Annotated in this window: 46 protein-coding genes, 1 tRNA gene and 1 riboswitch (2 of these 48 cut by a window edge); of the genes, 31 read left to right on the top strand and 16 right to left on the bottom strand. The window is 69.4% G+C overall.

Annotation, left to right across the window (positions count from 1 at the left end):
• A protein-coding gene (locus JJJ14_RS09210) for a multifunctional oxoglutarate decarboxylase/oxoglutarate dehydrogenase thiamine pyrophosphate-binding subunit/dihydrolipoyllysine-residue succinyltransferase subunit (protein ID WP_201443950.1) crosses the window boundary here: on the bottom strand, window positions 1-534 show its 5' end (the start). The gene continues 3294 nt to the left of window position 1, outside the view; the window shows 534 of its 3828 coding nt (coding positions 1-534); its start codon is at window positions 532-534; the stop codon falls past the left edge of the window.
• Window positions 535-897: 363 nt separating this feature from the next.
• On the opposite strand from JJJ14_RS09210, the gene JJJ14_RS09205 reads away from it, so the two are divergent.
• From JJJ14_RS09205 to JJJ14_RS09180, 6 genes are all read left to right on the top strand, one after another.
• Window positions 898-2265: a hemolysin family protein gene (locus JJJ14_RS09205; RefSeq protein WP_201443949.1), complete on the top strand. Its 1368-nt coding sequence runs from the start codon at window positions 898-900 to the stop codon at window positions 2263-2265.
• The gene (locus tag JJJ14_RS09200) at window positions 2262-3341 is read left to right on the top strand and encodes a hemolysin family protein (protein ID WP_201443948.1); all 1080 of its coding nucleotides are present in this window, start codon (window positions 2262-2264) and stop codon (window positions 3339-3341) included. Before JJJ14_RS09205 ends, JJJ14_RS09200 begins: the two co-directional genes overlap by 4 nt.
• Before the next feature lie 343 nt (window positions 3342-3684).
• Window positions 3685-5952: a peptidoglycan DD-metalloendopeptidase family protein gene (locus JJJ14_RS09195; RefSeq protein ID WP_236592789.1), complete on the top strand. Its 2268-nt coding sequence runs from the start codon at window positions 3685-3687 to the stop codon at window positions 5950-5952.
• A gap of 12 nt (window positions 5953-5964) precedes the next feature.
• Window positions 5965-6720, top strand: coding sequence for a glycerophosphodiester phosphodiesterase family protein (locus tag JJJ14_RS09190; RefSeq protein ID WP_201443946.1), 756 nt, complete (start codon window positions 5965-5967; stop codon window positions 6718-6720).
• An 81-nt stretch (window positions 6721-6801) separates the two neighbouring features.
• Entirely contained in the window at window positions 6802-7071 is a 270-nt protein-coding gene (locus tag JJJ14_RS09185) for a hypothetical protein (RefSeq protein WP_020991713.1), read from the top strand.
• Window positions 7072-7090: 19 nt separating this feature from the next.
• The gene (locus JJJ14_RS09180; RefSeq protein WP_201443945.1) at window positions 7091-7441 is read left to right on the top strand and encodes a ribbon-helix-helix domain-containing protein; all 351 of its coding nucleotides are present in this window, start codon (window positions 7091-7093) and stop codon (window positions 7439-7441) included.
• A gap of 95 nt (window positions 7442-7536) precedes the next feature.
• On the opposite strand, the gene JJJ14_RS09175 is transcribed toward JJJ14_RS09180, so the two are convergent.
• Window positions 7537-7612 (bottom strand) — tRNA-Arg (locus JJJ14_RS09175).
• A 133-nt stretch (window positions 7613-7745) separates the two neighbouring features.
• Between JJJ14_RS09175 and argS the strand changes: the two genes are divergently transcribed.
• The 14 genes from argS to JJJ14_RS09105 all read left to right on the top strand — a co-directional run bounded on the left by argS (window position 7746) and on the right by JJJ14_RS09105 (window position 24641).
• Entirely contained in the window at window positions 7746-9431 is a 1686-nt protein-coding gene (gene argS / locus JJJ14_RS09170; RefSeq protein ID WP_101558585.1) for an arginine--tRNA ligase, read from the top strand.
• A gap of 6 nt (window positions 9432-9437) precedes the next feature.
• On the top strand, window positions 9438-10898 hold the full coding sequence (gene lysA, locus JJJ14_RS09165; RefSeq protein WP_201443944.1) for a diaminopimelate decarboxylase: 1461 nt from the start codon (window positions 9438-9440) through the stop codon (window positions 10896-10898).
• A gap of 483 nt (window positions 10899-11381) precedes the next feature.
• Window positions 11382-13205 carry a DUF7926 domain-containing protein gene (locus JJJ14_RS09160; RefSeq protein ID WP_201443943.1) on the top strand — a complete coding sequence of 608 codons (1824 nt, stop codon included), beginning with the start codon at window positions 11382-11384 and terminating at the stop codon, window positions 13203-13205.
• Window positions 13206-13457: 252 nt separating this feature from the next.
• On the top strand, window positions 13458-13625 hold the full coding sequence (locus JJJ14_RS09155; protein WP_201443942.1) for a hypothetical protein: 168 nt from the start codon (window positions 13458-13460) through the stop codon (window positions 13623-13625).
• A 268-nt stretch (window positions 13626-13893) separates the two neighbouring features.
• A complete protein-coding gene (locus JJJ14_RS09150) occupies window positions 13894-15222 on the top strand; it encodes a homoserine dehydrogenase (protein ID WP_075378624.1) in 1329 nt (442 codons plus the stop codon).
• 1 nt (window position 15223) lies between these two features.
• On the top strand, window positions 15224-16126 hold the full coding sequence (gene thrB / locus JJJ14_RS09145; RefSeq protein WP_009747892.1) for a homoserine kinase: 903 nt from the start codon (window positions 15224-15226) through the stop codon (window positions 16124-16126).
• An 896-nt stretch (window positions 16127-17022) separates the two neighbouring features.
• The gene (locus JJJ14_RS09140) at window positions 17023-18171 is read left to right on the top strand and encodes a CE1758 family FMN-dependent luciferase-like monooxygenase (RefSeq protein ID WP_060957550.1); all 1149 of its coding nucleotides are present in this window, start codon (window positions 17023-17025) and stop codon (window positions 18169-18171) included.
• A 1-nt stretch (window position 18172) separates the two neighbouring features.
• Complete coding sequence (locus tag JJJ14_RS09135; protein ID WP_081386008.1) at window positions 18173-18958, top strand: CE1759 family FMN reductase; 786 nt, start codon at window positions 18173-18175, stop codon at window positions 18956-18958.
• A 377-nt stretch (window positions 18959-19335) separates the two neighbouring features.
• Window positions 19336-21435, top strand: coding sequence for a transcription termination factor Rho (rho, locus tag JJJ14_RS09130; protein WP_201443941.1), 2100 nt, complete (start codon window positions 19336-19338; stop codon window positions 21433-21435).
• A gap of 140 nt (window positions 21436-21575) precedes the next feature.
• Window positions 21576-21788, top strand: coding sequence for a 50S ribosomal protein L31 (gene rpmE / locus JJJ14_RS09125; RefSeq protein ID WP_003782958.1), 213 nt, complete (start codon window positions 21576-21578; stop codon window positions 21786-21788).
• Window positions 21789-21907: 119 nt separating this feature from the next.
• Window positions 21908-23002, top strand: a complete 1095-nt coding sequence (prfA, locus tag JJJ14_RS09120) for a peptide chain release factor 1 (protein ID WP_201443940.1) — start codon at window positions 21908-21910, stop codon at window positions 23000-23002.
• On the top strand, window positions 22992-23888 hold the full coding sequence (gene prmC / locus JJJ14_RS09115; RefSeq protein WP_201443939.1) for a peptide chain release factor N(5)-glutamine methyltransferase: 897 nt from the start codon (window positions 22992-22994) through the stop codon (window positions 23886-23888). The genes prfA and prmC overlap by 11 nt, the downstream gene beginning before the upstream one ends.
• A gap of 104 nt (window positions 23889-23992) precedes the next feature.
• Window positions 23993-24298: a nucleotidyltransferase family protein gene (locus tag JJJ14_RS09110; RefSeq protein ID WP_201443938.1), complete on the top strand. Its 306-nt coding sequence runs from the start codon at window positions 23993-23995 to the stop codon at window positions 24296-24298.
• Window positions 24288-24641 (top strand): HepT-like ribonuclease domain-containing protein, encoded by a 354-nt coding sequence (locus JJJ14_RS09105; protein ID WP_201443937.1) that lies wholly within the window; start codon window positions 24288-24290, stop codon window positions 24639-24641. The genes JJJ14_RS09110 and JJJ14_RS09105 overlap by 11 nt, the downstream gene beginning before the upstream one ends.
• A gap of 289 nt (window positions 24642-24930) precedes the next feature.
• Here JJJ14_RS09105 and JJJ14_RS09100 read toward each other — a convergent pair whose 3' ends face one another.
• From JJJ14_RS09100 to JJJ14_RS09090, 3 genes are all read right to left on the bottom strand, one after another.
• On the bottom strand, window positions 24931-25395 hold the full coding sequence (locus JJJ14_RS09100; RefSeq protein ID WP_236592788.1) for a MarR family winged helix-turn-helix transcriptional regulator: 465 nt from the start codon (window positions 25393-25395) through the stop codon (window positions 24931-24933).
• A 35-nt stretch (window positions 25396-25430) separates the two neighbouring features.
• Entirely contained in the window at window positions 25431-26426 is a 996-nt protein-coding gene (locus JJJ14_RS09095; RefSeq protein ID WP_201443936.1) for an NADP-dependent oxidoreductase, read from the bottom strand.
• Window positions 26427-26656: 230 nt separating this feature from the next.
• On the bottom strand, window positions 26657-26845 hold the full coding sequence (locus JJJ14_RS09090) for a UPF0182 family protein (protein WP_236592787.1): 189 nt from the start codon (window positions 26843-26845) through the stop codon (window positions 26657-26659).
• Window positions 26846-26974: 129 nt separating this feature from the next.
• Here JJJ14_RS09090 and JJJ14_RS09085 point away from each other — a divergent pair, with 129 nt between their 5' ends.
• Together JJJ14_RS09085 and JJJ14_RS09080 are read left to right on the top strand one after the other, a co-directional pair.
• Window positions 26975-29887, top strand: coding sequence for a UvrD-helicase domain-containing protein (locus JJJ14_RS09085; RefSeq protein WP_201443935.1), 2913 nt, complete (start codon window positions 26975-26977; stop codon window positions 29885-29887).
• A gap of 116 nt (window positions 29888-30003) precedes the next feature.
• The gene (locus JJJ14_RS09080) at window positions 30004-31005 is read left to right on the top strand and encodes a CPBP family intramembrane glutamic endopeptidase (RefSeq protein ID WP_201443934.1); all 1002 of its coding nucleotides are present in this window, start codon (window positions 30004-30006) and stop codon (window positions 31003-31005) included.
• 147 nt (window positions 31006-31152) lie between these two features.
• Here JJJ14_RS09080 and JJJ14_RS09075 read toward each other — a convergent pair whose 3' ends face one another.
• The 3 genes from JJJ14_RS09075 to JJJ14_RS09065 form a co-directional block, all read right to left on the bottom strand.
• Window positions 31153-31872, bottom strand: a complete 720-nt coding sequence (locus JJJ14_RS09075; protein WP_201443933.1) for a nitroreductase — start codon at window positions 31870-31872, stop codon at window positions 31153-31155.
• Window positions 31869-32534 carry a sugar O-acetyltransferase gene (locus JJJ14_RS09070; RefSeq protein ID WP_201443932.1) on the bottom strand — a complete coding sequence of 222 codons (666 nt, stop codon included), beginning with the start codon at window positions 32532-32534 and terminating at the stop codon, window positions 31869-31871. The genes JJJ14_RS09075 and JJJ14_RS09070 overlap by 4 nt, the downstream gene beginning before the upstream one ends.
• A 79-nt stretch (window positions 32535-32613) precedes the next feature.
• Window positions 32614-35148, bottom strand: coding sequence for a glycoside hydrolase family 31 protein (locus tag JJJ14_RS09065; protein WP_201443931.1), 2535 nt, complete (start codon window positions 35146-35148; stop codon window positions 32614-32616).
• Between the two features lie 269 nt (window positions 35149-35417).
• Here JJJ14_RS09065 and JJJ14_RS09060 point away from each other — a divergent pair, with 269 nt between their 5' ends.
• The 3 genes from JJJ14_RS09060 (at window position 35418) to JJJ14_RS09050 (ending at window position 38552) form a co-directional block, all read left to right on the top strand.
• Window positions 35418-37286, top strand: coding sequence for an alpha-glucosidase (locus JJJ14_RS09060; protein ID WP_201443930.1), 1869 nt, complete (start codon window positions 35418-35420; stop codon window positions 37284-37286).
• A gap of 111 nt (window positions 37287-37397) precedes the next feature.
• Window positions 37398-38045, top strand: coding sequence for a nitroreductase (locus JJJ14_RS09055; RefSeq protein ID WP_201443929.1), 648 nt, complete (start codon window positions 37398-37400; stop codon window positions 38043-38045).
• A gap of 237 nt (window positions 38046-38282) precedes the next feature.
• Window positions 38283-38552: a ribbon-helix-helix domain-containing protein gene (locus JJJ14_RS09050; RefSeq protein WP_201443928.1), complete on the top strand. Its 270-nt coding sequence runs from the start codon at window positions 38283-38285 to the stop codon at window positions 38550-38552.
• Here JJJ14_RS09050 and JJJ14_RS09045 read toward each other — a convergent pair.
• The 6 genes from JJJ14_RS09045 to JJJ14_RS09020 form a co-directional block, all read right to left on the bottom strand.
• The gene (locus tag JJJ14_RS09045) at window positions 38549-39412 is read right to left on the bottom strand and encodes a CPBP family intramembrane glutamic endopeptidase (protein WP_201443927.1); all 864 of its coding nucleotides are present in this window, start codon (window positions 39410-39412) and stop codon (window positions 38549-38551) included. The two genes, JJJ14_RS09050 and JJJ14_RS09045, sit on opposite strands and share 4 nt — an antisense overlap.
• A gap of 100 nt (window positions 39413-39512) precedes the next feature.
• Window positions 39513-40814 (bottom strand): chloride channel protein, encoded by a 1302-nt coding sequence (locus JJJ14_RS09040; RefSeq protein ID WP_201443926.1) that lies wholly within the window; start codon window positions 40812-40814, stop codon window positions 39513-39515.
• Window positions 40815-40982: 168 nt separating this feature from the next.
• A complete protein-coding gene (locus JJJ14_RS09035) occupies window positions 40983-41828 on the bottom strand; it encodes a CPBP family intramembrane glutamic endopeptidase (protein WP_201443925.1) in 846 nt (281 codons plus the stop codon).
• A 6-nt stretch (window positions 41829-41834) separates the two neighbouring features.
• Window positions 41835-44234, bottom strand: a complete 2400-nt coding sequence (locus JJJ14_RS09030) for a 6-phosphofructokinase (protein ID WP_201443924.1) — start codon at window positions 44232-44234, stop codon at window positions 41835-41837.
• Between the two features lie 233 nt (window positions 44235-44467).
• A complete protein-coding gene (locus JJJ14_RS09025; RefSeq protein WP_176713494.1) occupies window positions 44468-44608 on the bottom strand; it encodes a hypothetical protein in 141 nt (46 codons plus the stop codon).
• 166 nt (window positions 44609-44774) lie between these two features.
• A complete protein-coding gene (locus JJJ14_RS09020) occupies window positions 44775-45344 on the bottom strand; it encodes a hypothetical protein (protein WP_201443923.1) in 570 nt (189 codons plus the stop codon).
• Window positions 45345-45924: 580 nt separating this feature from the next.
• Here JJJ14_RS09020 and sucC point away from each other — a divergent pair.
• Genes sucC through JJJ14_RS09005 form a run of 3 tightly spaced genes read left to right on the top strand, consistent with a single transcriptional unit; the run spans window position 45925 to window position 49340 of the window.
• On the top strand, window positions 45925-47130 hold the full coding sequence (sucC, locus tag JJJ14_RS09015) for an ADP-forming succinate--CoA ligase subunit beta (RefSeq protein ID WP_201443922.1): 1206 nt from the start codon (window positions 45925-45927) through the stop codon (window positions 47128-47130).
• A 3-nt stretch (window positions 47131-47133) separates the two neighbouring features.
• Window positions 47134-48075, top strand: a complete 942-nt coding sequence (gene sucD / locus JJJ14_RS09010) for a succinate--CoA ligase subunit alpha (RefSeq protein ID WP_009747943.1) — start codon at window positions 47134-47136, stop codon at window positions 48073-48075.
• Window positions 48072-49340 (top strand): cell division protein PerM, encoded by a 1269-nt coding sequence (locus tag JJJ14_RS09005; protein ID WP_201443921.1) that lies wholly within the window; start codon window positions 48072-48074, stop codon window positions 49338-49340. The genes sucD and JJJ14_RS09005 overlap by 4 nt, the downstream gene beginning before the upstream one ends.
• Window positions 49341-49349: 9 nt before the next feature.
• Here the strand turns inward: JJJ14_RS09005 and JJJ14_RS09000 are convergent, their stop codons facing one another.
• Window positions 49350-51845, bottom strand: coding sequence for a hypothetical protein (locus tag JJJ14_RS09000; protein ID WP_201443920.1), 2496 nt, complete (start codon window positions 51843-51845; stop codon window positions 49350-49352).
• Between the two features lie 147 nt (window positions 51846-51992).
• A riboswitch (ZMP/ZTP riboswitch) is annotated at window positions 51993-52082 on the top strand.
• Between the two features lie 25 nt (window positions 52083-52107).
• On the opposite strand from JJJ14_RS09000, the gene purH reads away from it, so the two are divergent.
• The 3 genes from purH (at window position 52108) to JJJ14_RS08980 (ending at window position 55863) form a co-directional block, all read left to right on the top strand.
• Entirely contained in the window at window positions 52108-53910 is a 1803-nt protein-coding gene (gene purH, locus JJJ14_RS08990) for a bifunctional phosphoribosylaminoimidazolecarboxamide formyltransferase/IMP cyclohydrolase (RefSeq protein WP_201443919.1), read from the top strand.
• Between the two features lie 119 nt (window positions 53911-54029).
• Window positions 54030-54329, top strand: coding sequence for a DUF3017 domain-containing protein (locus tag JJJ14_RS08985; protein WP_009747903.1), 300 nt, complete (start codon window positions 54030-54032; stop codon window positions 54327-54329).
• 181 nt (window positions 54330-54510) lie between these two features.
• Window positions 54511-55863, top strand: a complete 1353-nt coding sequence (locus tag JJJ14_RS08980) for a dicarboxylate/amino acid:cation symporter (protein ID WP_201443918.1) — start codon at window positions 54511-54513, stop codon at window positions 55861-55863.
• 121 nt (window positions 55864-55984) lie between these two features.
• Here the strand turns inward: JJJ14_RS08980 and JJJ14_RS08975 are convergent, their stop codons facing one another.
• On the bottom strand, window positions 55985-57671 hold the 3' portion of the coding sequence (locus tag JJJ14_RS08975; RefSeq protein WP_201443917.1) for an amino acid ABC transporter ATP-binding/permease protein. Its footprint extends 167 nt past the window's final position; the window shows 1687 of its 1854 coding nt (coding positions 168-1854); its start codon lies off the right edge, out of view; the stop codon is at window positions 55985-55987.

Here is a 57671-nt window from a genome sequence, read left to right as displayed (position 1 = left end):
GGTGCGGGCCAGGTGGGTGTTGATGACGGAGCGGTTCTCAATGAGGACCTTGGCGGGTACGGCCCGGGCGGAGGTGGCCGTCGGCATGGACAGGGAATCGTCCATGTTCTTGGCGGTGCGGGCCGCCGCACCCTTGAGCCTGGTAGTGCGGTCCTCGTAGGCGTCACCGTCCTGGTCGTGAGCGGGGTGGGCGGCCTGGCGCTGGGCGTAGGGGGAGGTCGGGGGTGCGGTGTCCGACGGCGGGGCCGGCGGCAGGTCGGAGCGCGTGACGTCCTGGACGGCGGAGGAGCGGCGCAGGGAGGAGGCGGCCTGGGGCGTGATGGTGGCCCGGCGCGGCCCACCGGCGGCCGACGACGCCGAGCCGTTGGAGGAGGCAGGGCCCGGTTGGTGCAGGCCGGCACCCGGATCGGTCTCGAAGAGCTCGCGCCACTGAGGACTCACGGAGGAGGGATCCGCCGACCAGGCGGCCCGCATCTCCTCCACCATCCACTCGTTGGCACCGAAGCCTGGGCTGATCTGGTCCTGCGTGGGCACGTCGGGTCTCCTCGGAGCTCGTCAGTCTCCCGTTCCGACACTGGGAGCCTCAGCGGGACCCCGGGGGAGGAACGGCGGTGTTCACAGGACATCCTAGAAGGTGAAGGGCGTCTCATGCGAGCAAACACGGGACCAAAGACACATGCGTGTCCTGATCCGCCACGCCGCTCTGCACCGGAGTTGTGGCGGGACCGGAGGAGGGGCGCGGTGGTACCGTTCGGTCACTATGCGATCGGCTTTCTGCCGGGCCTCAAGGCGCCGCACCCGCACGCACCGCGCCTCCTCGCCCGCCTCTGACCACCCCCACCCCGACTCGTCCGCCTCCAGCGTCCACACCTCATCCCACGTGGGGGAGGGGCCCGCATGACCGACTGGCTCATGATCGCCGTCGGCGTGGTCCTCACCGTGGGCACCGCCCTGTTCGTGGCCGGTGAGTTCTCCCTGGTCGCCCTCGACCCCTCCACCGTCGAGACCCGCGCCGCCACCGACGACAAGCGCGCCACCACCGTTCAGCGGGCCCTGGGGCGACTGTCCACCCTCCTGTCCGGCGCCCAGGTCGGCATCACCCTGACCACCGTGCTCCTGGGCTACACCATGCAGGCGGCCCTCGCGAACCTGCTCACCGGCCTCATGAGCCACTGGCTGGCCACCTCCGTGGCCACCGGCGCCGCAGTCGTCATCGCCCTCATCGTCGTCAACGCCTTCTCCATGGTCATCGGCGAGCTCATCCCCAAGAACGCCACCCTGTCCGACCCCATGCGCGCCGCCGGCCTCGTCGCCCCCTTCCTCATGGGCTTCACCACCCTCCTCAAGCCCCTCATCGTCCTGCTCAACGGCGCCGCCAACGCCGTCCTGCACGCCATGGGCATCGAGCCCGCCGAGGAGCTCAGCGGCACCCGCAGCGCCGGCGAGCTCGCCTCCCTCGTGCGCCACAGCGCCGAGGAGGGCACCCTCGACGCCTCCACCGCCACCCTGCTCACCCGCTCCATCGGCCTGGGGGCACTGACCGCCGTCGACGTCATGACTGACCGCGGCCGCCTCCACACCCTCGATGCCGACGACTCCGCCGAGGACGTCGTGCACCTGGCCCGCGCCACCGGCCACTCCCGCTTCCCCGTCATCGGGCGCGACGTCGACGACGTCATGGGTATCGTCCACCTGCGCCGCGCCATCGGCGTCCCCTACGAGCGGCGCGCCGACGTCCCCGTCGCCTCCACCTCCCTCATGACCCCCGCGCCCCGCGTCCCCGAGACCATGCCGCTGGCCAACCTGCTCGTCGAGCTGCGCGCCCAGGGCTCCCAGATGGCGGTCGTCGTCGACGAGTACGGCGGCACCGCCGGCGTCGTCACCCTCGAGGACGCCGTCGAGGAGGTCGTCGGGGATGTCGCCGACGAGCACGACCGCCGCCGCGCCGGCGCCCACCTCGACCCCTCCGGCCACTGGGTCGTCCCGGGATGGATGCGCCCCGACGAGCTCGCCACCCGCGCCGCCATCCAGGTTCCCGACGACGGCCCCTACGAGACCCTCGGCGGCCTGGTCATGACCGAGCTCGGCCGCATCCCCGCCGTCGGCGACGTCGTCGACCTGCCTCACGCCTCCCTGGCCGTCGACGCCATGGTCGGGCGCCGTGTCACCCGCCTCCACGTGCGCCCCAAGGACCCCGAGGCCGCCCCCGGAGGTCGGGGGCCAGCCGCCCCCGGAAGTCGAGGACCAGAGGGGGAGCGCCGATGAGCACTCCGCTCGCCCTCCTGCTCACCGTCATCCTCCTGGCCGGCAACGCCTTCTTCGTCGGTGCCGAGTTCGCCGTCACCTCCTCACGCCGCAGCCAGCTCGAGCCACTGGCCGAGGCCGGCGACGCCCGCGCCGCCACCGCCCTGTGGGCCCTGCAGAACGTCTCGCGCATGCTGGCCACCGCCCAGCTCGGCGTCACCCTGTGCTCCACCGGCCTGGGCGTCGTCGCCGAGCCGGCCATCGCCCACGCCCTGGAGCCCCTGCTCGCGGCCGTCGGCGTCGGGCACGCCGGCTCCCACGCCGTCGCCGTCGTCATCGCCCTGGTTATCGTCGTGGGCCTGCACGTCGTCGCCGGGGAGATGGTGCCCAAGAACATCTCCATCGCCTCCCCGGAGAAGGCCGTGCGCTGGCTCGCCCCGCCCCTGGTGTGGTGCTCGCGCGTCTTCAGCCCCGTGGTCAACGCCCTCAACGGCTTCGCCAACGGGGTCCTGAGGGTCCTGGGCATCGAGGCCAAGGAGGAGATCGCCGCGGCCTTCAACGCCGAGGAGGTCGCCTCCATCGTCGAGCGCTCCACCGCCGAAGGAGTCCTGGAGGACTCCACCGGCCTGCTCAGCGGCGCCCTGGAGTTCTCCGAGGAGACCGCCGGCAGCGTCATGGTGCCCCTGAGCGAGCTCGTCACCCTGCCCCAGGACTGCACCCCGGAGGACGTGGAGCGGGCCGTGGCCTCCACCGGCTTCTCCCGCTTCCCGCTGGTGGCCGACCCGGCCGCAGTTGAAGAGGGGGAGGAGCCCGTCATCACCGGCTACCTGCACCTCAAGGACATCCTCTACGCCGACGGCGCCGAGCGCACCGAGCCGGTACCCGCCTGGCGCGCTCGCGCACTCGTGCCCGTCGGCTACGACGACGAGGTCGAGGAGGCGCTGGCGGCCATGCAGCGCTCGGGGGCCCACCTCGGGCACGTGCGCAACGCGCAAGGGCGCTTCATCGGGGTCCTCTTCTTGGAGGACATCCTCGAAGAGCTCGTCGGCGAGGTCAACGACGCCATGCAGCGTGAAGAGCACCAGCGCCGTGATTAAATCGTGATTTAATGGCCGGAATCGGCGGATTCCCACAACATGGGCTGCCTGGGGCGACCATTGTCGATCGCTGCTCCAGCACTGGCGTCCAGGCGCCGATTCCTTCGTATGGCACGCGAATCCGGTTAGCGGCCGGCTGGTCGGATGGAACCCCTGGGGTTTGTGTGAGAAGTGCAGGTCACACAAAGGTGTGCTGGTTCTCCTGGCAAGACTCACAGCGGACCGCTACTGTTTTAACCGAGTACAACCCAGGCTGTCGCTCTGGCAGCCACCATGTCGCCACAGCCGGGAGACCGGCCGCAACGACTTCCCTATGACACTCAGCCACCTGGAGGCTTCCCGCGTGACCCCGCAGCCCATGAGTCGACGCCAGCGTCGCGAGGCGGAACGTGCTGCCGAAGCTGCTCGCCAAGTCGCTGAGGCGCAGGCCGGAACCGCCCCGTCGTCACCGTCGACGACGCACACCACCCACGTCGCCGGAGCCACTCGCCGCTCACGTCGAGACCTTCACACTCACCGCGCCGAGAACGCTGCCGCCTCCAGCCCCGTCACCGCTCCGAGCCCATCGGCTCTCCCTGACGTCCCGGTCGCCCCGCAGAAGCAGAACCATCCGCAGCGGCCCGTGGCGCTGGCAGCGCCTGCGACGCGCCCAGGGAGCGGTTCAGCGCCGTCGGTCCCGGCAGAGTCGGCGCAGCCCCAGCCCGTCGCACCGATGAGCCGTATGGCCCGCCGGCATCAGAGCACCATCGAAGAGCCCGAGCCCACCTCCCAGCAGCCCTCGCAGACGCCGGCGGCTCAGGCGCACGGCGCCGCATCTGCGGCCCCCTCCGTCTTCACCTCCTCGCCGCAGGTCACCGGTGACACTCGCCCCACCCGGCGCTCCCGCAAGGAGCTGCGCACCGCCCAGGCCTTCGAGGACCCCGAGCAGACGCGGGAGAATCCCGCTGTCCAGAGCTCCGCGCTACCCCAGGCTCATCGCCCCGAGGGCCACTCCGAGCTCCACCACGACCAGCACCACTCGCATCGTGGCGACCAGGCCGCGCCCGCCGCGGCACCTTCAACGCCCTCGGCGCTGTCGCCCCTGGTTGCAGCCTCACTGGCCGAGTCCACCTCAGGGTTCGAGCCGGCAGCCGCTCACCCCGCCGGTGCCACGCCGTGGTGGGCCGCTAGTGGCACACCTCCTGCTTCGCCCAGCGACGCACAGCGTCACGGTCATCGGCACGCAGCCGCGCAGACCGCCTCCGCCGAGCCGGAGATCGGGGCGGCCTCCGAGCCCGCCTCCCGATCCGCGGGCCGTCGCCGGCAACGCGCCTCCGCCGCAGCCCCAGCCTCGACCGCCTCGGCCAAGCCCGTCGTCGCCGCCACGTCCCACCACACCGCCTCCTTCGACGTCCCTGGCGCGCACGCGGACCACCCCGCCGTCCAGACACCGCAGGCTGAGCCGTTAGCGCTCGCGGAGCAGGCTCCCTCCGCTCCCGAGACGCCCCACGAGATCCGCTTCTCGCAGCGGATCACGGACTTCCGAGGTGCCGAGACCATCGAGGTCCCCGAGGTCCGCAAGATCATGGCCGCCCGCAAGGCCGGGGTGCCGCTCGCGGACGAGGAGACCATCCGCGCCATCAAGGCCGCCCGGAGCACTAGGAAGACCAAGTCCGAGAAGTCAGCCGCCCAGGCCAAGCAAGGCGAGGCGGCCGATGAGGCCAGTTCCCCGACGTCGTCGGCCAAGGCCAAAGCGGCATCGAAGCCGGACACCCACCGCGACTCCTCGACCGGCCCTTCCCCCGCACGTCCTGTCCGCCGCCGCACCGGCTCCGGGATTCTGGGGCGCACCGCCGTCCTGTCGGTCCTGGCCGTGGTCACGGTGCTCGCTCCCTTGTCCAACCACCTCGACAACACCCCGTTGGCCTCGGCCGCCATGAAGATGCACCCCAGCGGCTCCAGCACGCAGAGCCCGGCCGCCGGTGGCACGAAGGCCTCCTCCGTGGCCAGCGCCGTGCTCGGCAGCGACGACCTGGACGAGGACTCCGACACCCAGCTGTCCAACGTGCCCGACGCCGCCACCCGCGCCAGGATCCGTGAGGCCTTCCAGAACGCCGCCAAGACCTGCTCCTCGGCCACCGGCGCCTCCGGCGACACCACCGCCTTCAGCTCCAAGCCGCAGCTGTTCTACCCGATGCTTCCGGGCACCTACGAGATCTCCTCCGAGTACGGGTACCGCACCCACCCCACCCTCGGCTACCGCAAGCTGCACGCCGGGCAGGACATGGCCGCCCCCGTGGGGACGCCCATCTACGCGGCCGCCGCCGGCACCGTCACCACCGCCGGCATGGTCGATGGCACCGGAACCATCACCATCAAGCATGAGATCGACGGCCAGGTCTGGTACACCAGCTACCTGCACATGTACGAGGACGGCATCCACGTCAAGGTCGGTGACACCGTCACGGCCGGTCAGATGATCGCCGGCGTGGGTAACACAGGCCGGTCCTCCGGTTCTCACCTGCACTTCGAGGTGCGCACCAAGGACGACACCGCCGACGAGTCCACCGTGGAGCCGTGGGGCTGGCTCAAGCAGCACAACGCCGTCGAGCTCACCACCAACTGCAGCTGAGGGAGACCCACTGTGCCGCCTGCCGCGTCACGAACCCGCCGTCCTGCCGTCATCGCCCACCGCGGCGGCGGACGCGAGGTTCCCGAGAACACCTGGAGCGCCGTCGAGCACGTGGCCGCGCTCGGGCTGGAGTGGATGGAGACCGATCTGCGGCTGACCGCCGACGGCGTCGTCGTGCTCAGCCATGACGAGGACCTGCGGCGTACCGCGAACGACCCCCGCACCGTGGGGGAGGTCATGTGGGCCGAGCTGGCCGACCTCGACTCCGGCGACGGGCGGGGCTTCGTCCGGCTCGACGACGCCCTGTACGCCCAGCTGGCGATGAAGTTCAACATCGACCTCAAGGACTCCTGCGTCGTCCAGGCGGCCCTGCAGACGGTGCGCGACGCCCAGGCCCTCGACCGAGTCCGGTTCGCCTCCTTCTCCGCCCGACGGCTGGCCGTGCTGCGCCGCCAGGAGCCACGGGCCATGACCTCACTGGGCGTCAGTGACGTGCTCGGCCTCATGCTGCGCAGCGAGGCGGCCGTCCCCCTGCCCCAGACCCGCTGGGGCTGGACCCGCGGCAGGGTCGACGCCGTCCAGGTGCCGGAGAGCTACCACGGTGTTCCGGTGGTCACCCGCCGCTTCGTCGCCTCCGCGCACACCGCGGGCCTGGAGGTCCACGTCTGGACGGTGGACGACCCCGAGCGGATGCGCTACCTGGCCGACCTCAACGTGGACGCCATCATGACCGACGTCCCCAGCCTCGCCCTCAAGACTCTGGGGTGACGCTGGGCGAGGCGAGTCGCACCGCTGAGCAGCGGTCTAAGGAATCTTGCCCACCTCTATCCTCGGTACTACCATAATGTCGTGAGGTTCGAGTTCAGCGATTCTGCAGACAAGCATGGCGTTCCCCGCTCCGATGCGGAGTACGCCGTCATGCATCACGTCGATTACGAGATCCTCCAACCCCGCCGTGCAGGTGAGCAGTCATTCATGTTCGTCGGTCTGCCCCACCCGCAGGCACTGCGTTACCTCGAAGTCGGCGTCGCCGTTGACGGTCGTGGTCGACGCACCATCTTCCATGTCATGGAGGTCACTGATCTCTACCGTCACCTTGTTCCACCCGCCGACCACTGACCGACCAGATAGAGCCACTATGTCTCCTGATTCCACACGCGCCCCTTTCACTGATACTGAGCAGGCCTACTACAACCAGCTCGACGAGGACGTTACCGCAGGCCGTATCCCCGCCGTCGGACGCGGAACCCGCCGCGACGGCTCACGCATCAGCGACACCGACCTCGACGCCATCCTCCGTGGCCGCCCAGGCCTCGGACAGTCCCACGCCACCGGCCGCGGACGCTCCCCGCGCCGCCAGGTCCGCCTACCCGAGCACACCAACGCGGCTCTTGACGCCTACATCGAGAAGCACGGCACTACCGCCAGTGCCGTCATTCGCGATGCCGTTGAGGCTTATCTTTCCCATGAGAACACGCCAGCCGCATGATGACCGGTCTGAGCCATGGACACACTGTTGCCCCGTTGTCATGCCTCGAATACATGAGCAAGCCCCCGTCGCGGGTGGCGACGGGGGATCGGGAGTGGTGCCCCGGACAGGATTCGAACCTGCGACCTTCTGCTCCGGAGGCAGACGCTCTATCCACTGAGCTACCGGGGCCCGAGGCGTGACTGTACCAGCGTCCCGGTCCCGGAGCGAAACCGGCGCGAGACATGCGACATGTCCCACGATGCCCGGCAGCCGCCGGGCTCGCTCGCGATCCGGCCCGCCCGTTGACGGTACGCTGACGCGCGTGACCCCAGAAGAGCTTGCCGCAGCCATCCGCACCGTCCTGGAGGAGGCCTCCGCCGAGGGCTCCCTCGCCCTGCCCGCCGCAGAGATTCCCAACCCCCGCGTCGAGCGCCCCCGCAACCGCGACCACGGTGACTGGTCCACCAACGTGGCCATGCAGCTGGCCAAGAAGGCCGGCACCAAGCCGCGCGACCTCGCCGAGCTCCTCGTCCCGCGTCTTGAGGCCGTCGATGGCATCTCCTCCGTGGAGGTCGCCGGCCCCGGCTTCCTCAACATCCGCCTCGACGCCGCCAGCGCCGGCGAGCTCGCCCGCTCCATCGTCGAGGCCGGTGAGGCCTACGGCCGCAACGACTCCCTGAGCGGCCAGCACATCAACCTCGAGTACGTCTCGGCCAACCCCACCGGGCCGGTCCACCTGGGTGGCGCCCGCTGGGCCGCCGTCGGCGACTCCCTGGCCCGAATCCTGTCCGCCTGCGGCGCCCAGGTCACCCGGGAGTACTACTTCAACGACCACGGTACCCAGATCGACCGCTTCGCCCGCTCCCTGCTGGCCTCCGCACGCGGCGAGCAGACCCCCGAGGACGGCTACGGCGGTGCCTACATCAGCGAGATCGCCCAGCAGGTGACCGCCGACGAGCTCGCCGCCGGCCGCCCCGACCCGGCCACCCTGCCCGACGCCGAGGCCACCGAAGTCTTCCGCTCCCGCGGCGTCGACCTCATGTTCGCCGCCGTCAAGGCCGAGCTGCACGCCTTCCGCTCCGACTTCGACGTCTTCTTCCACGAGGACTCCCTGCACACCTCCGGCGCCGTCGAGCGCGCCATCGCCCGGCTGCGCGAGCGCGGCGTCATCGAGGAGCGCGACGGCGCCACCTGGCTGCGCACCACCGACTTCGGGGACGACAAGGACCGCGTCCTCATCAAGTCCGACGGCAACGCCGCCTACTTCGCCGCCGACCTCGCCTACTACCTGGACAAGCGCGAGCGCGGCGCCGACTGCGCCGTCTACCTGCTCGGGGCCGACCACCACGGCTACATCGGCCGGATGATGGCCATGTGCGCGGCCTTCGGGGACACTCCCGGCACCAACATGCAGATCCTCATCGGCCAGCTCGTCAACCTCGTGCGCAACGGCGTCCCGGTGCGCATGTCCAAGCGCGCCGGCACTATCGTCACCTTGGAGGACCTGGTCGACGCCGTCGGCGTGGACGCAGCCCGCTACGCCCTGGCCCGCTCCTCCATGGACTCCATGATCGACATCGATCTGGATCTGCTGGCCTCCTCCACCTCCGACAACCCCGTCTACTACGTCCAGTACGCCCACGCCCGGACCCGCAACGTGGCCCGCAACGCCGCCGAGCACGGCGTGAGCCGGGACCCGAACGAGGCGCCCTTCGAGCCCGGTGCCCTGGACGATCCGGCCGACGCCGCCCTGCTGGGGGTCCTGGCCCAGTTCCCTGCCACCGTGGCCCAGGCCGCGCAGCTGCGTGAGCAGCACCGTGTGGCGCGCTACCTCGAGCAGCTCGCCGCCGCCTACCACGCCTGGTACGGCGCCACCCGTGTCACCCCCCGCGGGGACGACGCCGTGGACTCCGGGCACGTCGCCCGCCTGTGGCTCAACGACGCCGTCGGGCAGGTCCTGGCCAACGGGCTCGACCTGCTGGGTGTGAGTGCACCCGAGAGGATGTGAGAGTCGATGACTGACCAGATTCCCGCCGGAGAGCCGCCCCTGGGGGCACTGGCCTGCCCCGAGCCCGAGGACCGTCCTGACCTGTGGCCGACCACGGCACGGCGCACGGATGACGGCGAGCTCGTCCTGGGCGGGCTGACCGTCTCTGAGATCCTCGCCGAGGCCCCCAGCCCCGTCTTCGTCCTGGATGAGGCCGACCTGCGCGGGCGCGCCGCCTCCTGGGCCGCTGCCATGCATGAGGAGTTCTGGCCCAGCTATGGCATGGCCGGGGGAGAGGCCTTCTACGCCGGCAAGGCCTTCTTGACCACCAAGGTCGCCCAGTGGGTCCTCGAGGAGGGCATGGGCATCGACACCGCCAGCCGCGGCGAGCTCGCCGTGTCCCTGGCCGCCCTGCAGGAGGTGGACGGGGAGGAGGCCACCACGGACGCCACCCGTCTGGGCCTGCACGGCAACGGCAAGACGCAGGCCGAGATCGCCGTCGCCCTCACCCACCACGTGGGTCACCTGGTCCTCGACTCCCTCGAGGAGGTTGAGCTCGCTGCCCGCGCCGTGCGCGAGTTGCGTGCCAGTGGCGTCTACGGGTCCGAGGAGACCGGCAAGGTCATGGTGCGCCTGACCACCGGCGTGCACGCCGGTGGTCACGAGTACATCTCCACCGGCCACGAGGACCAGAAGTTCGGCCTCTCCGTCCACGGAGGCGCTGCCCGGCAGGCCATCGACGCGATCATCGCCGCCTCCGAGCTCGAGCTGCACGGGCTGCACTCCCACATCGGCTCCCAGATCCTGGACCTGGCCGGCTTCCGGGAGGCCGTCGGCATCGTCCTCACCCTGCGCCACGAGGTCGCCGTCGACACCGGGCACCTGTGCCCGGAGGTCGACCTGGGCGGTGGCTACGGCATCGCCTACACCGGGGCCGACCCGGTGCCGCCCAGCCCGGCGCAGGTCGCCCGCACCCTGGCCGAGGCCGTGCGCGAGACCTGCGAGCGTCTTGGAGACGAGGTCCCCACCGTCTCCATCGAGCCCGGCCGGGCAGTCGCCGGTCCGACGACGGTCACCCTCTACACCGTCACCGGCCTCAAGCGCGTCGAGCTGGGGGAGGGGGCCTCGCGCCTCTACGTCAGCATTGACGGCGGCATGAGCGACAACATCCGCCCCGCCCTCTACGAGGCCGCCTACACGGCCTTGGTCGCCAACCGCCGCCCCGACCCGCAGGCCGGGCTGGTGCGCAGCCGGGTGGTGGGCAAGCACTGCGAGTCCGGCGACGTCGTCGTGCGCGACGTGGACCTGCCCGCCGACCTGGCCGTCGGTGATGTGCTGGCCGTGCCCGCCACCGGCGCCTACGGGCGCTCCATGGCCTCCAACTACAACCTCTTCACCCGCCCCGGCGTGCGCTGGGTGCGCGAGGGGGAGTCGGGCTGGGTCCTGCGACCCGAGACCATCGAGGACCTCCTGCGCCTGGAGGGCTGAGGCCTCCTACCGGTCGCTCGCTGAAGCGCCGTCGTTCCAGGAACAAGTCCTGCAACGACGGCGCTTCTGTATATGTTCTGATAAAACGATGAGGTGGCCCTGAGGGCAACAACCTTAAAGAGTGCTGGGTGTAGCCACTTCAAAGGCGGGGTGGATGTCGATTGTTTTGGAGGGCTGACACAACTGACGTGCGGCTTGCCTGATAGGGGAGACACAGGGGCGGCATGGCCCGGCAATAGATTTCTTGTAGGAAACCGACAAGACTTTGGGGTTTAGTTTGTTGGAAGATGCAGATTTGGATGTGACGAGACTGTGACGTCGCGCGTGTTTTGAGTGTTCCCTGTTCCCAATCAGTCGGTTTGTGACACAGTGGTCTTGGTCATCACGGGGCGGCCTTTCCCTCTCCTGAACAGACGGTGGGAACGTTCGGTGATGTTTCACAAGGCAGACCCTTGTCATCTATGCCAGGAATCCGGAGAACCCATGAACACAATGTCCACGGGCGCCGCCTCTCGGCCGGCCCTCACGCGAGGGGCGGTGAGGGGGGCCGCCGCCATCCTCACTCTCTTCCTTGTCGCGATCTTGTCGCAGTTCGCCCCCCAGGCGAGCGCTGAGCAGAACAAGAGCGTCAACGTCACCAACCTGTCTCTGACGCGGGTGGACGGTAACAACGTCGAGCAGGACGGACAGCTCAACACCTACGACCTCGCCCGTCTCAGCTTCGACTGGAGCGGTGTCGACGCCAACCTCAAGAGCGGCGACTCCTTCACGATCGGTCTGGGTGAGTACTTCACCAACCTGCAGAACAGCGAGACCCGCCCCATGACCGTCGAGTACGGCGGCAAGGATGTCGAGGTCGGTACCTGCACCCTGACCGTCAAGGACGTCACCTGCACCTTCAACTCCAAGGTTGACGAGCTCAAGGCCGCCGGCTTCCACAACTTCAAGGGTTCCGGCTCCGCCCTGGTGTCCGTCGCCAAGGCCACCGACGTGCAGTCCGTTGACTTCACCGTCAACGGTGTCACCACGACCGTCACCCTGCCCGGTGGCGGCGGCATCGGCGGCCCCAAGGAGAGCGACTGGGAGCTCACCAAGTGGGCCTCCAGCTTCTACAACAACTACAAGGAGCTGACCTGGGGTGTGAACTTCGGGACCAACCAGACCACTGGTGACAAGCTCGGCAAGACCTTCGACGGCTCCCGCCAGAGCATCGTCTTCACCGACACCCTCGGTGGCGGCATGACCTTCAACCAGGCTGACGCCACCCGCACGGTCCTCAACCTGCGTCCTGCTGACGGCAAGTCCATCCCGCTGACCAACGCCGCCGGCCAGGACTCCACCACCCAGTACGGTGACTACGACGTCAAGGCCACCTACTCCGAGGACGGCCGCACCGCCACCTACGAGGTGACCGGTCCGTTCCAGAACGGCACCAACTTCACCCTGGAGTACCCCGTCTCCTTCGTGGACGCCAACGGCAAGGCCGTCGCCGCCTCCCGAGGCACCTCCTACGAGAACACCGTGAACCTCAACGGTACGGACCTGACCAGCACCCAGAAGCAGTCCTACGTCCAGTACTTCGACATCTCGGTCCAGATGGAGCCCGGCTTCGGCAGCTTCAACGTGACCAAGGTCGTCGAGGGCGAGGCTGCCGCGAAGGCCGCCGGCTCCAGCTTCGTCGTCGACGTCGCCTACGAGCTGCCGGCCGCTGCCAGCTCCTACCCGGACTGGAAGGCTCCCGAGGGCCAGAAGGCCACCGGCGAGGGCCGCACCGGAACCTCCTCCGTCACGGTCAAGCCCGGTGAGCCGGTCACCTTCGACGGCACCTTCCCCGTGGGCACCAAGGTCACGCTCACCGAGGACACCTCCAAGGCCCAGCCCGCCGCCTCCGGCTTCAGCTGGGGCGAGCCGGTCTTCACCATTGACGGTCAGAAGACCAACACCTTCACCATCCGCGACCAGGAGATCGTCAATGTCTCTCTGACCAACACGACGACGACCACCTCGACGCCGCCGACGACCACGCAGACCCCGCCCACGGTGACCACTCCGCCGGCGACCCCGCCGACCACCACGCAGGCCCCGCCCACGGTCGACAACCCGCCGGCGACCCCGCCGACCACAACGCAGCAGCCGCCGAGCACCCCGGGTGCTCCGGTGCCGCCCACCTCCACCCCGAGGACGCCGAACGGTGGCACCCCGCCGCTGGCGCACACCGGTGCTAACGCCGTTGCGCTCGTGCTGCTCGCCGGCGCCGGCCTGGGTGGCGGTGCCCTGCTGGTGGCTCGTCGCCGCAACGCCTCCTGAACGCGGGTGACCGCTTCTCGAGCCTGAACGCTCTGTCAGCAGAGCCCATCCAGTGGCCCCTCTCCGGTTCAACCGGGGCGGGGCCACTGGCCGTCTGCGCCCTGGGGTCCCGCCCCGACGGTCCGCCTCGGTGGATCTGCCGAAAGCAGGAGAGCCCCATTCGATCGTCTCGGCCGTGGGGAGGAGGAGGCCGCCCCGCCAATCATTCTCTCGAGGGGCGCTTATCGCGTGGCTGTTTTCTAGCCTGAAGGCATGAGCGCAACAACCTCCCCCTCTTCGTCCTCACTGACCTCCTTCCTCTCCTCCCTGGAGCAGCCGCCTCCGGCCTGGGGGTACTCTGACAGCGCGGCCGCCCCGGTATCCCTGGGACTGGGGCGGGTGATCGGCCGACTGCTCAAGCAGATCATCTGGCGTCGCTGAGAACTCCGCCCCGTCCGCGCGCAGCCTCAGGCCAGCGCCGGAAGCACCCCTACCGGCCTCATCGCGCCGGTGAGCACAGAGCCGGCCGTGTGTCCACAGGCGGACATGCAAGCGCTCCACGGCCGATGCCCCTTATGCTGGCCCGCAGTGATGGCCAGCGCCGGTGGGCGGTCGGTTGACCGTGCCAGCCGATCGGCCCATCGCATGACGCAGTCGAAGTGCCCACACGCGGCACGCAACACAGCACACACAGCAAGGTGGTCATCCCGTGGCTCAGGACCTCTCACCCGCCCAGCGCACACTGACCGTCGGCGTCCTCGGCGCCGGGACCGTCGGAAGCCAGGTCATTCGCCTCCTCACCGAGCAGGCCGACGACTTCGCCGCCCGCTCCGGCGCACGTCTTGAGATCACGGGCGTCGCCGTCCGTGACGTCAACGCGCCGCGCGACTTCGCCGTCCCCCAGGACCTCCTCACCGATGACGCCACCGCCGTCGCCACCGGCAACGACCTGGTCATTGAGCTCATCGGCGGGATCGAGCCGGCCCGCACCCTCATCCTGGCTGCCTTCAAGGCCGGGGCCAGCGTCATCACCGGCAACAAGGCCCTCATCGCGGCCCACGGCCCCGAGCTCTACACCGCCGCCGCGGCCGCAGGCACCGACTTCTACTACGAGGCCGCTGTTGCCGGTGCCATCCCTGTGGTCTACGCGCTGCGCGAGTCCATGGCCGGTGACCGCGTCACCAGCGTGCTCGGTATCGTCAACGGCACCACTAACTACATCCTCGACGAGATGAGCACCAAGGGACTCTCCTTTGAGACCGCCCTGGCCACCGCCCAGGAGCTCGGCTACGCCGAGGCTGACCCCACCGCCGACGTCGACGGCCTGGACGCCGCCGCCAAGGCCGCCATCATCGCCTCCCTCGCCTTCCACACCCGCGTGGGCCTCGACGACGTCTCCGTTGAGGGCATCCGCGAGGTCACCGCCGACGACATCCGCGAGGCCCACGCCTCGGGCTGCGAGCTCAAGCTCCTCGCCATCGCCCAGCGCCGCGACGACGAGCACGCGCAAGGCGTCTCCGTGCGCGTCCACCCCGCCCTGGTCCCCAACGACCACCCGCTGGCCAGCGTTCACGGCGCCTACAACGCCGTCCTCGTCGAGGCCGAGAGCGCCGGGCGCCTCATGTTCTACGGTCAGGGAGCCGGGGGAGCCCCGACCGCCTCAGCGGTCCTGTCCGACGTCGTCGCCGCCGCCGCCCACCGGGTCCACGGCGGCCAGGCCCCCCGCGAGTCCTCCTACGCGAGCCTGCCGGTCCTCGGCCCCGAGGCCGCCGTCACCCGCTACCAGATCCAGCTGCGCTCAGACGACGCCGTCGGCTCCCTGGCCGCGATGGCCTCCGTCTTCGCCGAGAACGAGGTCTCCATCAACTCGGTGCGCCAGAGCGCCTACGTCACCTCCGACGGCAGCCACGACCAGGCCGTCGTCACCTTCGTGACCCACCCTGCCCCCGTCTTCCACCTCGACGCCGCCGTCGAGGGCCTGCGGGACTCCGACCGGGTCGCCGAGGTCGTCTCCATCCAACGCGTCGAGGGCGAGTGACATGCGCATCGTCTACGAGCGCGCGGCCGTCCGGGTCCCGGCCACGACGGCGAACATGGGGCCGGGCTTCGACTCCTTCGGCATGGCCTTCCGCTACTACGACGAGGTCTCGGTGCGGCCGATCACCGGCACCACCCGCGTCATTGTTGAGGGTGTGGGTGCCGAGACGGTCCCCACTGATGACGACAACCTCGTCGTGCAGGCGCTGCGAGCCGGTCTGGACGCCGTCGGCGCCCCACAGGCCGGCTTCGAGATGCGCTGCGTCAACCGGATCCCCCACGGCGGGGGCATGGGCTCGTCCGCCAGTGCCGCCGTGGCCGGACTCATGCTGGCGCGCGGCCTCATCGCCGAGCCCGAGGCCCTCAGCGATGACCGGATCTTCGCCCTGGCCACCGACTTCGAGGGCCACCCCGACAACGTCGCGCCCGCCGTGTTCGGAGGCGCCACTGTCGCCTGGGTCGAGCGCGGGGGACGCCCGCGCATGGCGCCCATGCCCGTGGACGCCTCCCTCGGGGTGAGCCTGCTCATCCCGCCGGCGACGACGCGCCTGTCCACCAAGGAGGCCCGTCAGGTCCTGCCGGTCTCCGTGCCGCGCGAGGACGCCCTGTTCAACACCTCCCGGGCCGCCGTGCTCATGCTGGCGCTCGCCGGACGTCCCGACCTGCTCATGGCCGGAACCGAGGACCGCCTCCACCAGGAATACCGGCGCGGAGTCCTGCCCGCCTCGATGGCCGTCATGGACTCGCTGCGCGAGCAGGGCTACCCGGCCGTCATCTCCGGCGCCGGTCCCACGGTGCTGGTCCTGTCCACCCTGGCCGACCAGACCCGCTTCGCCCTGGAGAACCACGGCTGGAGCGTGCTCAGCCCCGGAATCGACACCCGTGGGGCGGTCCTGACCTCCTGATCCGCGCGAACGGCTTCTTCATTCGCCTCCCTGATCGCGGGCGTCCTCGAGTCCGAGGACGCCCGCGATCCGCGTCGGTCTCGAATCCTTGGTGAGGTGTGCTGTCTCCTCACTTCTGAGGCATGTGAGTGTCATGACTTCTGAGACACCCGCTCGGGCGGGAACTTTGGGCAGGCTAGTGGCTCTGGAGGTGAGGCATGACGGGGTGTGGGTGTCCATGGTGCTGACATTAAAGGCGTAGCGGCGCTGCACGCCGGAGAGAAACCGCAGTATTCCAACGATGCCCGCTGGGCGCACTGACGTCGGGCCCGCTCATGTCAGCGCTGTGGACACCGGGCCGCGCAGGAGTGAGTCCGGGGTTCTTGCGGCACGGCCCGGCGCCTCCGTCACAGGTCCGCCCCTACCGCTCCCTGTCCGCCGCCTGCGCAGGGTCCCGGTGGTCATGGTTCGACTCCGGCTTCGCAGTGAGTCTCGCCTCGGGTCGGCCTGCTCCACGAGGGTCGGGATCCACTGGCCAAGGGTTGTGCGTACTGCACGAAGGTCCCACCTACCTGCAGTACCCCCGACCCTCCTCCAGTAGCATCCGACCCTCGTTCAGTGCGTCCAGGCGATGCCGGCAGCCACCGCAGTGACCGGGTCAGTCTGCTCCGGCAGGCCGAGGCAGCAGCTCTCCCATCTGGCAGACGCTTCCAAGCGGTGTCTTGAGATGTCATGACATTTGAAACTCTCAGAGGTCGTGAGGCAACACAGAATCCCCGGTGAGGCGGCAGAGCCCTGCTTCCACGTGGGACGTGCACCACATCTGGGTAGTTGAGAAATAAACTATGAGCTTCTCCAGTTCTCTCAGAACACAAGAAATCATTGAGATCCAGTGTTGAGAACAGGGAGGACGTCTGATGCAGTTCGGGATCTTCACAGTTGGAGACATCACGACCGATCCGGCTACTGGTAAGGCTCCCAGTGAGCATCAGCGCATCAAGAACACAGTCGAGATGGCGGTCCTGGCCGAGCAGGCGGGTTTGGACTTCTTCGCTACCGGGGAGCACCACAACCCACCCTTCGCGCCGTCGTCACCCACGACCCTGCTGGCCAACATCGCTGCCCGCACGGACAAGCTGCTCCTGAGCACTGCGACCACCCTCATCACGACTAATGACCCGGTGCGTCTGGCCGAGGAGTACGCCTACCTCCAGCACCTCTCCGACGGGCGCGTCGACCTCATGATGGGACGCGGCAACACCGGACCCGTCTACCCCTGGTTCGGCAAGGACATCCGCAAGGGCATCTCGCTCGCGGTGGAGAACTATGACCTGCTGCGCCGCCTGTGGCGCGAGACCAATGTGGACTGGGAGGGTGAGTTCCGCACCGCGCTGCAGGACTTCACATCCATGCCCCGCCCACTCGACGGCGTCCCGCCCTTCGTGTGGCACGCCTCCATCCGCTCGCCCCAGATCGCCGAGCAGGCCGCCTATTACGGAGACGGATACCTCCACAACAACATCTTCTGGCCCATAGACCACGTCAAGAAGATGGTCGACCTCTACCGAGAGCGCTTCGCCTTCTATGGTCATGGTCGGCCCGAGCAGGCGATCGTGGGCTTGGGCGGACAGATCTTCGCCGCCAGGAGTGAGACCGAGGCCATCGAGCGATACACCCCCTACTTCCGCAACACCTACGTCTACCAGGGGGCGTCGCTGGAAGAGATGACACAGCACACGCCTCTCGCGGTCGGCACGCCTGAGCAGATCGTGGAGAAGTACCTGACCTACCGGGACGCGATCGGCGACTACCAGCGTCAGGCCTTCAACCTGGACCTGGGCGGCGTCCCGCACAAGGAGATCATGAAGCAGATCGAGTACCTGGGTTCCGAGATCGTTCCGGCGCTGCGCGCCGAGCTGGAGTCCACCAGGCCCGAAGGGGTTCCCGACGCGCCGCTCCACCCGCGCCACCGGGCCCTGCTGGAGGGGGCCGAGCCTCCGGCTGAGGAGCCCTTCTCCCTGTCCAACGAGTTCGACCCGCTCACGGGCCGGAAGGTGAGGATCTGAGATGGCATGGGAAACCCGTGACACGACGAGTGACAGGCAGGAGATGGATGACGTGACCGCTGATACGACCGCACCCGTCGCCCCTTCCGGCGGCACCCAGTCCCTGGCCGGATCGCCGACCTATGACGCCTACGCCAATACCCAGATGGGGCGTCTGAGCCGGATCGTGGCTCTGCACGCCGGGGTCTCGGAGCCCTCGACCTCCCAGCGGCTCGCCGAGCGGCTGGCTGAGTCGACTCGCAAGGCCCTGGAGGCCGACTCCCGCCTGGCCAGCATCGAGGTCATCGGGCTCAGGCCCCTGGTCAAGGACATCGCCCTGGCCAGTGTGGGTGGGCCGGTGTCCGCCGACCTGCAGAAGGTGATCGATGCCCTGTCCGCCGCCGACGGCGTCATCCTGGTCAGCCCGGTCTTTCAGGCCTCCTACTCCGGACTGTTCAAGTCCGCCATGGATGTGCTGCCGGCCGGCACACTTGAGGGCGTCCCCGTCCTGCTGGGGGCGACGGCCGGCACTGCGCGGCACAGTCTTGTGACCGAGATGGCGCTGCGGCCGCTGGTGGTCTACATGAAGGCCCTGCCGACGCAGACCGCCGTCTTCGCGGCCAGCGAGGACTTCGGTGCGGCCTGGCAGAGGCCATCATCCTCTGAGAGGCCCGAGTCGCCCTTGAGTGAGCGCGTGGCCCGGGCGGGACGGGAGCTGGCCACGCTCATGGAGCGCTTCCCGCGCCAGGCGCCGGTTGACCCGTTGGCCGACTTCGCGCCCATGGAGGCGCTCCTCGCAGGTCGATGAGGTCGTGAGCCTGGGGGCTTGAAGGGCAAGAGTCGGCTTGGTGGTGTCCGAGTCGATCATTCCGGTGGGGCTGATCGTGTGTGCAGTCGGCCCCACCGGCGTCACGGCGACGGCGAGAAGTGTCATGGGTGGAATAATGGCTGCATCCCCGGCGTTGCTCGCCAGTGTTCCGTTAGGTGCTGCTTCTCCGGGCTGCTATGATGACGCTGTCGGCCGCACGGATCGCACCACGCCGCTGACCGCACCAGCCCCGGACCTGAGGCTCAGGTCTCAGCAGAAGCCGGCAGTGCATGACCCACCCCCGTGAATGATTCCGGGGAAGTCTCCCCAGTTGAACGTCTCCTTTGTCGGAGCGTTATCACACCGTTAGGACACTCGTGACCGAGACCTCCAGCGCCCAGCCCTCGCTTTCCACCATGCGTCTGGCCGAGCTTCAGTCGCTCGCCGGCTCCATGGGCCTCAAGGGCACCTCCCGTATGCGTAAGAGTGAGCTCGTCGCCGCCATCCGTGAGGCGCGCGGCTCCTCCGCCTCCACTCCCGACTCCCACAGCACGTCGAAGAGCTCGCCCGATGCCGGGACGAGCAACGCCGCTGACTCCTCCTCCGCCTCAGCGGCCAGTGAGCCCGCACCGGAGCAGCCCCCGGCCGCGGCCTCCGGGCGCTCCCGCCGTCGTCGCGCCACCGCGGCCTCCGGGGCCCCCGAGGAGCGCCAGTCCGCACCGGCCCTCGACCTGGGCCTCGATCTGCCCGATCGCTCCGGCTCCTCCAGCAGCGACTCGGACAGCGGCTCCGGCCGTGACGAGGAGCGCCCCGCACGCAGCCGGTGGCGTGAGCGCGCTGAGCGCTCCGAGACCACTGAGGGCGATGACCGTGACTCCTACGGGCGCTCGGAGCGGGGTGAGCGCTCCTCGCGCGACCAGTTCCGCCGTGGCCGCCGGCGTGCCCAGGCCTCCGCCGGCGCCCCCGAGAACCAGGAGCGCGCCACACGCGAGCCCCGCACCGACTCACCCGAGGACCACGCCGACGCCAAGGCCGCCCTCATGCGGGACCTGGCCGACGCCACCGGGACCTCCGTCGTCGAGCCCCAGGAGCGTTCGCGCCGGGGCCGTGACGGCAACGACGAGTCCGACGGCTACGACGAGGAGCGCGGTGGGCGCCGTCGTCGGGGCCGCAAGCGCGGACGCGACCGCTTCGACCGTGATGACCGCGACTCCGGCCGTGAGGGCCGGGACGGCTCCGCCGGGCGCGGCAACCGAAACCAGCCGCGTGAGGACGAGGTCCTCCTGCCGGTCGCCGGCATCCTGGACGTCACCGACAACCAGCACGCCTACCTGCGCACCTCCGGGTACCTGCCCGGCCCCAAGGACGTCTACGTCTCCAACCAGCTCATCAAGGACAACGGGCTGCGTGCCGGCGACGCCGTGACCGGCTGGGTCCGCGAGGGCGGAGAGTCCTCCACGCCCCACCAGGGCGGGCGCAACAACCGCCGTCAGAACCGGGCCGGCCGGGTCAAGTACAACCCCATGGTCAGCGTCGAGACCGTCAACGGCATGGACGCCGAGCGCTCCAAGCGCCGCCCCGAGTTCGCCAAGCTCACTCCCCTCTACCCTCAGGAGCAGCTGCGCCTGGAGACCACGCCCAAGGCCGTCACCCCGCGGATCATCGACCTGGTCTCGCCCATCGGCAAGGGGCAGCGCGGGCTCATCGTCTCCCCGCCCAAGGCGGGTAAGACGATCGTCCTGCAGCAGATCGCCAACGCCATCAGCGTCAACAACCCCGAGGCTCACCTCATGGTCGTGCTCGTCGACGAGCGCCCCGAAGAGGTCACCGACATGCAGCGCACGGTCAAGGGCGAGGTCATCGCCTCCACCTTCGACCGCCCCGCCTCCGACCACACGATCGTCGCCGAGCTGGCCATCGAGCGCGCCAAGCGCCTCGTGGAGCTGGGCCAGGACGTCGTCGTGCTGCTGGACTCCATCACCCGGCTCGGGCGCGCCTACAACCTGGCGGCCCCGGCCAGCGGCCGGATCCTCTCCGGCGGCGTGGACGCCTCCGCCCTCTACCCGCCCAAGCGCTTCTTCGGGGCGGCCCGCAACGTGGAGAACGGCGGCAGCCTGACCATCCTGGCCACGGCCCTGGTGGAGACCGGCTCCAAGATGGACGAGGTTATCTTCGAGGAGTTCAAGGGGACCGGAAATATGGAGCTGCGGCTGTCGCGCCAGCTGGCCGACAAGCGCATCTTCCCGGCCGTGGACGTGGCGGCCTCCGGCACCCGCCGCGAGGAGCTGCTCATCGACCCCGCCCAGCTCAAGATCATGTGGCGCCTGCGCCGCCTCTTCGCCGGGCTGGAGCAGCAGCAGGCCATCGAGCTGGTGCTCTCCAAGCTCAAGGACACCCAGTCCAACGCCGAGTTCCTCATGGTGCTGTCCAAGACCACCCCGGCCGGCACCTCCCTGGCCGACGGCGAGGACGAGTAACGCAACCGGCCAGGTGCCCGGTCTCACGCGGTAAAGCCGTTGCATGGGCCGGCGGCCGGTGGCATAGTCTGCTGCTGGCCTCCGGTTCACCCTCGCTCCCGCGTGGGACCCGGGACCCTCTGACGCTTAAGGAGAAACCTATGAAGCAGGGCATCCACCCCGACTACGTGGCCACCACGGTCACGTGCACCTGTGGCAACACCTTCGAGACCCGTTCCACCGTCACCTCCGGTGAGATCCGCGTGGACGTGTGCTCGGCCTGCCACCCGTTCTACACCGGCAAGCAGAAGATCCTCGACACCGGTGGCCGCGTCGCCCGCTTCGAGGCCCGGTACGGCAAGCGCAGCAAGTAGCCGCGTCTCACGACGCCGGCGGCCGGCTCCCAGAGTCGCCGTCGGCGTCGTTTGCATATCGCACGAGTGCCGCTGGTGCCCGTCAGCACGACTCCTAGCCAGTGAAGGAACCCGAGTCCATGAGTGAGGACTTCTCCGCCGCAGAGCCGCTCCTGGCCGAGTACGCGGACATCGAGGCCGAGATGGCCGGGCCTGCGGCCTCCGACCCCGGCGCCATGCGTCGGCTGGGGCGCCGCTATGCCGAGCTGGGCAGGGTCGTCTCCGCCTATAAGGCTTGGCAGTCGGCCAGTGCCGACCTGGCCGACGCCCGCGAGCTGGCCGCGGAGGACGAGGACTTCGCAGCGGAGGTGCCGGCACTTGAGGCCGCCGAGGCCGCTGCCGGCGAGCACCTGCGCGAGGTACTCGTGCCCCGGGATCCTGACGACTCCCGCGACGTCATCATCGAGGTCAAGGCCGGTGAGGGCGGTGAGGAGTCGGCGCTGTTCGCCTCCGACCTGGCCCGCATGTACTCCCGTTACGCCGAACGGCAGGGCTGGGCGGTGGAGGTCCTGGACGCCACCGACTCCGACCTGGGCGGTTACAAGGATGTGCGTCTGGCCATCAAGGCCCGCGGACCCGTGGAGCCCCAGGACGGGGTGTGGGCGCACCTGAAGTACGAGGGCGGTGTCCACCGTGTCCAACGCGTCCCGGTCACCGAGTCCCAGGGCCGCATCCACACCTCAGCGGCCGGCGTCCTGGTCATGCCGGAGGCCGATGACCCCGGTGAGCTCCAGATCGACGCCGCCGACCTGCGCATCGACGTCTTCCGCTCCTCGGGACCGGGGGGCCAGAGCGTCAACACCACGGACTCGGCCGTGCGCATCACGCACCTGCCCACGGGGATCGTCGTGTCCATGCAGAACGAGAAGTCCCAGCTGCAGAACAAGGAAGCGGCCATGCGAGTCCTGCGGGCCCGGCTCCTGGCCGAGCGCGCGGCCGCCGCCGCCGCCGAGGCTGCGCAGGCCCGTCGCAGTCAGGTGCGCACTGTGGACCGCTCCGAGCGCATCCGCACCTACAATTTCCCTGAGAACCGGATCGCCGACCACCGCACCGGCTTCAAGGCCTACAACCTCGACGCCGTTCTTGACGGTGACCTCGGTCCGGTGATCGCCTCGGCCATCGCCATGGACGAGGCCGAACGATTATCCCAGGTGGGTGAGGGCAGTGGTTCCTGAGTTGTGTGGCGGCGCGCCGGCGGGCGCGGTGGACCGCTACGGGCTGCGGGCGCTGGTGCGTCAGGCGGCCGGTCGGCTGGCTGCGGCCGGCGTGACCAGCCCTCAGGTCGATGCCCGCATCCTGGCCGAGCACCTGCTGGGGCGTGCCCTGCTGCTGGCCGACGGCGCCGACGGCGACTTCCCGGCCGCCTATGACGCGCTGGTGCTGCGCCGCGAGTGCCGTGAGCCCCTCCAGCACATCATCGGGCGCATGTGGCTGCGGGGCGCCGAGCTCATCAGCCGTCCCGGCGTGTTCATCGTGCGCCCGGAGACCGAGGTGGTGGCCGGGGCCGCCATTGAGGCGGCCCGTGAGGTGATGGACGGCGGCGGGGGAGTGGTCCTGACCGCCGACCTGTGCACCGGCTCGGGTGCGATCGCGGCCTGCGTCGCCAAGGAGGTGCCGGGAGCCCGGGTGGTCGCCGTTGAGATCAGCGAGACTGCGGCGTCCCTGGCCCGCGAGAACTGTGAGCGACTGGTGCCCGGTCGCGTCGAGGTGATCCACGCTGACGCCACCGACCCGCTGGTCCTCCACGACCTCAACGGGCAGGTCGACGTCGTCGTCTCCAACCCGCCCTACGTGCCGGCCGGCGCCGTGGAGGACACCGAGACGGAGCAGCACGAGCCCACGGTGGCACTCTACGGCGGGGGCCCGGACGGGCTGGAGATTCCGATTGACGTCCTGGTGCGCTCGGTCGCGCTGCTGCGCACCGGCGGGGTGCTCATCATGGAGCACGACCACGAGCAGGGGGCGCTGCTGCGTGCGGCTGCGCTCGGGGCCGGGTTCAAGCAGGCCGAGACCGGCCAGGACCTCACCGGCCGCGACCGCTACCTGCGCGCCGTGCGGTAGGTTCTTCGGTAAGCGAGGCAAAGGTGGCCGGGCCGCCTACCGTCTCGGCGGCCGACGTGGTTGGTTCTCTGGTCATCGTTCCGCGGTTCTGAGAGAATAGTTTTGTGGCGGTGAAAGTGGCGATCGACACCAAGGCGCTGTCGGAGGCATGCGCCCGGTTTGGTGTTGCGCGATTGCGTGTCTTCGGGTCAGTGCTTACCGAGCATTTTGATCCCCATACCAGCGACATCGACTTTCTTGTCGACTTCCAGACGGGCCGGGAGGATCGATTTGCGGATTTCTTCGGCCTGCAGGATGAGCTGACGAGGATCTTCGGAAGAAAGATTGACCTGGTCGTTGCTGAGTCGGTCAAGAATCCTTACTTCAATTCCTCGGTGCTGAGGGGTGCTGAGGATGTCTATGCGGCCTGAGTCCTATGCCCACGTCTGGGACGCCCTTCAGGCGGTGCGTGCTCTTCGACGGTTCACGCAGGGTGTGAGCGAGGAGGAGTACCTATCAGATCTGATGCTGAGTTCTGCTGTCGAAAGGCAGTTCGAGATCCTCGGCGAGGCACTGAATAGGGTGCGGAGATCTGATCCGCAAACAGCTGACAAAATTCCTGACATTCATCGAATCATTGGCATGCGCAACATCATCGCCCATGAGTATGGAAGTGTTGATGGTCGGCTCGTCTGGGCTGCTGCGACGACTCATGCCGTGGCGCTTGAAACGGTCTTGAGCGGGTTTCTCCAGGATGCTCAGCGACCTGAGTAACGACTGTGGGGAGAACTATCGGCAGGTGCGTGGATGGTACGGGTCTGCGGGCCGCAAAGGAGCACCTGTTCGCTGCGGACGATGAGGTCGACGCATCCGTCAGCGGGAATGATGTGGTGCCGCCACCGATCGAGCGCCAGAGCGTGCGCTGCTCAGTCGGGACCGTCTCGGAGTACACCTTTCTATCGTGGAGCCCCTAGCGACGCGAGTTCAGAGACCTGTCGAGGATTGATCGTCAGGGTGGATTCGGTGCTGTGTGTATAGGCACCTGAGGGATGTATGGACGAGGTCAGACGTTGTCGCCGTCCTTGGTCAATAGCCGATCCGCCGACTCGTGGATCACTGTCGTGGCGGCCTCCAAGAACCCAATGAGTTGATTGACCCGGCTCTCGGGCCAGCCGTCCACCAGTGCCGTCAGTTTCCGGTTGGCGGGCAGGAATATCTCGGCGAGACGATCAGCGCTCGTGGCGTGGATGGTGAAGGAACGCAGGTCCGTCTCGCTGGGGCGACGCTCAACCCAGCCATCGCGGACGAGTCGCCGCAGCACACTCGTCATTGTTGTCGTCCCCATCCGGGTGCGGCGGGCGAGGGCAGTGGGGGTCTGCGGACCGTCGCGGTGCAGGGCGTCGAGTACCGCCAGGTCGCTGTCATTGAGTCCAGTTTTCGCAGCGACAGCGCGGTTGCTGGCGGCGAGCTCGCTGTTCATGGCACGCAACGCCCGGATGAGACGCTGATCGTGAATCCCTCCGCTCAAGCGGCCCTCCTGATCTGGGTGAACATGGATGAGTGTCAGGATAGATCGATGACGAGCTTGCCGCGGACGTGACCCTTTGCCAGCTCGGTGTAGGCGGCGCGAATCTGCTCCAGTGTGAAGGAGTAGGTGTGGGCGACCTCAACCTTGATGGCGTCATCCGCCACCAGCTCTGCCACCTCCTCGAGGTCGCCGCGTCCACTGCTGTGCCGTGAGCCGGTGAACTGCGCGCCCCTGAGGATTGCTGCGGGCGAGGGAACCAGGGTGCCGATGGAACGGCCCGTCAGTCCGAGATCGCGGCCAAGCCGTACGTAGGTGCCGCCGTAGCAGTCCAGGAGCTTGGTGACGGGGGAGGGAGCCGCGTCGCGAACCCGGCTGGTCAGATTTTCGCCGTAGGTGACCGGAATGGCACCCAAGGAGCGGAGATAGTCCATATTGCGGGCGCCGGCGATTCCGATGACGGTGGCGCCTCGGCTCACGGCCAGCTGAACGGCGACCGACCCCACACCGCCCGCGGCGGCACTGATGACAATGACATCGCCCTCGTGCAGGTTCAGCTGCCCGAATGCGCCGCACGCGGTCTGTGCAGCCACACCCAGGCAGGCCGCCTGTGTGAAGGACAGCGAAGCCGGCTTCGTGATGACGTCGTCGGCGGGTGCCACCAGCTCGGTGGTGAGTGCCCCGCGGATGTCAGCCTGACCTGGCGCACTTCGCAAGGTACCCAGCACGGCATCGCCCACGGCGAGGTCGGTGACGTTCGTACCGACGGCATTAATGACGCCTGCGAAGTCGCGGGCCACGCCCCTGGGGAAGCGAGCGGATGCGCCCTCAAACCAGCGTCGAGGATGAATGATGCGTTGAACCCGTTCAAGCCCTCGCAGATCGCCCCGGAAGGTCTTGAAGTCGAGAGGGTTGAGCCCGACGGCGCGCACCGCGATGCGTACCTCTCCGTCGCCGGGTGCCTGCGGCGGGCGCTCGGCCTCCTCCAGGACCTCTGGCCCGCCGAATGTGCGGTACTCGATTGCTCGACTCATGGAAGCCTCCTCGGACTCGTTCGACAGTGAGACGCTGTGCTCACTGCACTACTACGTAGAACGTATAGTACGAAGTTCGTATTAGGTGAGCAAGGAAGTGTCCTTGGGCGGGCTCTGTGGTCCCTTCGGGGAGAGGTCGCTCAGTCGAGCGGCCGCAGCTTGCCGTTGATGCCAGGGGTGTGTCGTAGTGACTCGTTGTCCTGTGGCGGCAGGCGCTGACCCGTGTCCTTTTAGCTGTTCTGCCAGGTGGTGGTCGCCTCCATGAGCGCCATGTAGTCATCCTCCCGGGCGCTCAGGAAGACCTGCTCCCACGCGTCGACCATCGCGTCGGGCACGAGCCCGGTGATCCGCATGACCTCCGCGGTGAAGGGGATCGCGTGAATGCCTGAGGCTGTGGTGACGCCCCAATCAGTCACCACTGGCGTCTCCACGTAGTGGGCCCCACCGCGGTACCCACTGGCCCCCAGGTATGGGGCGGCGTTCGAGGTGTGGTAACGCAGCGGGGAAAGCGCAACGTGTCGGTGGCCTGGCCTAGGCTTGGCCTCACGATGAACGCGATGAACTCCCTCTTCGGCGCCCTGCCCATGCCCGGCTCCGGCGGTACGGCCACACCGCCGCCCGAGGCTGCGCTGCCCGCCCTCGTCCCCACCGCAGGCTCCTTCGACGATGACTCCTGGGCCGAGGTCGAGGCCCCGGAGGAGGACTGGGGTCCCGAGGACGCCCCACCGCCCGAGGACGAGTCCGCCGCAGCCCCCACCTGGGAGGAGCGTCAGGACGAGGTCTCCGCTCTGGTCGCCCGCGCCCAGGCCAATGCCGCCGCGGCCCGCGCCCGGGCTGACGGCGCCGCGCCCTCGGGCCGGCTCACCGGCCCGGCCTGGGGCGTCACAGTCTCAGACCCGGCCGAGCTCATCCGTGGCCTCAACCCCGCCCAGGAGGCCGCCGTCACCCACGCCGGCGCCCCCCTGCTCATCATCGCCGGCGCGGGCTCGGGCAAGACCCGGGTCCTGACCCACCGCATCGCCCACCTCATCGCCACCGGACGCGCCCGCCCCGGCGAGATCCTGGCCATCACCTTCACCAACAAGGCCGCCGCCGAGATGCGCGAACGCGTCACCGCCCTGGTCGGGCCGGCCGGCGAACGCATGTGGGTCTCCACCTTCCACTCCGCCTGTGTGCGCATCCTGCGCCGCGAGCATGAGGCCGCCGGCCTGCGCTCCACCTTCTCCATCTACGATGCCGCCGACTCCACCCGCCTCATCACCCTCATCGTGCGTGAGCTGGGCATCGACCCCAAGCGCTTCACCCCCAAGACCTTCGCCCACCGCATCTCCGACCTCAAGAACGAGCTCATCACCCCGGCCCAGTTCGCCGAGCGGGCCGTCACCTCCAACCCCCTCGAGCGCCACCTCGCCGAGGTCTACCGCGCCTACGCCCAGCGCCTGAGCGCCGCCAACGCCCTGGACTTCGACGACATCATCATGCGCACCGTCGCCCTGCTCCAGACCCGCCCAGCCGTGGCCGAGATGTACCGGCGCCGCTTCCGCCACATCCTGGTCGACGAGTACCAGGACACCAACCACGCCCAGTACGTCCTCGTGCGCGAGCTCGTCGGCGGCCCCGGCACCTCCGGGGCCGGCTCAGCCCTGCCACCGGGCGAGCTCACCGTCGTCGGCGACTCCGACCAGTCCATCTACGCCTTCCGCGGCGCCACCATCCGCAACATCGAGGAGTTCGAGGAGGACTACCCCTCGGCGCGCACCATCCTGCTGGAGCAGAACTACCGCTCCACCCAGAACATCCTCTCGGCCGCCAATGCCGTCATCTCCCGCAACAGCGGCCGGCGCGAGAAGAACCTGTGGACCGCCGCCGGCGACGGCGCCCCCATCACCGGCTACGTCGCCGACTCCGAGCACGACGAGGCCCGCTGGATCAGCCAGGAGGTCGACCGACTGGCCGACGAGCACGGCGTGCGCCCCCGTGACGTCGCGGTCTTCTACCGCACTAACGCCCAGTCCCGCGCCCTCGAAGAGGCCTTCATGCGCGCCGGCCAGCCCTACAAGGTCATCGGCGGCACCCGTTTCTACGATCGCCGCGAGATCAAGGACGCCATCGCCTACCTGCGCGCCGTCGACAACCCCGACGACGACGTCAACCTGCGCCGCATCCTCAACGTCCCCAAGCGCGGCCTGGGCGACAAGGCCGAGGGTGCCTTGGCCGAGCACGCCGCCCGCTACTCCGTCTCCTTCGGGCAAGCCGTCGCCGACGCCGCCGGAGCCCCCCGTGAGACCCAGACCGGCGAGACCGAGGAGACCGACGGGCAGGACACCTCCACCACCGGGGCCGGTGAGCCGCCCGAGGTCGAGGGCCTGACCACCCGGGCCCGCAACCAGGTGCGCGGCTTCCATGAGCTGCTCACCACCCTGCGCCACATGGTCACCGCCGGCGACGGCGTCGCCGACATCCTCGACTCCGCCCTGGACGCCTCGGGCTACCTCGCCGAGCTGCGCGCCAGCGACGACCCCCAGGACGCCACCCGCGTGGAGAACCTCGCCGAGCTCCACTCCGTGGCCAGCGACTTCCAGGCCGCCAACCCCGACGGCACCCTGGCCGACTTCCTCGAACGCGTCTCACTCGTGGCCGACTCCGACCAGCTCCCACCCAGCGCCGACCTGGAGGACGAGGACGCCCGGCAGGCCGAGGAGCAGGGCCAGATCACCCTCATGACCGTCCACACCGCCAAGGGCCTGGAGTTCCCGGTCGTCTTCGTCACCGGCATGGAGGAAGGTACCTTCCCCCACAGCCGCTCCCTGACCGAGGAGACCGAGCTCGCCGAGGAACGGCGCCTGGCCTACGTGGCCCTCACCCGCGCCCGCGAGCGCCTCTACCTCACCCGCGCCGCCGTGCGCTCGGCCTGGGGAGCCGCCAACGCCATGCCTGCCTCCCGCTTCCTCGACGACGTGCCGGATGATACCATCGACTGGAAGCGCCTGGCCTCCTCCATGGAGGCGCTGCGCGGCGGCGGCACCGGCTGGGGCAGCAGCTGGGGCGAGGGCGGCTTCGGCTCGGGTGGGCGGCGCTCAGGCTCCTCCCGGCAAGGCTCCTACTCCGACGACGATGACTTCGCCCCGCCCGTGGGCGCAGGAACCAAGCGCTCGGGCAAGCTGGGGCGCGTGGAGACCGCCCAGGACCGGGCCGCCAAGCGCGCCTCCGCCCGCCTCGAGGCCCGCGGCAAGCAGGGCGACTCCTCACCGGCCGGCGCTGCCGCCTCGGAGGATCTGCCGGCAGCCGTCGCCGGGCTGAGGGCCGGAGACCAGGTGCGCCACGACTCCTACGGGGTGGGCACCGTCGTCGGCCTGGAGGGCAAGGGACGGTCCCTGACCGCCCGCGTCGAGTTCGTCATCGACGGCGCCCCCACCACCAAGCGCCTCATCCTGCGCTACGCCCCCGTCGCCAAGATCTGACGACACCATCCGACATCAGCCCCCCGCGGTATCTGGGACAGTGCTTGAAAGTAGCGGGCCGCCGGTTCCTCCTGGCGGGGGAGGTGTGGCAATCGGCAGGTAGGAAACACTGGGGCATGAACACCCCGGTCTCCTTCCCGACTTCATCAGTGGAGCCGATGGCTCCTCGCCTCCTGGACCGGCTCGTCCCGGTCAGTCCCCAGTGGCGCATTCCTCCGCGAAAGGCGGAGCGCCTCGGCTGGCTCCAGCTCCTTCTGGGGATCTTGGTCGTCCTCGGCGCTCAGATGATCGTCGGGCTGCTGGCGGCAGCGGCTGGACTCGTGCGACTCGGTGCCGGTGGTACAACGGCAGCCCAGCCGGGTGTCGCGTTCATCGTCGCGATCAGTGCCGTGCCCCTGACCGTGCTCGGGTACTGGCTGCTGGTGCGCTTCGTCGGTGGCCGGCCCGTCATCGAGCTGGGCGGGCGCGGGGCGGCACTGCGTGAGCTCCTGGCCGGCCTGGCCATGGGTGCGCTGCTCATGGGTGCCGTCATCGCGGTCCTGGCCCTGCTCGGTTCCTATCACGTGGTGGACGTCGGTTGGAACACGGGGATCCTCGTCGGCCTCCAAGCCGGTATCGTCGCCGGATTCACCGAGGAGATCCTCGTCAGAGGTGTCATGCTGCGCCTCATCGAGGGGTGGCTGGGGACCTGGTGGGCGCTGGCCATCACCGCGGTGTTCTTCGGCGCCGCTCACCTCGGCAACCCTCAAGCCACCGTCTTCGGTGCAGTGGCGATCGCGTTGGAGGCGGGCATCCTGCTGGGTGCCTGCTACCTGCTCACCCGTCGCCTGTGGCTGGCAATCGGGCTGCACGCCGCCTGGAACTTCGTCCAGGGCGGCATCTTCGGCTCCGACATCTCCGGCATCGGGTCGGGACGCGGACTCATCGAGGCCCGCTTCACCGGCCCCGACCTGCTCACCGGCGGAGTCATGGGGATCGAGGCCTCCGTCGTCGCGGTCGTGCTGTGCACCGCGGCCGGTGTGGCCATGCTGCTGGCGGTCCGCCGGCGCGGGCTCGTCGTCCCGCCGCGGTGGCGCCGCCCGCCTCAGGCCACACTGGACGGCCCGCAGCCGGCATAGGATCGGTCACGAATCCAGGACGGAGCACTGTGTGTTCGTACCATAGGGCGCGCGGTCGTACCCTCTACCCCTCGAACGCGAGGCTCAAGGTACGACCGCGACGTCGAGCACCTCGGGCGGTGGCGGCGTGAGCCGGCCTCAACCGGATCAGCTGCGGTTCGGCACCAGGCGCACGGGGCGCCGCTCGGCCCGGAAGTCGTTGACGGGGGCGTCGGAGGCGTAGCCCAGGGCGAAGCCCGTGATGAGTCGGTAGTCCGACGGCGCCTCGAACTCGGCGTCGAAGGGACGGCGCCACGTGGCCAGGACCCCCAGGGGACAGGAGTCGACCCCGTGGGCCTTGGCGGACAGGAACAGGGTCTGCAGCATGATCCCGGCGTCGAGCGCCGCGAAGGGCATGAGGCCCTCGTGGACCAGGACGAAACCGATGACCGGGGCGCCGAAGGCCTCACAGTTGCGGCGGGCGGCCGCGTCACGGGCCTCGCGATCCTTGCGGCCGATACCCATGTGCGCATACAGCCGGCCACCGACCGCCTGGGAGTGGGGCAGCAGATCCGGGGGGTACGGCGCCCAGGTCGGGTAGTCGCCGTCGGGCGCCTTGCCGCTCAGGGCCAGGCGGGCCATCGCCCCAGGCTCCTTGTGCTGGAGGGGGAGGGCGGCGTTGAACTCCTTGACGTAGGCCGCGCGCAGACGGTCCGCCTGCTCACCGGTGGCCAGCGCCACCATGAAGGGGCGGGTGTTGGACCAGCTCGGTGCCTGGCGGGCATCCCCCAGGATCTCCTCGATGACCTCAGGTGGTACGGGATCAGCCCGGAAGTCCCGCACGGAGTGCCGGGAAGCGGCCAGGTCGGAAAAGGTCTCGGGGTTCATTGCGGCGTCTCCTGAGGCGGGTGCTGATGGCGTGGGCCGAAGGTGGAGTCGTCCAGCTGTCGCAGGACCCGGGCCGGGTTGCCCACCGCCAGGCTGCTGGCGGGAATGTCCTTGGTGACTACCGAGCCCGCGCCGATGACGCAGTTGTCCCCGATGGTCACACCCGGGCAGACGATGACCCCGCCGCCCAGCCACACGTTGTCCCCGATCGTGATGGGGTCGGCCGCCTCCAGGGAGCAGGCGCGCGGCGTCGGCTCCAGGGGGTGGACCGGTGTGAGCAGCTGGACGTTCGGGCCGATCTGGCAGTGCGCGCCGATACTGATCTGGGCGACGTCGAGGGCCACGAGCCCGTAGTTGACGAAGGTCCCCTCACCCACGGCGATGTTGTCCCCGTAGTCCACGCGCACCGGCGGCAGCAGGTGTGCCTTGTCGCCCAGCCCCGGGATCGCTGAGCGCAGCAGATCCCAGCAGTCCTCCTCGCCCTCGGCGAAGGCCCGCTCGAAGCGGTAGAGCATTGTGCGGGCGTGGGCGGCGATCCTGGCGTTGTCCGGGTCGTCGGCGACGTACCAGTCACCGGCGAGCATGCGCTCGCGGTTGGTGCGCTCGTCGCCCACGAAGTAGGGCTCGGCCTCCGGGAAGCGCGGGGCGGGGGTCTCACTCATACCCAGCAGCCTAACGGCGGCCCGACACGCCCGTCGGCCCGTTCGAGCCGACCCGCCAGAGTCGGCGCTCGGAGCCTGTTCAGGAATGGGGGAGCACCTCGGCCACGGCCGCCCGCAGCGTCTCCGGCAGGCCCAGGGCCTCGAGCTCACCCAGCAGGGCGGTTCCGCTCAGGCCCCGCTGCACCGCGTCCCAAGCCAGGTCCTTGGCCATGTACTCCACACGCGCGGCGTCCAGGATTGCGTGGACCTCATCGCGCCAGTCGGCTGGGGAGTGCTTCGTGCCGCGAAGGACCAGCTGGACGCCGTCGATGAGCTCCTGGCGACTCAGCTCCTCCAGGTGCACCAGCGTCCCGGCCCCCAGGGTGAAGCCGTCACCGCTGACCTCCTCGGTGGCCAACCGGCGCGCCCGCTCACCCACCCCCAGCCAGGCTCCGGCCACCTGACCGGCCAGGAGCCGCACCGTCACCAGCCGCGAGGCCGGCACGACCTCGGCCGCCCCCTCCAGGCGGATACGCAGCACCACGTCGGCGCCGTCCTCCTCCTCGGCATCGGGCCAGGTCAGCGCCATGTGGGTGCGGGCGATCTCGTCCTGCCCGGGCTGGGCCGAACCGTCGTCCTCCTCCAAGGTGAAGCTCCCCGAGTCCCCGGGCACGACGACGATCTCCAGCTCGCGCGGATTGTCCCCGGCCGCCTCCGTCAGGTTCCCGGCCAGGGGGATCACGGAGCCGGCCCGGGCCAGTACCCCGATCCTGTCCAACGGGCGCGACAGGCTCAGCATGCGACCGCGCCCACCGGTGGTGGCCTCATAGCGGCGCCCCGTGGGCAGGTCGTACCAGACGCCGTCGGGCAGCCAGGTCAGCTCCCGCCCCAGGCCGGTGGCCACATCGAGCGGGGAGGTGAAGGGCACCACCAGCAGGTCCCCGAAGGAGAAGCTGCCCCGGTGCTCGTAGGCGGCCAGCTCACGCGGGTGGTCGTGGTAGACCGGACGCACCGGAGCGATGCCCTCACCCGCCGAGCGGCGCGCCCACGTGTACAGGTAGGGCACCAGCCGGTGACGCAGCCGCAGGTGCGCCTCCATCGTGGCGCGCGCGTCACGCGAGTAGCGCCACGGCTCCTTGGAGGTGAAGCCCGAGTTCGACGAGTGCAGGCGGTTGATGGGGGAGAAGCAGCCCAGCTGGAACCAGCGCGCCGCCATCGTGTCGTCGCTGCCGCCCAGCATGTGCCCGCCGATGTCATTGGACCACCAGAAGTAGCCGATGTTGGCGGCCGTGGCCGTGAAGCGCGGCTGGAAGCGCAGGGAGTCCCAGCTGATGATCGTGTCCCCGGAGAAGCCCACCGGGGTGCGGTGGCTCGAGGCGTCGGCGAAGCGAGAGAAGGTCACCGGGCGGCGCCGCTCCACGCCACCGTCGGCCGTCGGGCGCTCGCGGCCCGAGTCGAGGTAGTGGACGTGGTTGAGCATCCACAGCGGGTCCAGGCCGGGAACCGTCGTGGAGCCGCCCTGCTGCCAGTCCAGCCACCAGAAGTCCACGCCCTCGTCCTCCAGGGGGTGGTGGAGGCGCGAGAGGTAGGAGCCCACGAAGTCCCGGTCGGCGATGTTGAAGGGCACGTCCTCCCCGGTGCTCGCATCCAGGCCCAGGTCGGCGCAGACCTCCTCATAGGCCTCCTCGTGGCGGCGCACCCCCTGGGCCGGGTGCACGTTGAGCGTGGTGAGCATGCCCCGCTCGTGCAGGCCGGCCAGGAAGGCCGCCGGGTCCGGGAACAGCTCCCGGTTCCAGGTGTAGCCGGTCCATCCCGTGCCGATCGCCGGGTCGATGTCGGTGACGTGCCAGTCCATGTCGATGACGGCCACGGAGAAGGGCAGCTCCTCGGCGGCGAAGCGGTCCATGAGCGCCAGGTACTCCTGGTCGCTGTAGGGGTGGTAGCGGCTCCACCAGTTGCCCAGCAGCGCCCGCGGGATGAGTGGGCTCGGCCCGGTGAGGCGGAAGAAGTCGCGCAGCGCCTGCTGGTAGTCCTGGCCGTAGCCGAAGACGTAGAGGTCCTGCGCCCCGTCGGCCAGGCGGTTGCCGGGCTCACGGGGCTGAACCCACTCGTCCTGGGTGAGCAGCAGCGAGGCCGAGTCGTCCAGGGCGGTGATGCCGTTGAGACTCAGCAGGCCCGGACCGAGGGCGACGGCGCCGTCGGCCTCATCAAGGGTGCGGGTGGTGCCGCCCAGGTTCGTCGGGAAGGTCTCGGCCGGGTCCCACACGTCGCCGTGGTGCCAGGTGCCGCCGTGGGCGTGCAGCGCCGTCGAACGCAGCCTCACGCTGAGCCCGGCGGGGGAGAATCCCAGAGAGGGCACATGGGTCAGGTGCAGGTGCTCGGTGATGATCTCCACGCGGTCCTGACCGTGCACCACCCGGAACGACGGCGTCTCACCCAGGTCGCGGTTGACGACCAGCTGGGTGGCGGCGTCAGTGAAGACGCCCGTGGGGGAGTGCTCCATGCGGATGAGCCGAGAGGTGAGCACCGTGAACCGGTAGCGGGACTCCTCCGACGAGGTCCCGGCGATGACCGCCTCAGGGCGGGCGGCGGCCGGGCGCGGAGTGTCAGGGGCATCGCGGAGAGGAGAAACCAACAGTCGGCCTTTCACAGCAGGAGTCGTCACGGGGAGCGGTGGGAGAGGCGGCGCCCCGAGTGAGGCGCGAGAACTCATCTTAATCGGCCCTCCTCCCGGGCGGGTTCTGACACAATCGGTACCGGCCCGCAAGACCCCGTCAGCCCTGGCGGCGGAGCAGAGGCAGTCCCTTACGCACTCGACTACGCACTCGACTACGCACTCGACTACGCACTCGACCCTGCCCCGCTTTCCTCGCATCTCCTTATCCGGTAGGAAGGAAGTCGCCCGTGACCTCTCCCGCACCCCTGGTTGTGTCCGCCCACCACGTCGGCGACGATCCGGACTGGTGGCGCCGCGCCGTCGTCTACCAGGTCTACCCCCGCTCCTTCGCCGACTCCGACGGCGACGGGATCGGTGACATTCCCGGCCTGACCAGCCGCCTGGACCACCTCGACGAGCTGGGTGTCGACGTCGTGTGGCTCAGCCCCGTCTACCGCTCCCCTCAGGACGACAACGGCTACGACATCTCCGACTACCAGGACATCGACCCCCTCTTCGGATCCCTGACCGACCTCGACGCCCTCATCGAAGGACTGCACTGCCGCGGCATGCGCCTGGTCATGGACCTCGTCGTCAACCACACCAGCGACGAGCACCCCTGGTTCACCGCCAGCCGCTCCTCCAAGGACGACCCCAAGCGCGACTGGTACATCTGGCGACCCGCCCGGCAGGTCGACGGGCTCGCCCCCGGGCAGCCGGGCACCGAGCCCACCAACTGGGGATCGGCCTTCTCCGGGTCGGCCTGGGCCTGGGACGAGGACACCCAGGAGTTCTACCTGCACCTCTTCTCACCCAAGCAGCCCGACCTCAACTGGGAGAACCCGCAGGTGCGCCACGCCATCCACGAGATGATGACCTGGTGGCTGGAGCGCGGCGTCGACGGCTTCCGCATGGACGTCATCAACCTCATCTCCAAGACCTACCCGCTCACTGACGCGCCCCAGGGCGAGGGCGACCTCTACGGCAACGCCTTCGCCGCCGTCGCCAACGGCCCCCGCATCCATGAGTTCCTGCACGAGATGAACCAGCAGGTCCTCGCACCGCGGCCCGGCCACGTCATCACCGTCGGAGAGATGCCCGGGGCCACGAGCGCCGAGGCCGCCCTCTACACCGACCCCGCCCGAGGCGAGCTCGACATGGTCTTCCAGTTCGAGCACGTCAGCCTCACCGACGGACCCGGCGGCAAGTTCGACCCCCAGCCCCTCGAGCTCGTCACCCTCAAGCAGAACCTGGCCCACTGGCAGGCCGCCCTTGCCCCCGCCACGACCCCCACCGGCGCCGTGAGCGCGGAGAAGGGCTGGAACTCCGCCTACTGGGACAACCACGACCAGCCCCGCGCCGTCTCCCGTTTCGGTGACGACGACCCCGCCTGGCGCGTCCGCTCGGCCAAGACCCTCGCCACGATCCTCCACACCCACCGCGGCACCCCCTACATCTACCAGGGCGAGGAGCTGGGCATGGCCAACACGGTCTTCCGTGGCATCGAGGACTACCGGGACCTGGAGTCCGTCAACCACTTCCACGAGCGCGTGCGCGCCGGCGACGCCCCGGCCGCCGTCCTGGCCGGCATCGCCCCCGTATCCCGCGACAACGCCCGCACCCCCGTCCACTGGGACAGCAGCGAGAAGGCCGGGTTCACCACCGGCGAGCCCTGGATCGCCCTGGCCCCCGACCACGGCACCGTCAACGCCGCCGCCCAGGTGGGAGTGCCCGGCAGCGTCTTCGAGCACTACCGCCAGCTCATCGCCCTGCGGCACGACGACGACGCCCTCGCCCTGGGCACCTTCCGACTCCTGGCCGCCGACCACCCCACCGCCTGGGTCATCCTGCGCCAGTGGCGCGCCCCCGAGACGCAGGGCGGCGGCATCGAGCAGCTCCTGCTCATCGCCCAGTGCGCCCGCGAGGACCTGCCCCTGACCGGGCAGGGCGGCCTGCTGACGGCGCTCGCGGCCGAGGACCTGGAGCCGGGGGAGTGGAGCGGGGCCGAGCAGGTGCTGCGCGCCGCCGACCCGGACGTCCAGCCCGGCTCTGCCCACGCGGGCCTGCCGGAGGCGCTACCCGGCTGGGACTCGGTCCTGCTGCGCCGTCGGGCCTGAGGAGGTGGGGGCGCTTTGCGCTTACCCGGCGGCCCCAACTGGAATAGTGCTGGCCGGCCGGTCGTTGGCCTCGGTGGATACACCCGCGGATTTCGGAAGTAGGGGAGCACCATGGAGTTCAGCCAGGTCGTCGCCAATCGTCACTCGGTACGAGACTTCACCGACCAGCCCGTCTCCCGGGAGGATCTGGTCGACATTGTCCGCACCGCCCAGCAGGCGCCGTCGTGGGTGAACTCCCAGCCCTGGCGGGTCTATGCGGCCACGGGAGCCACGCTGGCCGGGATCAAGAAGCGCCATGCTGCGGACGTCGCTGCCGGCAGGAAGGGAAACGCCGACCTCCCGGTGAAGCCTCGTACAGAGTGGTCTGCGACCACCCAGGAGAACATGGCCGCGCTCGGCGAGCAGATCAGTGCGCAGCTGGGTGAGGGCGTCCAGGAGTTCCAGGCATCGCAGGGACGGCTGTTCAACGCTCAGGCAGCCCTGTACGTGACGATCCCGGTCGAGTCCACCCTGTGGTCCTTCCACGACCTCGGGGCCTTCTCCGCCATGCTCGTTCTGGCGGCTGCCGACAAGGGCCTTGGCGCTATCAACGCCTACGCCCTGGTCATGTACCCGGACGAGGTGCGCGAGGCCATGGGGATCGGAGCCGATGAGATTGTCGCGATCGGGATCGCGCTGGGCCATCCCGCAGACTCGGCGCTGGCGGCCTTCGCCCCCAGCCGCGCCGACGTCAACGAGATCCTCACGATCAAGGACTGAGCGCAGAGGTCTGCATGCACCGCAGGCCAGGGGTGAGTCCGCCTGGAAGCATGCGATCCCTTCTGCGCCTCGGGTGGACGACTCTCGCACATGGGTTTCAGTGGGAGTGGACGTCAAGGGGCGGTTGCTGGAGATGGTTGCTGTTCATAATGGGCATGGAGACTGGCTTGTTTATCATGCTATGACGCCGCCCTCGAAAAAGACTCTCAAGGAACTATCTATCGACAGGAGGAGATCATGAACCGCGATCAGATGAACGCCACCTTCGGGGTGACTGATGAGCAACTTGATTCCTTGGCTGCCGACTACGAGGCAGGTGACTGGAAGGGGAGGCTTGGTCCTGTAGTTCAGGGTCGTCCTCGTCTGTACGAGGAAGAGATGAGGACTATTTCGTTCCGCATACCTGCGTCGCGTTTACAGGCCATCGATGCGCATGCTGAGCGTCACGGCAAGAGCCGGTCGGAGTTTCTTCGCCAAGCCATTGATGATGCCCTCCTCGCTGGTTAGAAGACTGGTGGTGGCACTCTCCTACGTCGGCCCAGGAGGAGGATGAGGGAAGCGGCCACGGCCGCGCCGGTGAACAGGATCGCCGCGTTGAGCCACGAGATCTCGAAGTCGGGCAGGTTCTCGCTCTGGAGCTGGCCGATGAACAGTCCCAGCGCGTTTCCGCTGACGTGCAGGCCCAGGGCGAAGAACATCGACCGCAGCCGCGCCACCGACCAGCCGGCGAGCAGCCCGAAGAGCACCTTGTGGAGGATCTGCCAGGCGTAGCCCTTGAGGCTGGTGTCGGAGGTCAGCCAGGTCGGCAGGTGCAGGGCGGTGAAGGACGCCGTCGTCATCAGCACAGCGGCCGCTGGCCCGTAGCGCTCGTGTACTGGTGAGAATAGGGTGCGCCTGAGCGTGATCTCCTCGGGGATCGCGTTGTAGACGACGCCGACTGTCAGGGCGAAGACCAGGGCGTGAAGTACCGTGGAGGCGGTGATCTCCGGCTTCCACAGCGGGCCGGTACCCGTCGGCCCCATCCAGGCGTGCAGGCCGCCGAAGGCGACTCCACCTAGGGCGCCAGCGGCAAACAGGACGGTTCTGCTGCGGACGCCGCCACCGATCAGCAGGCCGCGCCAGCCCCGGCCGGACAGCCCGAACCACAGGGCCAGCCCGCCGACGTGAAGGAGGACGAGCATGAGGATCCACGGCCCCTTCAGGAGCGCCAGGGCCGTGCCCAGCGCTGGCGCGCCGGCCAGCAGGGCGACGGCGGCAAGGGCGGTGCCCTCAGAGGCGGCCGGCCCTCCAGTCTCCAAGGCGTAGGCGTCGGCCGCGCTGGGCTGTAGCGCGTGACGAGGTGGTGCGGCGTCGTGGAGACGATCCATAGTGATTCCGATGGAGACGTGGCTGCCGGTTGCGATCTGCTCAGGAGTATATGTTCGTGCGGTTGAATCAATGACCCTGACACGTCGCAGGCGGGTCCGGCTAGCGACTCCGTGAGGTCCGCAGCCAAGAGACCACGGTGCGCCGCCAGGCGGGGGAGGCCAGCAACGTGACCGCCACGACGACGGCGAGCAGGGCCACCAGCGTCCAGGCTCCGGCGCGGGCCAGCTCCCAGGTGAAGATGATCCCGAAGACGGGGGCCCTCTGAGTGGTGGCGAGGACGGCACCCGCCCCCGCCAGTGCCAGGACCGGCACGCTGGCCTCCACCCCGCAGGCGTGGAGCGCGATCGCCAGGGCGGCTCCGGCGCTCGAGCCCGCGGCCAGGGAGGGGGCCAGCCGGCCGCCGGTGGCGCCGGCTGCGAGCGTGAGACCGGTGAGGACCGGCTTGAGGGCCACGATGCCCACCAGCAGGGCTAGGCCCGCTCCCACAGGGCTGTTCGAGGCCCCGGGAAGGCCAGTACCCAGAGCCATCTCCATGGCGTCACGGCCATTGCCGACGATCGCCGGGACCCACAGGCTCACCAGCCCAGTGACCAGTCCCGCCGTACCGATCGCCGCCGGCAGCCACCGGGGGACGCGCACCCGGTGCGCCAGCATCCACGACCACAGTCGCCTCGCCCCCACACCAAGCGCCGCGGCCACGGGAACGAGCAGGACCAGCCCGAGAACGGTCCCCGACGACAGCCCCGGCGAGGTGACCTCGAAGGTGGGGCGCCCGTGGGAGTGCAGCCAGGAGACGAGCGTGGCGATGAGGCACACCGGCACCGCCACGAGGGCACCGCGCCGTCGCATCCCGGCGACCATGACGAGCTCGACGGCGTAGGCCGCCCCTCCCAGCGGCGCGTTGTACATAGCCGCCAGCCCCGCCCCGGCGGCAGAGGCGATGAGGATCGCGCCCTCGCTCCCGCCGATCCCCAGGCGGTCGGCAAGCCTGGCCGCCACCGCCCCGGCGGCCAGACGCGGAGCGCCCTCGCGGCCCACCGAATTGCCCGCCCCAACCGTGAGGACTTGGGTGACGGCGTCGAGGAAGGGCCGCGCCAGCCCCATCCGGGCAGCCGCCTGACCACTGCGGTCCGCGACCGCGGCCTCCACGTCCGCCATCCCGCCGGTGGCACGCAGCCACCACCACAGGCCACCGGCGACAAGGCCGCCCAGGGCCGGGGCGAGCGCACGCCGCCAGGGCGGGGCGGCGGCCAGGCGTTCCAGGAGCCCGCCGTGGGAGACGCCGTAGAACAGCGACTCGAAGAGCCCCAGGAGCAGCGCCATCGCGATCCCGATGAGACCCGCGGCCACGCCCGCCACGGCGGCAGCCAGAAGGAACCGGGGTCGTATCAGCGCGCGCACGCCAGGCACCATACCCGGCCCGGCAGTTGAGGTGCGGTCAAGTATGTGGATCGTCGCGGACACACCCTCACCCTCGACGTCGGATGCCTCGGGCACAGTCCGTGAGCCCCATGGTGCCTCCTCGAGACCCTGGGCGGTCTCGAGACCGACAGACTTCTGCGGCCCGGTCTAGCGGTGGGACGCTGACGTGCTGCTCGGGCGTCCCAGGAACCAGACGGCTGCAGCCGTCACCAGCGTCTCGGTGACCATGGCGATGACAGACGGAGCGGTGAACCGGCTCCACCCGGTCAGGGTCTCCTCCCTGCTCAGGCAGTCCAGCAGGACGCCGGTGAAATTGCCGCCCACATGCATGCCCAGGGCGAAGGCCAGGGAGTCCAGGCGCAGGACGGACCAGGCGGCCACCAGTCCGAAGAGAAGCTTCTCGGGGACCTCAGCCGCATAGGTGGAGACGGTGGCGTGAGAGGAGATCCAGGTGGGCAGGTGCATGACAACGAAAGCCAGGGCTGTGGTCCACAGGGCGAACCCGCCCCCGAACTGCGCCCGCAGGGGCTCGAGCAGGCAGCGGCGCAGCGAGAACTCCTCGGGGACGGCGTTCATGAGCACGCCGACCCCCAGCGCCATGGCCAGGGCGGACAGCAACCCGGTAGGTGTCACAGGGGCGAGGACGGCTCCCGGGTTGTCGATCGGGTGGTGTGCCACGGCTGACAGAGCGCACAGGCTCGCGCCGACGGCGAAGAGCAACCAGGGACTGCGAGGCCCTGCGGAGCGCAGCAGGTCGCGCCAGCTGCGGCGCCACACGAGGAACCAGATTGCCAGCGCCCCCAGGTGCAGGACGGCGAGGACCTGCCAGGGGCCGCCCACCAGAGCCAGGACGGCGCCGATCGACAGGCCTCCGACGAGCAGGACCAGGGCCGCCCAGGCGCTCCTCCGAGTCCGGGCCACCTCCGCCCCGGCGGGGGTTCTGGCGGCCTCTGGTGGGGTCGCCCTGCGCCGCGGGCCGGGTCGGGCGGCCACCTCCTGCTACCTCTGATCGCTGGCCGCGTCGTCGACCGCCTCACCGAAGTCGGGCACGTCCTGAAGCGTCAGGGTCCCGATGTCCTGGCTGACCAGGCCCACGGCGGGTCGCAGGCCCAGCCACCACTGGTGGCGGGGGCGGCGGTGGTCTCGGTCGAGGTCGTCGTTCATGCGGTCCAGGGGCTGGTCGGAGACCTTGCCCCCCATCAGGCCCACGTAGGAGGCCGTCGGCTCGCCGCGTTTGAGGGCGCAGGCCAGCAGCTCCAGGGAGTGGGCGACGAGCTTGGTCGCCATGATCCGGTCGAAGGCCGTGGGGCTGCCGCCCTGCTGCTGGTGACCCAGGATCGCCTCGCGCACGTCGTAGAGGCCCTTGCCCTCCTCGGCGAAGATGTGGGCCAGGACGTCGGTGGTGTAGTTGACGCTGGCCCGCTCGTTGCGGATCACCAGGTAGAGGCTGCGTCCCGAGCGGAAGGACTCCACCATTCGCTCGGAGTCCGCTGCCAGGCCCGCCAGCGTGATGCCCTCCTCGTTGAGGTAGACCTTCTCCGCGCCGGTGGCCAGGCCCGACATCAGGGACAGGTAGCCGCACTTGCGGCCCATGACCTCGGCGACGAAGCAGCGGTGGGAGGCCGCCGCGGAGAGCTTGATGGAGTCCAGTGCCACCACCGCGTTGTTGAGGGCCGTGTCGGTGCCGATGCTCAGCTCGGAGCCGGGCAGGTTGTTGTCGATGGAGGCCGGCACGCACACGATCGGGATCTGGAAGGCGGGGTAGCGGTCCCGCTCGGTGACCAGGCGGTAGGCGCTCAGGTAGGCGTTGTAGCCGCCAATGACCAGCAGGGCGTCGATCTCATGGAGCTCGATGGCCCGCCCCAGCGCGTAGAGCTGCTCAATGGTGGGCACCTCGCGGCGCGTGCCCAGCTGGGCGCCGCCGTCACCGACCCAGCCCTCGACGTCGGCCCAGGTCAGCTCGCGCACGTCGCCGTCCAGCAGGCCGGGGAAGCCGCCGTAGACGCCCAGCATCGTGAAGTCGTGGTCGATGCCCAGGCGCACGGCCGCACGCGCCGCCGTGTTCATCCCCGGGGCCAGGCCGCCGGCGTGGATGATGGCGACCCGCTTGGGGCGGTCGGAGGCCGACGGCGTCGATCCCGTGTCAGTGGCCGGCTCGGCGGGAGGCGTGGACATGGTCTCGAACAGCTCGAGCATCCTTCCGAAGCTCGCCCCGCGGGCCTGGATCGCCCCGAGGTAGTCGTGGGCGGCCACGAGATCCTTGACAGCACGGGTGGCCGCGATCTGCTCCATCATCGGCAGGCGGCGGATGCGGTTGTGGCGCTCGGCGATGATGACCGGCTCGCTGCCCGGCTCCATGGACACCACCTCACGGGCGGCAGCGCAGCCCAGCAGCGTGGACATCCAGCGGTCATAGGCGCTGGGGCGGCCACCGCGCTGGACGTGCCCCAGGATGGTGACGCGGGCGGCCTCCCCCAGCTTGTCGGCGATGACCTGGCGGACGTCGTCGGCGGTGATGCGGTTGCCCTCGCGGTCGGTGGCGCCCTCGGCGACGATCACCATGGACTCGCGGCGCCCGGCCTCTCGGCCCGCCTTGAGCTTGGAGCACATGTCCTCCTCCCAGTCCTTGCCCGGGGGGAGCTCGGGGACCAGGACGTAGTCACAGCCCCCGGCCACGGCCGCCATGAGGGCCAGGTAGCCGCAGTGGCGACCCATGACCTCCACGACGAAGGTGCGCTGGTGGGAGGCGGCCGTTGAGGAGATGTCGTCGATGGCCTCCAGGATGCGGTGGAGGGCGGAGTCAGTGCCGATGGTCATGTCGGCGCCCACGAGGTCGTTGTCGATGCTGCCCACCAGGCCGGTCACCATGAGGACGGGATGGGAGGCGGCCGTCTCCGCGCTGATGTCACCGGCCGCGACGAGCTCCTCGAGCAGGGAGGGCCAGTTCTTGCGGAACTCGTTGGTGCCGGTCAGGGAGCCGTCGCCGCCGATGACCACGAGCCGGTCGATGCCGTGCTCCAGAAGGTTGCGGGCGGCCGCCAGCTGGCCGGCGCGCTCGCGGAACTCGGCCGAGCGGGCGGTGCCGATGATGGTGCCGCCGCGCTGGAGGATGGAGCCCACCGAGTCCCACTCCAGGGGGCGGATGCCGTCGCCTCCGGCCACGGCCCCGGCCCAGCCCTCCATGACCGCGTAGGGCCTGGCCCCCAGGCGGATGGCGGTGCGGACCACGGCCCGTACGGCCGCGTTCATGCCCTGGGCGTCGCCGCCGGAGGTGAGGACCCCGATGCGCAGGGGCTCGCCGTCCAGGCCGAGCAACGGTCCGGCCGACGTCGCCGAGCCGGGGTCAGCAGAGGAGCCGGTGGGGGAGAGGGCGGTGTCTGAGTACATGGCGGCTGGCATGTGGGGTCCTTCCCTGGGGGCGCCGGTAGGCCTGGCTCCCGGCGTCGGCCGGGAGGACATCAGTCCATATTGTTGCTGGTGAGCGCCGCCACGTCATCCGCCTGTGGTCCCAGAAGCGTTTCCTTGCCGCGACATCCGCGCATTCGCCGGTTCCCGGTGAACCCCAGGAGGAGGGGAGCGATGTGTCCCCCTGCTGTGGGAGCAGGGGGACAGTAGGTCCACGGGCTAAGGAACTACCGGTCTCTGCGGGTGTGGAACCTGCGGGCCTCGGCGTCGAGGACGCGCTTGCGTCGTCGACCCCACCGCCTGCCGCTCCAGACGCCGAGCAGCACCGCGGCGCCGACCAGCGCACTCGCTGCACTTAGTGCGGGCATAACAATTCTCCCTTCCCATGATGCTAAGTGGGGTCGTTGGTGACTTATGAGGTCAATTTTTCGAGTGCCGAAACTGCCCTAGCTTTGTGGATCGGAGGTGATGTATTTGAGCTTGTGGATTGCTCTCGTGAAACACGAGTGTAAAAATGTCTCTTGACCGAGATGGTTAGCAGTGAGTAGATACCCAGATCCAGAATGCCGCTTCTCCGAGACCTAAGGCGAAAGCGAATGCCGGGTTGATCGCGGTCATCGATAAAGCGTGTTGCCATAATGCGCCGTGACCGTAACCAATCAGTCCGACAACATAGGGGCATATTTGTTCCTTGCTAACTGCCGGCACTTCTGTTGAGAAGCTCTGCTGCAGGCTGGATGCTGCGGTAGGTGACTGCAAAAATTTGGCAAGTTGTTTTCTTTTGTCTTCTGGAGCATTTTCGATGGTTTGCTTCAGGTTTTTCAGGAAATCGGTCCCTTTAATTTCTTTGACTCTGCCGTCTGGGTGCTTCTCTTTAACGTCCCCGGTGTCTCTATTGAAGGATACTGTTACCTCACCTTCTCCTGAAACGGTGATTGTTTGAGAGACTTCGCCCTGTAGTTTTCCTCCAACCACTGCTGGTAGTTTCTCTGGGGGAATGGTGTCCGTGAGGGGGGCTGTTTTGGCAGGATTTGCCATCCCCATTAGTAGGAGTGCTGTGATGGGGGTCGATGCTGTAGCTAAGAGGAGTGTGCGTCGTTGCATGAATCTGCTCCTTGTGTTTGTTGTGCTTCGACGTAGGATGAGTTCGGTAGAACTCATTGCCTATTATACACAGAATCGGTTTCTATGGTGTCGTTGGAGAGAATTTACGCATATTCGGAGGTTACTCTATCCCTTCTTTAAGGTGTTTCGGAAGGGTGTTGTGGAAAATATAAAACTATCACCACTTAAGTTGTAGTAATCTACAAAATTAATTGATGCAACAACTAGGCGTTAATTTTCCTTATAATTTGTCTTGATTAGATTATGGTTGATGGGGAGATTTTCAGCTGAGAAGATCAATGACTTTGCCAATGATGTGTGCATTCCTGACCTCCCCCAGTCTCAGTCCCAGTCTCTGTGGGGGAAGTACGTCCTCGACGGCGCTCGTGGCCGGTGGAGGCCCCGGTGCGCACGCCCCGCCGTGAGACGCTGCGACCACGCTGTGTGAGACGCCGCCGCTTCGCGCCCGTGTCCGCCCTCCCAACCGGCCACTGGGACGTTAGGCTCATCACTGGTGCCTGCCCGGCCGACGTCGGCCCGCGCCAGCAAGCCATCCACATGCCCCGAGAGGATCAGCTGCATGGATTTGTACGAATACCAGGCCAGGAACCTGTTCCGCCAGCACGGCGTCCCCGTGCTCGACGGCGCCGTGGCCACAACCCCCGAGGAGGCGCGCAGCGCCGCGCAGTCCCTCCTCGACGCAGGAAGCGAGCTGGTGGTCGTCAAGGCCCAGGTCAAGACCGGCGGCCGCGGCAAGGCCGGCGGCGTCAAGCTCGCCCGCACCGCTGAGGAGGCCGAGGCCCGCGCCCGCGACATCCTGGGCATGGACATCAAGGGCCACACGGTGCGCGCCGTCCTCATCTCCGACGGCGTCGACCTGGACGCCGAGTACTACTTCTCCATCCTCCTGGACCGCGCCGAGCGCCAGTACCTGGGCATGTGTTCGCGCGAGGGCGGCATGGACATCGAGACCCTCGCTGTCGAGCGCCCCGAGGCCCTGGCCCGCATCGGCATCGACCCGCTCGAGGGCATCACTCCTGAGGTCGCCCACCGGATCGTCGAGGTCGCGGGCTTCGAGGCCGGCCCCCTGGCCGACGAGGTCGCCGCCGTCATCGAACGCCTCTGGGAGGTCTTCACCGCCGAGGACGCCACCCTCGTGGAGGTCAACCCCCTGGTCAAGGCCACCGACGGCCGCATCATCGCCCTGGACGGCAAGGTCACCCTCGACGACAACTCCCGCTTCCGCCACCCCGCCCACGCCGAGCTCGTCGACAACGCCGCCACCGACCCCCTGGAGGCCCGCGCCCGCGAGGCCGGCCTCAACTACGTGCGCCTCGAGGGCGAGGTCGGGGTCCTGGGCAACGGCGCCGGCCTGGTCATGTCCACCCTCGACGTCGTCGCCGGCGCCGGCGAGCGCCACGGCGGCATGAAGCCCGCCAACTTCCTCGACCTGGGAGGCGGCTCATCGGCCGAGGTCATGGCCACCGGCCTGGAGGTCGTCGCCTCCGACCCCCAGGTGCGCGCCATCCTCGTCAACGTCTTCGGCGGCATCACCTCCTGCGACACCGTCGCCCAGGGCATCGTGACCGCCGTCGAGTCCCTGGGCGGGCTTCCCAAGCCCGTCGTCGTGCGCCTGGACGGCAATAACGCCGACACCGGTCGCGCCATCCTGGCCGACGCCGCCATCGAGGGCGTCACCGTCGTCGACACCATGGACGGGGCCGCCGACGTCGTCACCGCCATCGCCGAGAAGATCAGCGGCCGGCCCGCTGGCAAGGAGGCCTGAGACATGAGCATCTTCCTGACTGAGACCGACCGCGTCATCGTCCAGGGCATGACCGGTTCCGAGGGCCGCAAGCACACCACCCGCATGCTCTCGGCCGGCACGAAGGTCGTCGCCGGCGTCAACCCCCGCAAGGCCGGCACCACCGTCGCCTTCGACGTCGCCCCCATCGGCCCCGGCGCCGGCGAGGTCCAGGCCGGAACCGTTGAGGTCCCCGTCTACGGCACCGTCGCCGAGGCCAAGGAGGCCACCGGCGCCGAGGTGAGCGTCGTCTTCGTCCCGCCCGCCTTCGCCAAGGGCGCCGTCGTCGAGGCCGTCGACGCCGGAGTGCGCCTCCTCGTCGTCATCACCGAGGGCATCCCGGTGGCCGACGCCACCTGGATGCGTGCCTACGCGGCCGACCACGGCGTGCAGATCATCGGCCCCAACTGCCCCGGCATCATCTCCCCGGCCCGCTCCAACGTGGGCATCACCCCGCCCGACATCACCGGCCCCGGCCCCCTGGGACTGGTCTCCAAGTCCGGGACCCTCACCTACCAGCTCATGCACGAGCTGTCCGACCTGGGCTTCACCACCTGCATCGGCATCGGTGGGGACCCGGTGGTCGGCACCACCCACATCGACGCCCTGGCCGCCTTCGAGGCCGACCCCGACACCCGCCTGGTCGTCATGATCGGTGAGATTGGGGGCGACGCCGAGGAGCGGGCCGCCGCCTACATCCGCGAGCACATGACCAAGCCGGTCGTCGCCTACGTCGCCGGCTTCACCGCACCCGAGGGCCGCACCATGGGGCACGCCGGCGCCATCGTCTCCGGCTCCTCGGGCACCGCCGAGGCCAAGAAGATCGCCCTGGAGGCCGCCGGCGTCCGGGTGGGGCGCACCCCCAGCCAGACCGCTGAGATCGCCCGTGAGCTCTACCGTCAGCTGGCCGGAGAGGTGAGCGCTTGAGCCTGGCGCGGCAGCGAGCCACCAGCCTGGCGTCCTGGGCCCTGTGGTCCCTGCGCGTGGGGGTCGAGTCAGTCGGCCTGGTCTGGCTGGTGGTGGTGCTGGCGACGATCGCCGTGTCCAAGGCGGCCGCCAGCCTCAACGCCGCGGCCATCCTCAGCGCAGGCGACGCCCTGCACACCGGGACCGCCCTGTGGAGCCTCGGCTTCGGGGGCTCGACCGCGCTGACCTCCGAGGACGACGGCGTGCTCAGCCTGCCGCTGCTGGGACTCACCCTGGTGCAGGCGGGCTGGACCTGGTTCTGCGTGCGGCGCGCCCACCCCTCCCGGCCGGCGGCCGGGGCGGCCATCGTCGTCGCCGCGACCGTCGTGGCGGCCCTGGCCTGCCTCACCGGCCCCGCCGGGCTGGACACCTGGCCCGCCGTCATCGGTATCGCCCTGCTCACCGGAGTCATCGTCGCCATCCAGCTCATGCGCGCCGGCCACCACTGGTCGCCCCTGACCCGCTGGTGGGACCGCCGACCCCATTGGCTGGGGCCGTCCCTGTCACTGGCCTACGGTGCCACGCGAGCCCTGAGCCTGCTGAGCCTGCTGGTGGTGGTTGCGGCCGTCTTCAGCGGTGCCGGCCGGGTCTCGGTCCTGCACGACTCCCTGGCCGGGGACGGCTTCGTCGCGATGGCCGGTCTGATCCTGCTTCAGGCCGGCTGGGTGCCGACCCTGCTCATCTGGGCCTGCTCCTGGCTCATCGGAGCCGGCTTCTCCGTGGGCACGGGCACCGTCTTCGCCCCCGACCGGGTGGTGGCCGGGCCCGTCCCGCGCCTGCCGCTGCTGGGGCTGGTGCCGTCGACGCCGCTGAGCAGCGTGGGCCTGTGGCTGCCCCTGGTGGTGACGGCCGGCGCCATGGTGGCCGCCTGGCGCCGTCGAGCGGTGCTCAACGCCCTGCGGGTGCGCTACGCCCTCAGCGCCGCCGGTCTGGCCGCCCTCCTCGTGGCCGTTGGCGTGGGCCTGCTGTGCCTGGCCGCCTCCGGGTCCGTGGGGCCGAACCGGATGAGCAGCGTCGGTCCGCTGGTCCTCTACACCGTCATCCTCGTCTTCGTCGAGGTCGGTGTCGGACTGGCGGCCATGGCCGTCCTGGCCCACCCCTACACGCGTACCTGGGCTCGCAACACCCTGCCCGAGTCGGTCCTGCCGGCGGCCTACCGGCGCCAGGACGCGCGCGACGATGCCGTTGACGAGGAGGACGATGCGGACGACGACGACGAGGCCTGAGCCCGCAGGTCAGCGCGCCGCGGTGCCCGCGCCGCTCAGGGCGCTGACGGCCGCGTCCACGCCCTCGACGAGCTCGGGCGTCACCGCCAGGAGCGCGGTCCCGGCCCGGTAGGTCATCCCGGGGATGGGGGTGTAGAGGACGTTCGCCTCCAAGAGGGCGCGTCCCTCCTTGATGTCTCGCCACAGCTCAGGATTCTCCCGGAAGAACCGCGCGACGCGCTCGTCGCGGGCCAGGTGCTCCAGGACGTTGTCGGCCGACTTGTGCGCCGCCCGCCCCGGCAGCCTGCGGGGAGGAATGTCGGTCTCGTCGTCGTCATCAATGGTGGGGGCCGCCCCCTGGTACTCGACGACGACCAGATGGTTCCCGGCAGGGGACAGCGCCAGGGCGTGGACGGGGCTGTCCACCGGCCGCTGGTCGATGGCCTCATCCCGGAAGTCGTCGGTGATCCGATAGCCCTCCAGGATGGCGAACTGCTCGCCGTTGCCGGTGTTGAGGCGGCGGGTCAGGTCCAGGATCTCGGCCTGCTGCTCCGACACTGAGGCGGCCAGGTCGCGCATCTGCCCGACCACTTGGGAGTCGGCCCCGGAGGCGGCCAGATCGGCGACGGTCTCATCGATCCGGCTGGGCTCCAGGGCATCGACACCGGTCACTCCCAGGGACTCGGCGAGCTCGCGAAGGCGCGCAATATCAGACTCGACCGCCACCTGCCGCTTGGTACGCGCCGTGAACAGCGCCTGACTCTCGGAGAAGCTCTCGGCGTTCCGGATCCGCCGGTTGACGGAGAGTTCGGCGGCCAGGTCGGTTCCGCCCCCGGCGGGACTGGCGCTCAGGGCCGAGCGCGGCATGTAGGTCATGGCGACGTCCAGCAGTGCCAGGCACGCCTGCCCCGGCGTGAGAGTGAGCAGGTGACTGATGAGGCTGCTCGACGACGGTGCCGTGCTGATGCGGCGCCCCGGGGCCCCCAGCGTCAGGACGAGGGACAGGCTCATGGCCACCGCCGCCAGCGCACCGATTGCGTAAAGGAGCCCCTGGGTGCCACTCAACCCGCTCCACCACTGGGAGAACAGGCGCGGCAGGGCGGAGAGGAACAGGTCGTCCTCGGTCTCCTTGAGCTCGGGGGCGAGCTGCCAGACGGTGCGTACCTCGTACATGCAGCACAGGAGGAACAGCACGACGCTGACCACCAGGATCCCCAGGCGGAAGCCCTGGCGGGCATTGGGCTCGGCGCCCGGCGTCGTGGCCTCCATGGCGTCGGCCCGCACGCCGCGCACCTGCTCGGCCGTGGCCCGTCCCGCCCGCATGGCGTACAGACGACCCTGGCGCAGGTCCCCGTAGGCGCCCCAGGTGACGGCCAGGTCGCCCCAGGTGAAGTTCGCCAGGGCCACCACCGAGACGATGAGGGCGCGCACGAAGGGCGGCGCCTCGGTGAGATTGGGGTAGCGGGGAGCCGGCGCCCCGGCCACCGTCCAGCCGTGCACGCCCGCGTAGGCGCGGCGGTGGGCGTCCAGGAGCAGGCAGGCGGCCATGAGGATGACGGACAGGGGGATGGCGCTCAGGCCTCCGCCGTTGACCCTCCACAGGAACATGAGCAGCGCCGGGAAACCGCCGCCGGAGTCGCTCTGGCCGAGCTGCTGGGCGATCCTGGCGATGTAGGTGGCGTGATCGCTGACCGACTGCAGGATGACCACGGCCGGCAGGATCCAGGCCACGATCCGCAGCCACACGAGGTTCTTGGCCCCTTCGAAGGCCGGGGAGTCCTTGAGGCGCCACAGCGTGATCGCCAGCGCCACCGCCATCGTGATGTTCGCGGTGCTCACCTGGTTGCTGACGGCCAGGACATTGCTGTTCTCCTGGGTCATCGACCCCGAGGTCCACGGGTTGAAGGAGAAGGGCAGGCGCCCGTTGCCCAGGACCGAGGAGAGCAGGCTGCTCTCCTCAAGGGCCCGAATGCCGTCGTTGAGGGCCGTCAGGCCCGCTCCGGCCGCGAAACCCAGCAGGGCCCAGTCGGAGGCCGCCAGGCGACGCATCCGCCCCGGCGCCAGGAAGACCACGAGCACCAGGGGCACCAGCGGGCTGAGAACCTCCAGGGCAATGGTCAGGGCGATACTCATCCCGTTGCCCATGACGGACAGGCCTGCGCGGGTACGCACCGAGCTCATGATGGCGGCCACGACGAGCGACCAGGCGGCGCCGACACCGTACATGAGCAGGACAGAGCGCCAGCTGATGGTGCGTGTGCGCGCCAGGAGGGCCACCACCATGAGGCACACGGCCATGAAGGCCGCCGGCACGGCGGCGTAGGCCAGCCTCGGGACCATCACCAGGGCGGCGATGAGCAGCGGGATCATCAGGACGTAGGCTCCGCGCGCCACCAGGTTCAGGGCACTGGACAATCCCGGATGGCGGCTCCACCAGCGCCGGTAGGCGGAGGCGGCCTCCTGCCACTGCTCCGGGGGAGTCCTCCGATATACCGGTGTTGCTGCGATGTTGATGGGCGCAGTCATGCTGTGGACTGTATGCGGTCCCTCAAGCCGCCCGCAAGGAAACAGGCCGTTCGGTCGGGCGATTCGCCGGGAGCGACATGGAAAACGTCAGGTCAGGCAGGCTCGGTGGCCTTATCCGATGCCGTCGTGGCCGCCACCCGATAGGATGAGGTCGGCTGCGACTGGCGAGGGTGGGGCACCACCGGGGAGTGGCCGAGGCCGTCCATGAAGGGGACGTCGCCCGCCTGGGCGTCCTGCTTCCTCACGCCACACCAGGAGCGCCATGTCCACGTCCCCGTCGTCCCAGTCCTCGCAGCCCACGAACCAGGCGGTCCCCACCGCTCATGTCCCCACCGAGGGCCTCGTCAGCCCCGACCGCGTCCCCGTGCGCCGCGCCCTCATCTCCGTCTATGACAAGACCGGCCTCCTCCCGCTCGCCCACGCCCTGGCCGACGCCGGTGTCGAGATCGTCTCCACCGGCTCCACCGCCGCCACCATCGCCGCCGCGGGCCTGGCCGTCACCCCGGTGGAGGAGGTCACCGGCTTCCCCGAGTGCCTCGAGGGACGGGTCAAGACCCTCCACCCGGCCGTCCACGCCGGCATCCTCGCCGACCGTCGCAAGCCCGACCACCTCGATCAGCTGGCCACCCTGGGGGTGACCCCCATCGACCTGGTCGTCGTCAACCTCTACCCCTTCACCGACACCGTCGCCTCCGGAGCCCCCTTCGACGCCTGCGTGGAGCAGATCGACATCGGTGGCCCCACCATGGTGCGCGCCGCCGCCAAGAACCACCCCGCTGTCGCCGTGGTGACCAGCCCCGACCGGTACGAGGACGTCGCGGCCGCCGTGCGAGAAGGCGGCTTCACCCTGGCCGGCCGCCGCCGCCTGGCCGCCGAGGCCTTCGCCCACACCGCCGCCTACGACGCGGCCGTGTCGACCTGGATGGCCGCCCAGATCGAGGCCAGCGACGTCGCCCACGCCACGGACTCGGCCGAGGTCGAAGCCAGCGGGCCGGCCGCACCGCCGGCCTACGTCGGCGTCGGCTACGAGCGCCTGGCGAGCCTGCGCTACGGGGAGAACCCCCACCAGCGGGCCGCCGTCTACCGCATCGCCGGGGCGAGCGGGGGAGTGGCCGGGGCCCGCCAGCTCCACGGCAAGGCCATGAGCTACAACAACTACACCGACACCGACGCAGCCGTGCGCGCCGCCTACGACCACGGCCAGGCCGTCACGGTCGCCGTCGTCAAGCACGCCAACCCCTGCGGCATCGCGGTCTCGGCCGCCGGCGACGTCGCCGAGGCCCACCGCAAGGCCCACGCCTGCGACCCGGTCTCCGCCTACGGCGGCGTCATCGCCACCAACACGGTCGTCACCGCCGAGATGGCCCGTCAGATCAAGCCGATCTTCACTGAGGTCGTCGCCGCCCCCGCCTTCGACGACGAGGCCGTGGAGATCCTGTCCACCAAGAAGAACCTGCGCCTGCTCCTCGTCGAGGCCCCCCAGCGCGAGGGCTACGAGATCAAGCAGGTCTCGGGAGGTGCCGTCATCCAGGAGCGTGACGTCCTGGATGCCGCCGGCGACGACCCCTCGACCTGGACCCTGGCCGCGGGCCCGGCCGCCGACGACGCGCTCCTGGCCGATCTGGTCTTCGCCTGGCGCTCGGTGCGTGCCGTGCGCTCCAACGCGGTCCTCCTGGCTCATGACGGTGCCACCGTCGGTGTGGGCATGGGGCAGGTCAACCGCGTCGACTCCTGCAAGCTGGCCGTCGAGCGGGCCAACACCCTGGGGGCCCGCTCCACCGGCGACGCCGCACTCGACGGCTCCCAGCAGGAGAAGGGGGCTGTGGGTGGGGCCGACGCCGCCGATGTCCTGGCAGGAGCGGCCGCACCACAGCGCGCCCGCGGGGCCGTGGCCGCCTCCGACGCCTTCTTCCCCTTCGCCGACGGCCTCCAGGTCCTCATCGACGCCGGGGTCCGCGCCGTCGTCCAGCCGGGTGGCTCCATCCGTGACCAGGAGGTCATCGACGCCGCCCAGGCCGCCGGCGTCACCATGTACCTCACCGGCACCCGCCACTTCTCCCACTGATCTCCCACTGGGTCGCCTGCGCCGCCTGGTGCCCGGCTCCTCGCGCCGGGCACCAGGCGGGCGTGCCAGTCGGAGAAAGGTCATGGACCCGCACCCCACGCGCCGATAGGCTCCTGCCCGTGACTCATGACCCGCATCCCCAGCAGGCCGAGCACAAGGAGCCCTACCGCACCATCTGTGTTGTCCTCGTTGCCCTCGGCCTGGCGGCTGTCCCAGCCATCGCCTTGCTCGGGCACCGCCGCATCGCCGTCCTGTGGGCGGCCGCCGGGATCCTGATGCTGGCCATCGTCCGGATCCAGCGCCCCGACGGCACCTGGCTGGCGGCGCGCAGCCGCCTGTTCGACGTCGTCCTCGGCATCGGCCTGGCCGCCGTCCTGATGCTCCTGTCGCCTTACGTCAACCTGCCCCGCATCCTGTGAGCGGGGAGCCCCTCTGCCGACCGCGTGAGTTCTCACGGCGACGCTGTGCGCCGCCCCGTGTGATCTGTGCCTTGGGAGTGCTCATTCTTCGGTCCGGTGCGGCGCCGTGACCAAGCGGTATGGCACGCTGGCCCCAGTCAAGACGTCTTGTCATCTCGTTTCACACCCTGAAGGTCCCTCCATGTCAAGCAATCCCTCAGCCTCGCCCTCGCTGGCCCATCGTCTCAGCCACAGCATCCTGACCTGGGTCATTGGCGCGATCCTGCTGGCCCTGCTCCTGGGCTCGATCCGCTTCGGGGGCCACCCGCTCATTCCCAAGCCCGTCGGCAATGTCTTCGCGACCTTCTCCGACCTGTTCAGCCAGTTCCTCAGCTTCTCCATCCCGCTCATCATCATCGGCTTGGTGACTCCCGCCATCGCCGACCTGGGGCGCGGGGCCGGCAAGTGGCTCGGGATCACCACGGCCCTGGCCTACGCCTCGACCCTCTTCGCAGGCTTCCTCACCTTCCTGGTGTGCTACGCCACCTTCCCCCGCCTGCTCGCCGGAACCTCTCTGGCCGACGTGTCCAAGCCGGAGGGGGCTCTGAGCAGCTACTTCACGGTGGAGATGCCGCCGGCCGTCGAGGTCATGACCGCCCTGCTGCTGTCCTTCGTCCTGGGCATCGGCCTGTCCATGGTGCCCCGGGGCGTGCTGCGCAAGGGATTCATCGAGTTCCGAGCCATCATCACCCGCCTCATCGAGCGGCTCATCATCCCGCTGCTGCCCCTGCACATCTTCGGCATCTTCCTCAACCTCACCTACACCGGGGCGGCCGGGGCGGTGATGAAGGCGCTTCTGCGCGTCGTCGTCGTGGTCCTCATCCTCGAGGTCGTCATCCTGGGCATCCAGTTCCTCACCGCGGGACTCATCGGCCGTCGCAATCCGCTCAAGGCACTGCTCACCATGCTTCCGGCCTACCTGACGGCTCTGGGCACCTCCTCGTCGGCGGCCACGATCCCGGTCACCCTGCGTCAGACGAAGAAGAACGGCGTCTCCGACGCGGTGGCCTCCTTCACCATCCCCCTGTGCGCCACGATCCACCTGGCGGGGTCGACCTCGAAGATCTTCTCCTTCGCCTTCGCGATCGTCCTCACCCAGGACCTGCACGTGAGCACCACCCAGTGGATCGGCTTCATCTTCATGCTCGGCATCACGATGGTGGCCGCGCCGGGTGTCCCCGGGGGCGCCATCATGGCGGCCACCGGTCTGCTGTCCTCCATGCTCGGCTTCAACGACCAGCAGGTGGCCCTCATGATCGCCACCTACATCGCCCTGGACTCCTTCGGCACGGCCACGAACGTCACCGGTGACGGCGCCATCGCCATCATCGTGGACCGTATGGCCGGCGGCTCCGTCAACGACGAGGGCGACCCGGAGAACGTTCGCGAGCTCTCCTTCGACGGCATGGCCTACCTCCACGCGGTCAGCGTCGAGGGGGTCGTCAGCCCCGAGGAGCTCGAGGCCTCGGCCGCGGCCACCCGCTCGGGCGAGTAGAACCGGGGCAGCGCAGTCAGCCGATCGGGCGCCGGGAGTCAATCGACTCCCGGCGCCCGATCAGTATCTCGGCCTGAGACCCGACTGAAACCGCGTGAATCCGCGTAGGCTTGCCGCGCTCTCAGCGACCTCGGCCGATCAGTGTGCGCAGTGGTCCGGGCTCGTCCAGGAGCTTGGCCGGCGGCCCCGTCTGCACGATCGTCCCCGCATCCATGACGACGACGTGGTCGGCCTGCTCGGACCACTGCAAGCGGTGAGTGATCTCAATGATCGTCGCCTGCGGAAGATAGGTGCGCACCCCGATGCGCACCCGCTCATCCAGGTCAGGATCCAGGTGGGAGGTGAACTCATCGAGGATGAGCACCCCGGGACGGGCCAGGAGTGCGCGGGCCAGTGCCAGGCGCTGGCGCTGGCCCCCGGACAGGGACTGGCCGCGCTCGCCCACGAGGGTGTCGTAACCGTCCTCGAGGGCCTCGATGTCCTCATCGATGCAGGCCGCTCGGCACGCCCGGCGCACCTGGGCGTCCGTGGCCGAGGGCGCCGCCAGGCGCACGTTGTCCGCAATGGTGGCCCGCATGAGGTGAACCCGCTGATCCACCAGGCCGATCTCCTGGTAGAGGCTGACGGCACGCAGATCGCTCACGTCCTGGCCGTCGATGAGGATGCGGCCCGAGTCCGGCTCATCGAAGCGCACCGCCAGTTGGGCCAGTGTGGACTTGCCCGATCCGGAGGCCCCCACGATGCAGGTCCACCGTCCGGCCCTGGCCCTGATGCTGACGCCGCGGACGGCCTGGGCGGCGGTGTTGGGGTAGGAGTAGGTGACGTCCTGCCACAGGACCTCGTGGGAGATACCGGGGGTCAGCTCCTCAACGCCGTCGCGCACCTCCACCGGGGCGTTGACGACCTCCCACACTCTCTCAGCCGAGGCGAAGGAGGCATTGAGCGCGCTCGAGAGCTCCTCGACCCCGCGGATGGTCTCAGACAGCCGCAGCACCGCAGCGGCCGCGGCCGCCAGGAGGGGGATGCCCGTGCCCGAGCCGGTCGCCGGCAGTGTCGCACCCGCGGCAACGACGGCGATCGGCGCGCTCAGACCCGCCAGCTGGTTGAGGCCTCGCCTCACGGCGGCCCACTGCCCGGTTGGCCGCGCGGCACCGGCGATCTCGGCGTCGATCCTGGCCATCTCATCGAGACGCTCCTGGCTGCGCCCGTACCCGACGACCTCGCTCATGCCCTGAACGGTGTCGGTCACGTGCTGGGTGAGTTCCGCTCGCGCCGCCGAGACCGAGCGGGAGGCATCCACTGAGGCGGCGAACCCCAGGCGGGGCACGATGAGCAGCTGGAGCACCACGAAGGGGAGCGCCGCCAGGAACACCAGCCAGGACACCTTCAGGCCGATGAGCGTGAGTACCGTCATCGGTACGACGACGGCGCAGACCGCTGGAGCGAAGGTGTGGGCGAAGAAGACCTCGATCCGGTCCACGTCCTTGGTGGCCCGCGACAGCAGGTCACCCGAGCGCGACGTCGCACTGACCCTGGGGGAGCGGGGAATGAGCGAACGGAAGATCTGGCCGCGCAGCAGCTCGAGGGCCTTGAAGGCCACCAGGTGCCCGAGGAACTGCTCGGCGTAGCGCAGGGCCGCCTTGAGCAGGGACAGTCCCGCCATGACGGCCAGCACCGGCCAGATGGCGGGCACCGGTGCGTCCGTCGTCATCGCCAGACCTGCCCGGGCCACGGCGTAGGCGCCCAAGGAGAACAGGGCCACGCCGCACAGCATGTCAGTGATACGGCACAGGGTGGAGCCCAGCAGC

It is taken from the genome of Actinomyces sp. HMT 175, from assembly GCF_016694895.1.
GTDB classification, from domain to species: Bacteria; Actinomycetota; Actinomycetes; order Actinomycetales; family Actinomycetaceae; genus Actinomyces; species Actinomyces oris.
This window is presented reverse-complemented; position numbering and strand designations above follow the sequence as displayed.

Coding starts and splice junctions, on each gene's coding strand:
- JJJ14_RS09140 (WP_060957550.1), top strand. CDS start 17,023: ATGCAGTTCGGGATCTTCACAGTTGGAGACATCACGACCGATCCGGCT.
- JJJ14_RS09020 (WP_201443923.1), bottom strand. CDS start 45,344: ATGCAACGACGCACACTCCTCTTAGCTACAGCATCGACCCCCATCACA.
- sucD (WP_009747943.1), top strand. CDS start 47,134: ATGAGCATCTTCCTGACTGAGACCGACCGCGTCATCGTCCAGGGCATG.
- JJJ14_RS09085 (WP_201443935.1), top strand. CDS start 26,975: ATGAACGCGATGAACTCCCTCTTCGGCGCCCTGCCCATGCCCGGCTCC.
- JJJ14_RS09025 (WP_176713494.1), bottom strand. CDS start 44,608: ATGCCCGCACTAAGTGCAGCGAGTGCGCTGGTCGGCGCCGCGGTGCTG.
- JJJ14_RS09050 (WP_201443928.1), top strand. CDS start 38,283: ATGAACCGCGATCAGATGAACGCCACCTTCGGGGTGACTGATGAGCAA.
- JJJ14_RS09205 (WP_201443949.1), top strand. CDS start 898: ATGACCGACTGGCTCATGATCGCCGTCGGCGTGGTCCTCACCGTGGGC.
- JJJ14_RS09135 (WP_081386008.1), top strand. CDS start 18,173: ATGGCATGGGAAACCCGTGACACGACGAGTGACAGGCAGGAGATGGAT.
- JJJ14_RS09030 (WP_201443924.1), bottom strand. CDS start 44,234: ATGCCAGCCGCCATGTACTCAGACACCGCCCTCTCCCCCACCGGCTCC.
- JJJ14_RS09070 (WP_201443932.1), bottom strand. CDS start 32,534: ATGAGTGAGACCCCCGCCCCGCGCTTCCCGGAGGCCGAGCCCTACTTC.
- JJJ14_RS09075 (WP_201443933.1), bottom strand. CDS start 31,872: ATGAACCCCGAGACCTTTTCCGACCTGGCCGCTTCCCGGCACTCCGTG.
- JJJ14_RS09200 (WP_201443948.1), top strand. CDS start 2,262: ATGAGCACTCCGCTCGCCCTCCTGCTCACCGTCATCCTCCTGGCCGGC.
- JJJ14_RS09180 (WP_201443945.1), top strand. CDS start 7,091: ATGTCTCCTGATTCCACACGCGCCCCTTTCACTGATACTGAGCAGGCC.
- JJJ14_RS09055 (WP_201443929.1), top strand. CDS start 37,398: ATGGAGTTCAGCCAGGTCGTCGCCAATCGTCACTCGGTACGAGACTTC.
- rpmE (WP_003782958.1), top strand. CDS start 21,576: ATGAAGCAGGGCATCCACCCCGACTACGTGGCCACCACGGTCACGTGC.
- thrB (WP_009747892.1), top strand. CDS start 15,224: ATGCGCATCGTCTACGAGCGCGCGGCCGTCCGGGTCCCGGCCACGACG.
- JJJ14_RS09080 (WP_201443934.1), top strand. CDS start 30,004: ATGAACACCCCGGTCTCCTTCCCGACTTCATCAGTGGAGCCGATGGCT.
- JJJ14_RS08980 (WP_201443918.1), top strand. CDS start 54,511: ATGTCAAGCAATCCCTCAGCCTCGCCCTCGCTGGCCCATCGTCTCAGC.
- JJJ14_RS09160 (WP_201443943.1), top strand. CDS start 11,382: ATGAACACAATGTCCACGGGCGCCGCCTCTCGGCCGGCCCTCACGCGA.
- JJJ14_RS09045 (WP_201443927.1), bottom strand. CDS start 39,412: ATGGATCGTCTCCACGACGCCGCACCACCTCGTCACGCGCTACAGCCC.
- prfA (WP_201443940.1), top strand. CDS start 21,908: ATGAGTGAGGACTTCTCCGCCGCAGAGCCGCTCCTGGCCGAGTACGCG.
- JJJ14_RS09155 (WP_201443942.1), top strand. CDS start 13,458: ATGAGCGCAACAACCTCCCCCTCTTCGTCCTCACTGACCTCCTTCCTC.
- JJJ14_RS09105 (WP_201443937.1), top strand. CDS start 24,288: ATGCGGCCTGAGTCCTATGCCCACGTCTGGGACGCCCTTCAGGCGGTG.
- lysA (WP_201443944.1), top strand. CDS start 9,438: ATGACTGACCAGATTCCCGCCGGAGAGCCGCCCCTGGGGGCACTGGCC.
- JJJ14_RS09000 (WP_201443920.1), bottom strand. CDS start 51,845: ATGACTGCGCCCATCAACATCGCAGCAACACCGGTATATCGGAGGACT.
- purH (WP_201443919.1), top strand. CDS start 52,108: ATGTCCACGTCCCCGTCGTCCCAGTCCTCGCAGCCCACGAACCAGGCG.
- JJJ14_RS09095 (WP_201443936.1), bottom strand. CDS start 26,426: ATGAGTCGAGCAATCGAGTACCGCACATTCGGCGGGCCAGAGGTCCTG.
- sucC (WP_201443922.1), top strand. CDS start 45,925: ATGGATTTGTACGAATACCAGGCCAGGAACCTGTTCCGCCAGCACGGC.